Raw genomic sequence first — 57671 nt, 5'->3', positions numbered from 1 at the left:
CTATTCGTTGACTGGACAAAATTGGGAGTAATCGACGGAAAGATGCCCGTTAGACGCAAAACAGCTCGATCGTGGACGGCTGCGGTTCTAAGTGAGTAGGCTTTTGGCACTTTGGCGACCAGGCCGTTTTGAAACAAGTCATTTACCTGCGACTTTATAAAGCAATACGGATGGTCTGCTCGGCAAGTTTCGAAAAGTCTACTCACTTAGTTTTTGACGAGAGACCGATGCCGAAGATAGCTCTATTTCAGGGCGTTAACGAGTCCTCGAGACACAAAAAGGCCCGAACCAATACGGTCCGGGCCTTCTTCGAGCTAGAGGTTATGTCTCAGGCAGTTGGCTTAGCCAAAGTAGCGCTTGAGCAGGCCAGCGAAAGCCTTGCCGTGGCGGGCCTCGTCGCGAGCCATCTCGTGCACGGTGTCGTGGATGGCATCGAGGCCAGCGGCCTTGGCGCGCTTGGCAAGATCGGTCTTGCCGGCGGTGGCGCCATTCTCGGCCTCAACGCGCATCTCGAGGTTCTTCTTGGTGGAATCGGTCACGACCTCGCCCAGGAGCTCGGCGAACTTGGCGGCATGCTCGGCCTCCTCGTGGGCAGCCTTCTCCCAGTACAGGCCGATCTCGGGATAACCCTCGCGATGAGCAACGCGAGCCATGGCCAGGTACATACCGACCTCGGAGCACTCGCCCTCAAAGTTGGCGCGCAGATCGGCAACGATGTCCTCGGAGACGCCCTCCATCTTGGCGACGCCCACGACGTGCTCGGCAGCCCACTCGAGCTGGCCCTCCTCCTGCTTCAGGAAGCGAGAGCCGGGAACGCCGCACTGGGGGCACTTGAAATCCTCGGGCAGCTGGTCGCCGTCGAACTCTTCCACATAACCGCAAACGGGGCAAACAAACTTCATGATTCGATCCTTTCGATCGATGGCGATGGTGCGCTCGTCCGGTCCCGTAAGGGCCCTCTCCGGACGTGCGTCTTGACGAGTTCTATTATCCATAAATGAGACCGAATGTGAAGCCTATTAGGAATGATTTTTAATAAAACAATTTAAGCATGTGTAGATGTTGATTGATTAACGATTGCTAGACCTCGTGCGACCTCCGATGAGTACAATCGGTCGAGCAAATGTTGACCAATCAACAAATGAAGGAGCTTCCTTTATGCATCTAGCCCGCCGCGCCTGGTGCCGAACGTATCAAACGGTTTTTCGCATCGCATTGCCGGTGCTGCCCTATACCGAGCCACGCATTTTAGAGCACGCTGAGGAAGTGCCCGCAGTGCTTCAAAAGCGTTCAATACACCATGTTCTTATCGTGACAGATCCCGGCATTGCCCGTCTGGGGCTCACGGCACCGCTCGAGACAGCGCTCGCGTCCAAGGGAATTAGCGCTGCGGTCTATGCCGAAACATGTGCGAACCCCACGGTCTCAAACGTGGAGGAAGCGGCATCTCTGTATCGAGAGAGCGCCTGCCAGGCCATTATCGGCTTTGGCGGCGGTTCGGCCATGGACTGCGCCAAGGGCGTGGGCGCGCGCATCGCGCAGCCAAAGAAGCCCATCAACAAGATGCGCGGCCTGTTGCGTATCCATCGTCGCCTGCCGCTGCTCATCGCCGTTCCCACCACGGCGGGCACGGGAAGCGAGGTCACGCTTGCAGCGGTAATTACCGACGACGAGACGCACTACAAGTATCCCATTAACGGCTTTGTGCTGATCCCGCGCTTTGCGGTGCACGACCCCGAGTTTACGCGCGGCCTGCCCGCCTCCATTACGGGGCAAACGGGCATGGACGCCCTGACACATGCCGTCGAGGCCTTTATCGGGCGCAGCACCACGCCCTATACGCGCAAGATGGCGCGCCAGGCGGTGCAGCTCATCCACGACAATTTGCTCGAGGCCTATGAGTGCGGTGGCAACATGCGTGCGCGCCGCAATATGCTTTCGGCGGCGTATAAAGCGGGCGTTGCCTTTACGCGCTCTTATGTTGGATACGTCCATGCCATCGCGCACAGCCTGGGCGGGCGTTACGGGATTCCCCACGGCTTGGCCAACGCCATCATCCTGCCGCACATGCTTCGCGCCTATGGCGAAGCTGCTGCTCCCAAGCTCGCCGATCTCGCCCGCATGGCCGGCATTGCGCCGGCTAATGCGCTGGACAACGTGGCTGCTGAGGCCTTTATCGATTGGGTCGACCGCATGAACGCCGCCTTGGGCATACCCAAATATGTGACGGGCATTCGCCGCTCCGACATTCCTGAGATGGCGGCGCATGCCGATGCCGAGGCCAATCCCCTGTACCCCGTTCCGCTTTTAATGGACCGTTTGGAGCTCGAGCATATGTACGAGGTCGTTGCGGGTGGTATGTTTGAAGACGAGAACTAGGAGGGCCCATGAACACCGAGGAAATCGCGCGCATCGTTGCCGATCAGCGCGCCTATTTTAAGACGCACGCCACGTTTGATGTCGATGCTCGACGTCGTGCGCTCGTGAGTTTACGCGATGCGGTGCGGGCCCACGAGGCCGATATTGCCCATGCGCTCAAGACCGATTTGGGAAAGTCGCATGACGAGGCGTATATGTGCGAGATCGGCACCTCGCTTTCCGAGATTCGTTATCAGATTGCGCATGTGGCTCGATGGAGTCGCTCGCGCCTGCGTCCGTGTGACCTCGCCAACGCCGTGAGTGTGTGCAAGACGCAGTCCGTGCCCTATGGCGTCACACTCATCATGGCTCCGTGGAACTACCCGTTTTTACTGACGCTCGAGCCACTCGCCGGCGCCCTTGCCGCGGGCAATACCGTGGTCATCAAGCCGAGCGCCTATGCTCCGGCATCGAGCGCGGTGCTCAAGCAAATCTGTGAAGAGGCATTTGATCCGCGCTTGGTGACGGTCGTCGAAGGCGGGCGTGCCGAAAACGAAGCGTTGCTCGATGAGTGCTGGGACAAGATCTTCTTTACCGGTAGCGTTCCGGTCGGCAAGCTCGTCATGGAGCGTGCAAGTAAAAACCTCACACCCGTGACGCTTGAGCTGGGCGGAAAGAGTCCCTGCATCGTGGATGCGACGGCTAACTTGAAGGTCGCGGCACGCCGTATCGCCTTTGGTAAATGGCTCAACGTGGGGCAGACCTGCGTGGCGCCCGACTACCTGCTGGTCGATGCGCGCGTGCACGACGAGCTGCTGGACCTCATCAAGGAGGAGGCCCGCCGCATGTTTGGCGAGCATCCGCTCGACAATGAGAATTACGGTCATATTGTCAACGCCAAGCATTTCGCGCGCGTACGCGGGCTGATCGACCCCGACAAGGTTGTGCTGGGAGGTACCGCGCGCGAGTCGTCGCTCAAGATTGAACCGACGATTTTGGACGGCGTGGCGCCTGAGGACGCCGTAATGCAGGAGGAGATTTTCGGCCCCATCTTGCCGGTGCTGTCGTTTGAGAGCCTAGACGAGGCCGAGACGTTTATTACGGATCGTCCGACGCCGCTGGCCCTGTATATCTTTAGCCAAGACCGTGAGGTTCAGCAGCGCTTTGTGCGTTACGTGCCCTTTGGTGGTGGCTGTGTTAATGACACCATTATGCATTTGGCCACGAGCCATATGGGCTTTGGCGGCATGGGGGCGAGCGGTATGGGACAGTACCATGGACGCGAGAGCTTCGATACGTTTAGCCACAAGAAGAGCATCGTGAACAAGGCAACGTGGCTGGACGTGCCGTTCCGCTATGCCCCTTACGCAAGCTGGAAGCGCAAGTTCGTGCGCATGTTTGTGCATTAGAATCAGATGACATAGGGATAAACAAAGTGGCCGCCCCCGCGTAAGCGAAGACGGCCATTTCTCACGATGAAAACGTGTATCGGAGTTGGCAAGACCCGCTGCCACGGGTGCCATCCGTGTTCCCATCTTATCTGCAAGCGTTCCGTTGCGCAAGCGTTGCGGCAAACGATTGAAAGACGCAGACAGGATGAATTTGTGTCCGCACGGGCCCGTAGACTTCTCAACTACGTTGTGGATGCTCGCTAATCGGTAATGGAGGCGCACGTGTTTGATGACGATGACCTGTTCGATCTGACAGACGATCCGTTTGAGTGGGATATGCTACTCGATGACGATGAGTTGGAGCAGGACCGTAAGAAGCGGCAGGGCAAGAAGACGCGGGATGACGCTTCGAAAAAGCAGGACAAGCGTCGCCGAGGTCTGTTCGGCGGGCTCTTTGGGTGACTGTCTCATCGCCGCGTCTGTATACTAAACAGGTCTTATACGCGTTGCGAAATGAGGACAGAGACGATGATGTGGTTTACCGCCGACCTGCACCTGGGCGATACGAATATCTTGCACGACATGGATCGACCGTTTGATTCGGTCGAGGAGATGAACCGCAAGGTCATCGATGCCATCAATGAGTGCGTGGCTGTGGACGACCGCCTCTATATCTTGGGAGACTTTACCTATCGTTTGCCCCTGGCGGAGGCGGTGCGCCTGCGCGAGCGCATCGAATGTCAGAACGTAACGCTCATCCGCGGTAACCATGACGGCGACTGGGAAGATCCAGACGCGCCGCACATTTGGGATGAGGTGCGCGATTATCTGGAGGTCGCCCCCGGTTACGCGAAGGGCCATCGCCTGGTAATGAGCCATTACCCCATGCTCAGCTGGAACGGCAAGGCGCGTGGCGCCATCATGTTGCACGGGCATATCCACAGCAGGGGAGACCGCACCAACGCGCGCAACCGCGATCGCGAGCGCCCGGTTCTGCGCTACGACGTTGGCCTCGATGCCAACAACTACAAGCCCGTAAGCCGTGACCAAATCCTAGGCTTCTTTGGACTGTAGCTGTAAGTGCAGGTAGAATGAACGCGCCGCGCGGATGGTCTGTGCGGCGCGTTTCAGTAGGAGCGATGAATCCATGAGGGCTATCCAGCGCATTAACCATAACGCTGCCATCTGCGAAGACGGCGCGGGGCGTCAGCTTATCGCGCTGGGTCGCGGTATCGGCTTTGGCGATATGCCGCATGAGGTCGACCTGGATGTCATCACGCGTACCTTTTACGGCATTGATTCAAAGTACCTGGCGTTTATTGATGAGGTCGACCCCGAGGTGCTGGAGTTTTCTGCTCAGCTGGCTGATATCGCAACCGGACAGCTTTCGTACGAATTGAGCCCTAACCTCCCCATTACACTGGCGGACCATATCCAGTTTGCCATTAAGCGCGCCCGCGAACACATGGTGGTGTCGTTGCCGCTCGAGCGCGATCTGGAGCAGCTGCATCCCATCGAATACCGCTTGGGCGAGCTGGCTGTTCGCGGCATCCAGAAAAGCTTCCGTGTGCGTATGCCCCGAAGCGAGGCCGCGGGCATTGCCATGTCGATTGTCAACGCATCGGTTAAGCCGAGCGAGCGGCGCGTGCTTGCCGAGCAGCACGAGGAGCGACTGCTCGATATGACGGTCGCGATTATTCAAGAAGAGTTGGGTGTGACGGTCGATCGCTCGTCGTTCGCCTTTGCCCGCTTTGCCACTCATGTGCGCTATCTGCTCGACCGCGTGGCAAAGAAAGAGCCGATCGATACCGAGAACTCCGGTCTTTACGACGTGCTCGTGGAGCAGTATCCGGCGGCATCGCGTTGCGCTCACCGTGTCGACGATCTGATTCAAGAGACCTTTGGCGAGCCATTGGCCCAAGAGGAGCTCGTCTATCTGATCATGCATGTGAATCGCGTGGCTTCTGTCCACTCGGATAAATAGGCTCTCTGGTATTTCCTTTCCGTCATGGCGACCGTTCGCGGGTCGTTTGCTACCGTTCGTCGGTAATCTGAGCCGCAACGAACGCATCTGCCGCATATACTCGCCGTGTGTTGGGTGTTACTCACGGCGCAGCTCCGAGAGGCACTACCGATTCTGCCGAGACCATAATTGGGTCTCTGTCGGTTGTGCGCGGGGCTTTTTTCATGTCGATCCACCCGGGAATCACATGCAAATCAATCTCTTGCCAACTGGTATCGCGCGCTGCGCAGGCGCGAGCGGAATCGTGCGTCTTGGTGCCGTGAAGTCCCACGGCCTTTAGTTGGAAGAGAAGGGATTCGACATGGCTGTCGATAACAAGAAGATTGCCGAGGACGTGCTCGCTGCCGTCGGCGGCGCCTCCAATGTGACGAACGCGACGCACTGCATGACCCGCTTGCGTCTGAACCTCAAAGATCAGTCCATTCCCAATGATAATGAAGTTAAGAAGATCAAGGGTGTGCTGGGCGCACAGTGGTCTGGCGGCCAGTATCAGGTCATCATTGGCCAGAACGTGCCGAAGGTCTATGACGCCGCCATTGCGCTGGGCGTCAAGGGCGAAGGCTCCATTGACGAGAACCTCGATGACGGCACCAAGGAGCCACTGACGGTCAAGACTGCGGGCAAGAAGGCCCTTAACTACCTGTCCAAGACAATGTGCATGACGATCCCCATTATCATGGGCGCCGCCATGTTCCGCACACTTGCCGTACTTTGCGGCGACGGCATGCTCGGTATCTGGTCTGCCGATTCTGACATCTACAACTTCTTCTACAACTGGATTTACAACGCCGGCTATTATTTCCTCCCTGTCTATCTGGGTTGGGCTGCCGCAAAGCAGCTCGGCTGCAGCCAGCCGCTCGGCATGATGCTCGGCGGCGTGCTCATTGCCCCCGAGTTCATGACGTTGGTCAACGCCGCTGCGGATTCTGGTGCTACGACCACGATGGTTTACGGCGTGCTCCCGGCTCAGCTGAACAACTATTCTGCGACCGTGCTCCCCATGCTGCTGTCTATGCCGGTGCTGATGGTCGTCGAGAAGTTCATGAAGAAGATCATCCCCGACATGCTCTCCACGGTGTTTGTGCCCGTGTGCACCATGGCTGTGATGACCCCCGTTTCCCTGTGCGCCCTAGCTCCGATTGGTTCCATTCTGGGCGACCTGGTCGGCAACTTTATGTTCGGCCTCGGAAACGCTGGCGGCATCGTCACAATCCTCTCCCTCGTCGCCATTGCCGCGCTTTGGGAGTTCCTGGTTATGACCGGTATGCACCATGTTCTGATTGCCCTCGGCATTGTGCAGGTGCTCACCTCAGGGTCTGACTCCTGCGTTATGGTCGCGGGTGCTATCGCTCAGTTCGCCACGTGGGGCATGGCCTTCGGTGCCTTCCTGCGCCTTAAGGAGGTCGACGAAAAGGGCGCTATGCTTGGTTTCTCGCTCTCCGGCATTGTCGGTGGCGTGACGGAGCCCGCGCTGTATGGCTGCGGCTTTAAGTATACTCGCTGCCTGGGTGCCATGGTCGCGGGCGGCGCTATCGGCGGCCTGATCGCGGCTCTCACTAATGTGACCACGTATGTTTTGGGCGCAACTAATATCCTTGGTATTACAGGTTATGTTGCAGGCGGAACTGCTAATCTCGTATGGGGCTGCGTTGCATCGGGCACTGCATTTGTTGCCGCCGCTGCCATCGCCTACTTCTTTGGCTTTACCAAGGAGCAGCTCGACGAAGACGCTGCTGCCGCCAAAGCCTAAAGCATCCGTTCGGTAGGACAATTATCTGGGGCACTTGGCTGCGCTTCAAGTGTCCCTTTCCGTAGATGGGGGTCAATATGAAGCAATTGCTCATTCGTGCCGATGATATCGGTTATTCGTATGCCGTTAACCTGGGGATTGCCCGCAGTATCAATGAGGGCCTGGTGCGCTCGGCGGGACTTATGCCCAATATGCCCGAGGCCGAGCGTGGCTGGTCGCTCGTGGCGGATGCCGGCATTGCGGTGGGTCAGCATACCAACGTGTGCCTGGGCAAGCCGTGTGCCGACCCGGCGCTCATTCCGAGCATGCTCAACGAGAATGATGAGTTCCATAGCAGCCGTACCTTCCGCGATCATTTTAAGCGCGGCGAGGAGTTGATAGACTTCGACGAGGCCTGCATCGAGATCCGCGCGCAGCATGACCGCTTTGTCGAGATCGTGGGCCGCGAGCCCGATTACTTTGAGGCCCATGCCGTCATGAGCAAAAACCTTAACCGAGCGATCTCGGCGGTTGCTCAGGAGCTGGGCCTTAAGGAGCAAAAGGCGAGCTTCGACCCCGCGGCTGTGGTGCATTGCGGAGATACTGATCTGCGCATGGTGATGCGCTCGATGGAGCCGGGCTACGAGCCCAAAGAGGCAATCATGCAGACGGTTCGCGGGATGGTGGACGGCGAGACGGTCGTCTTTGTGTGCCATCCGGGTTATCTCGATCGTTTTATCCTGGAGAACAGCTCGCTCACGACCGATCGTACCAAGGAAGTCGATGCACTGATCGACCCCGAGCTTCGCGCTTGGCTCGAGTCTCAATCCGATCTTCGCCTGATCGACTACCGCGACCTGTAAGGACCCAAGTCACCACAAAGGGGACAGTCGCCTTTGTGGTGGTTCTGGCGCCGTTGCCATTATGGCAGCGGCGCCTTTTTTGTCCGTGCGGCGCGGTAGAGTGTAGGCGGTTGAAATTTGCGTCCATCGAGGAGCTGCTATGAACGAGATCAAGTGCCCGCATTGTGGCGAAGTTTTTAAGGTCGATGCGTCCGGCTATGCGGATATCGTCAAGCAGGTGCGCGATGCCGAGTTCTCGCGCGACCTGGATGAGCGCGTGAAGGCGGTCCAGCGCGAGGGCGAGCAGGCACTGGAGCTTGAGCGCTCGCGCTCGACGGCTGCTTTGCAAAAGGCAGAGTCTCAGCGCGACGCTCAGCTTGTCGAGCAGAAGAACGCTGCAGCTCAGCAGCTGGCACAAGAGGTTGCCAAGCGCGACGCTGAGCTTGCCGAGCTGCGCGCCAAGCTCGAAGGCGCTGCCGCAGAGCGCGAGAGTGCAAGTCAGCGCGCGGCGGTTGAGGCTCGTTCCGATGCTCAAAAGGAGAATGCCGAGCTTCAGCGCGAGATCGACAATTTACGCGCGCAGTTGGAGCGCAAAGATGATGAAGCCAGGCTTGCCGAGGCGGCGGCACGCAATGCTGCTCAAAACGACCTGTCCGCGCGCGACGCTCAGATTGCCGAGCTGCAGGCCAGGATCGCCGCGGCGGACAAGGCCCAGGAGATGGCGCTTGCCGCTGCCGCGGCAGAGTCGCAGCGTGAGCTCGATGCCGCTCGCAGCGAGGCCGAGCGCGCGCTTACTGACTATCGCGCGAAGGTGCAAGAGAAGTTTTCCGCCGCAAAGGCTCAGTCCGAGCAAGAGGCCGAGGGCCTGCGTGCCCAGCTGCGCGAGCAGGAACTGATGGCAAAAATGAACCTGTCAGAGGCGGTCGCCGCGGCGGAGCGAGAGCGCGATGAGGCACGTGCCAAACTGACGAGCGAGCTGGCGGTGCGCGATTCTCGCGAGGAGCAAGCCAAGGCGGCACACGAGCTCGAGCTTGCGCAGGCCAAGCGCGCGAGCGATGACCTGATTCGCTACAAGGATGAAGAGATTGAGCGCCTTAAGGACATGAAGGTTCGCCTGTCCACCAAGATGGTGGGCGAGTCGCTCGAGCAGCACTGCGAGACCGAGTTTAACCGTCTGCGCATGACGGCGTTTCCCAATGCGTACTTCGAGAAAGATAACGATGCATCCGAGGGTACCAAGGGCGACTTTATCTTCCGCGAGTGTGACGAGAGCGGCAACGAGATCATTTCGATCATGTTCGAGATGAAAAACGAGAACGACGAGACCGCGACCAAACACAAGAACGAGGATTTCTTTAAGAAACTCGATCACGATCGCCGCCAGAAAGGCTGCGAGTATGCGGTGCTCTGCACGTTGCTCGAGCCCGAGAGCGAGCTTTATAACGCAGGAATCGTGGACGTGAGTTATCGCTACGAGAAGATGTACGTGATTCGCCCGCAGTTTTTCATCCCCATGATTACGCTCCTTCGCAACGCCGCTATGGGTTCGCTTCGCTATAAGCAGGAACTGGCGGAGTACAAACAGCAGAATATCGATGTTACGAACTTCGAAGTCAAGATGGAAAAGTTCAAGGACGGTTTCTCGCGTAACTACAACTTGGCGAGCAAGCAATTCGAGTCGGCAATCAAGGAGATCGATGCCGCCATTAAGCAGCTCGAGAAGACCAAGGACGACTTGCGCCGCAGCACCGAGAACCTACGCTTGGCCCACAACAAGGCCGATGAGCTTACCATTCGCAAGCTCATATGGGGCAACAAGACCATGAAGGCAGCGTTTGACGAGGCGCGCGAGGCTGCGCCAGAGACAAACGAGGAGCCAGCCGAGGCGGATTCGTATGAGGTCGAGGATGCCGAGTAAGGCATAGCGGATAGTGAAAAAGCGGGGCCGCTGGCGATGTTGCCAACAGCCCCGCTTCGTTTCGTCCCAATATGCTTGGCTAATCCTCGAGCAAATCCTCGATAAAACCGACGCGGTAGTTCTTGAAGATGACCTCGCCACCGTCTTGCGTGGCGTCCAGATCGACATCGCCCATGATGCCAAAGTCGTGGTCGCCGTCCTCGTCGGCAAAAATCTGGTGCACGTGCCACACGTGGAGCGCCTTCTCGTCGGACTCGTCGATCGAGAACATAGCAGAGGAGCGCGCGTCGCCGTCGGTGAGAATCTCCTCGTGCTGCTCGTGGTAAGCGTCGAGTGCTTTTTGCCAGCGGATCTCGCTCATGCCCCAGTCGTCGTCGAGTTCGCCCAGGTCGCGCACATGCTCGCGGGCGGCAAGAGTCACGCGGCGGAAGAGCGCGTTGCGCACCAACAGCGTGCAGCCGCGACGATCCGCCACGACCTCGTCGATGCCCTGCGGCGGCGCGGCGTCGAGGGCTGCCGGGTTGCCGGCGTTCTCCCACTCGTCCACCAGGCTCGAGTCGACCGAGCGCACCACAAAGCCCAGCCACGAGATAATGTCGCGCAGGCGCTCGTCGCGCTTCTCGATGGGTACGGTGCGGTCGAGCGAACGGTAAGCCTCTGCCAGGTAGCGCAGCAAAATGCCCTCGGAGCGGGCGATGCCGAGCTTTTGAATGTAGCCCTTAAAATCGCTCGCGCTTTCCAGCATATCGCGCAGGACGCTCTTGGGAGAGAGCTGGTAGTCGTTTGCCCAGGGTACTTCCTGGCAGTACTTGTCAAAAGCGGCGTCGAGCAAATCCTCGAGCGGCTTTTCGTACGTGACGTCTTGAATGCGCTCCAGACGCTCCTCATACTCGATGCCGTCGGCCTTCATCTCGGCCATAGCTCGATCGCGTGCGGCACGCTCCTGCGCACGCAGCACTTGCTTGGGATCTTCGAGCGTCGCCTCGACCATTGAGATTAAATCCATGGTATAGGTCTCGCTCTCGGGATCGAGCAGCTCCAACGCGGCGAGCAAGAACGGCGAGAGCGGCTGATCGAGCGCAAAGTCCTCGGGCAGGTCGACCGTCAGCGCGTAGTCGATGTCCGGCGCGGCGTCAGCCGGAGCGTCGGGTGCAGGCGGCACCTCGGTGCGAACGACGACACCGGAATCGATGAGCGTGGCGAAGATTTCGTCGGCGCGAACCTCGAGCTTTGCCTTTTCCTCGGGCGTTTGCAGGCTCGTCTCGATGAGGTCGTGCACGCGGGCACGGGCGTCGCCGCCCTGTTCGACCACGCTAATCACCATGGAGTGTGTGATGCGAAGGCGCGGCTTGAGCGTTTCGGGCTGCGTCTCGATCAGGCGCTCAAAGGTCTGCTTGTTCCAGGTGACAAAGCCCTCGGGGGCCTTCTTCTTTTTAATCTTGCGGAGCTTCTTGGGGTCGTCGCCCGCCTTGGCCATGAGCTTGGCATTCTCGATCTCGTGCTCGGGTGCCTCGGCAATCACCATGCCCTCGGTATCGAAGCCCGAGCGGCCGGCGCGACCGGCAATCTGATGAAACTCGCGGGCGCGCAGACGACGCATCTTGTAGCCGTCGAACTTGGTGAGCGCGGTGAGCACCACGGTATGGATGGGCACGTTGATGCCGACGCCGAGCGTATCGGTGCCGCAGATGACGGGCAACAGGCCCTGTTGTGCCAAGCGCTCGACCAGCAGACGATAGCGCGGCAACATGCCAGCATGGTGCACGCCGACGCCGCATCCGAGCAAGCGCTTAAGAATCTTGCCAAAGGCCGTCGAGAAGCTCGTGCCCTTGGCCGCCTCCTTGATGGCCTCGCGCTGCTCCTTGCTGGCAATACCAAAGTTGGCGAGGGATTGCGCCGTCGCAAGTGCGGCGTCCTGGCTAAAGTGCACGATGTAGAGCGGGGCCTCGCCGCGGCGCATTGCGAGCTCGACGGTGCCCTCGAGCGAGGTCGTCACGTAGTCGTAGCTCAGCGGCACGGGGCGTGGGGCATCGACGACCAGATCGCACGCGGCGCCGGTGTGCTCCTCGAGTGAGGCGGCGATCGCGGTGACATCGCCGAGCGTGGCGCTCATGAGCATGAATTGTGTGTGAGGCAGGGTGAGCAGCGGTACCTGCCAGGCCCAACCGCGATCGGGGTCGGCAAAGTAGTGGAACTCGTCCATGGCGACGCAGCCCACATCGGCATCTTCGCCCTCGCGCAGTGCGTCGTTAGCAAGGATCTCTGCCGTGCAGCAGATGACGGGCGCTTTGGTATTGATATGCGTGTCGCCGGTGATCATACCGACGTTATCGCGGCCGAGCACCTGTACCAGGTCGAAGAACTTTTCGCTGACCAAGGCCTTGATGGGGGCCGTGTAATAGCAGCGCTTGCCCTGCGCCATGCCCATAAAGAGCATGCCCAGCGCGACGAGCGATTTGCCCGATCCGGTCGGTGTGCCCAAAATGACGTGATCGCCGGCAGCCAGGTCCATGAGGGCCTCTTCTTGGTGATCCCACAGCTCGATGCCGCGGTCGCTCGTCCATTCAAAGAAGCGCTCGAAGGCCTGATCGGGCGTGAGCCACGGTTCGGGCTCGCTGCCATCCTCGGGCTCCCACCAAGCGGGGGAGAGCGCACCGAGTGAGCCGAATTCGGCTTCGGTTCCCGTGCCGCCCGAGAATGAACTGGCGGCTCCGGCACCGGGGACGGTGCTGGCGGCGATATCTGTCGTGGTCTGTGCCATGTGTTTGCTTTCTCTCGCGATTGTCCGCCAACTATTATGGCGTAGCGTCGCATCGATGCGTTCGCAGGCAAGAAAATGCAGGAAATGGGCGTTCTGCCCAGCCGTTTAGTGTAGTCGCTAGCCAAGTGAGTAGACTTTTTGCGATATTGCGAGCACATGACTTTTGCGCAAGGGTTCTACCTGCGGTTTTATGTTTCGCTATGCGGGCTGTGCCTGGCTATTGCAAAAAAGTCTACTCACTTAGGTTTGAGGGCCGTTCGCTGGCGCCAATTTGCGCTTGTTTGCCGACGCCGCGACCATCAGAAGCCCCTAGGACTCTTGCGGCAGGCGCTTCTTGCCTTTGCGGGCGCGGTTTCTAAAGTTCTCGACGGCCTCTTCCATGCCCAGAGGTACATAGGTGAGCTCATCGAGGTTTTCGGGCAGGTAGCAGGCAAGGCTTTGCTCCTGCGCGCGGCCCGCCGCGAGCTGTTCATTGCTGGGCTGCGCGCCGGGTGTGGCGCAAATGCCATAGACGACGGCACCCATCTCGCGCGTGCGGCGCTCGTATTCGGTCTCGGGGTGCTCGGGATGGTCGCGGCGGACGTCGTCGCTTACCCAAAGCGTGTCATAGCCGGCCGCAGCAAACTGCCCCAAGGCGTAGTCGCGCAATGGCTTACTGTCGGTGCGCAGCGTGACGGTGGCGCCGGCTGCAAAGAGCGGACGGTACAGCATTAGGTGGTCGACATGGACGAGTCGCTTTTTGGCGTACTTGGCCTTGGGCTGCGGCGTGGGAAAGTTGATGGTGATGGCATCGAGCTCGCCTGCGGCAAATAGCTGCGGCAGCGATGCGGCACCTCGGGGCAGGACGAGTGCGTTGGACAGCCCCTGCTCGCAGATTTTCTGTGCGGCATAGGCGATGCAGATGGGCTCCTGGTCCATACCGATAAAGAGCGTGTCGGGCTCACGGCGAGCTTGCTCAACCAGATAGGTGCCTTTGCCGCAGCCCAGATCCAGATGAAGGCGGGTGAAGGGTGCGCCGCCGGCTGGCGCGCAGGCTTCGCGCCAATTCCCGGCATAGGCCTCGGGGTTCGTCTCAATCGCATTGGCGTAGCGCTCCAGGCGCTCCTCGAGCACAAAGTTCTTAGGGGTGCGAACGTGAACGGCTCCCATGAGGCTCCTTGGTCATACGTATGGAACACATTGCAGGCGCGTTCCGTCAATGGGTTGGAAAAAGATGGGCATAGTTTGCCCGAACGTTGCGGCGCGGCCCGGCGGCGAGTCGTCGATGCCTACAGGCGCTTGAGGATTACATAGCGGTTGAGCTCGCCGCTACGGCCGTCGGCGTGGAAACGCTCGAGCTCGCGCACGGGGACCTCGCCGCTTTTGTAGAACGTACGGACGCCGCGCACCAGGTCGGTGATCTGCTGATCGTCAAAGTGATGGCAATAGCGGTAGGCGTGGCGGTCGTTTTGCCAGCCGATGAGGTGATCGCCGGCCTCGAACTGTGCGGAATCGTATCCCTCAAACGGTGGTGCGAGCTCGGCGCGGGCCTCGGCGCGAACGGCCTTGCGCGCCATGCGCTCGTCGTTCATAAACTCCCAAAAGCTGATAGCGATGATGCCGCCCGGGCGCGTCTGGCGCACCAGGGCGTCGAGCACGCGCACGCGGTACTCGCATGACGGCACGTGGTGCATAAAGCCAAAGCAGACCGAGATATCGGCGAGCGGGGCATCGAAAAGCACATCGGGCGTCTCGGCGGGGTTGAGCTTCATGAGGGCGTCGAGCGCATCGAGTTCCTGGAAGTGCAGGTTGGGAATGCGCAGGGCGTGGCCGTGGGCGTCTATTGCCAGATCTTGGCACGAGTCGACACCATAGAACTCAAACGGGCAGCTGGCATCTGCCGAGGGGTTTGCGCCGTCGACGCCCTTGGCGGCAAGTGCCCCGCCGGCGGCAAAGTTCTCGAATCGCATATTGCCGCAGGCAAGGTCGAAGACGCGGACGGGATGCTCGATCGTGGCCACATCGAGCTGCTCAAGCGCGATGTCCATGGTGCGCACCCAGCCGGGCCACGGGGCTTGGCGCGTATCGGAAAAGGAAGCGGAGTGCTCGCGATAGAACGTATTGTTGAGCTGGATGAGCGATGAGGCGAAATCGCGGTTCACGGCGCGGGACTCCCTCCGTTGGCGGTGCGGAATAAACAGTACGACCATACTACCGTTAACGCCGCAACGGGGACAACCGAGCTGCGGGTCATTGCTTTGTTTGGACACATTTCCGCAGCTCATATGTGCCCGCAACCGCCGGTTGTCAAAAATCTCACTAGAATAGGTGGCATGCTTTTGGCGGTGGCGGATAGATTTTTAACTGTGCAAGGCGCCTTAAGAACAAAAACGGTCCGGCGGCACGGCTGGCATCACATAGGAGGAACCATGAATGTAGAAACTGCGCAGCGGCTCGCCGGCCTTCGTCGCAGCAAGGGTTTTAGCCAAGAAGGGCTGGCGCGAAAGCTGGGGCTGTCGCGCCAGGCGGTCAGTAAATGGGAGCGTGCGGAGAGTTCGCCCGATACCGAGAACCTGATCTCGCTCGCAAAACTCTATGGCGTGAGTTTGGACGAGCTCCTCAATCCGAGCGATGAGATCGAGGACGATATCGAGTTTGAGAACGAGGACCGCGCCCGTCAGCGCGAGGCCGAGGCGGCGGAGCGCGCCCGTACCCATGAGGCGGCGGCACGTGCTACCGAGGCGGCAACGCAGGCGAGTGATGCCGCCGCCAAGGCGGCGCAAGCGGCAAGCTGGAGCGCGCAGGCAGCTAATGCGGCGACGGCTCAGGTGACGGGTGCCGGTGCGACCAGCGTGACTCCGGTGAAGGGTCCGTTCCAGTCGTTCCCGTACTGGGCCGTGTGCTGGCTGCTGTTCTTTTTGCTGATGTTCCTGTTTGGCGCCGGCCCCTTTGCCGCGCTGATTTTCTTTACGATCCCCATCTATCACTGGGCGGCACGTGCGCTCGATGGCGATTGGGCGCGCGGGGATATCCAGGTTGGTCCGGCGCCGGCGGTCGCTAGGACTAAGGGGGAGGACGTTTCCACAGCGGTTGACGCTGACATGGCTGCCGCGACCACCACTGAGTCGAGTGCCAAAGAAGGTGATGAATGATGAAGCTCTCGCATGAGTCTAAGAGGCGCTTGGGCATTGGCATCGGAGCGTTTGTGCTCATCATCGGGCTTGTTTTTGGCATTTCGCGGACTTTGATTCATTTTGATGGCCCGTGGGATCTCGACGATGTTGTATCCGGCTTGTCTGGTATGGGCGATGCGTTCGACGAGGACGATTCCTTGAATAGCGGTAACTATTCCGCTCGGCCTCAACAGCTTTCGAGCGAAACGTTTGATGCCGACGCGTTCACATCCCTTGACTTGGATGTGACGTCGGGTACGGTTGAGGTCAAGTGCGTTTCCGACGGGCCGGTACGTGTCATCGAGAGTGGCCGCGTCGCAAAAGGAGTAGCTGCTTACGATGCGGCAACCCAGAATCTGGCCGTGGTTAAGGGTTCTGCGCTCAAGATTCGCCAGTTCGATTGCGATGACGAGCGCGCCATTGACCGCACGGTTACCGTCGAACTGCCGCGCGAAGTTGCCGATAACATGGTGGGCATTACAGCGAATGTAGGATCGGGCGATCTGACGGTCACGGACATTGCGTGTCATGACCTCAACTTGACTTTGGACTCGGGAGACATCGAGTTTGCGGGTACTGTAACCGACACCCTGAATGCCAAGGTAGGTTCGGGCGATGTGACGTTCGAGCTCTATCAGGCCCCCGCGAAGTCTATGGACGTAAGCGTGGACTCGGGCGATGTGGAGATAACGGTTCCGAACTCTACGGGCTTTAAGGCGAGCCTCACCGTGGGCAGCGGTGACTTCGAGAGCGATTTCCTTCCGCTTGGCTACGATGGCGAGACCATATTGAATCTTGAATTCGACAACGGTGATAAGTCTGCCACGTATCGTTTTAAGGTCGGTTCGGGCGACATGTCGTTCGAATCGGTGTGACATGCGGTTTTCGGAGGTCGGTGCATATAGGCATGCTCTTTGATGGAGGCGCCGGGGCCGTGACTGGCTCCGGCGCCTTTGCCTTTACAATGGGGGCATGGAACAGATTATTTTGAACATACTCGAGGCTCTGCGTCGCGGCGAGGCCGTGGACGACAAGACCCTCGTCAAACTGATACATGCCGAGGCGCGCCGCGAGGGTGCCGACAAACGGGACCTGGCCAAGCGCCGACTGCTGCCGTTTTACCAGCGGGTTAAACGTGAGGAACCGGCTCGTTGGGCTGGGTGGAATGTCGACGCCGATCTGGAACGTCAACTGCTGCAGGTGCTGCGTATGAAGCCGCGCCGAACGGCCTCGGGCGTGGCGACCATTACCGTCATCACCAAGCCGTGGCCCTGTTCGGGCGATTGCCTGTTTTGTCCCAACGATCTGCGCATGCCCAAGAGCTATCTGCATGCCGAGCCGGCGTGCGCCCGTGCGGAGCAAAACTGCTTTGACCCGTATCTGCAGGTGAGTGCTCGTTTGACCGCGCTTTCGCAAATGGGGCATGCAACCGACAAGATCGAGCTTATCGTTCTTGGCGGTACCTGGAGCGACTATCCGCAAGGGTATCAGGCATGGTTTATGTCGGAGCTTTTCCGTGCGCTCAATGACGACGCCGTCGCCGGCGTGGCGGCCAACCCCATGTTGGCGCGTCCGGGCATCAGCCGTGCCGAGGCGGGGCGTCTGCTCGATGACGCTCCCGCCGATGCCCTGCCGCCGGTGGTAGCAGAGCGTCGCGAGCGCTATCGGGCCGCCGGCATTGCGACAGACGAGGTCGAGCTTGCTGCCGGCGTTGCCGACGAGCAGGGACGTGTGGATGCTGCCGTGGGCGGCTATAACCGTGCGGTGCGTCGTCTGTACGGCCCCGGTACGCCGTGGGGCGAGGTCACCGAGTGGCAGACGGCAACGATGGAGGAGCTCGAGCGTCAGCAGCGCATTAACGAGACGGCGAAGCATCGCGTGGTGGGGCTCGTTATCGAGACGCGCCCCGATGCCGTAACGCCGCAGGCCCTCACGCTCATCCGCCGCCTGGGTTGCACCAAGATACAGATGGGCATCCAAAGCCTTGACCAGCACCTGCTCGATATCAACGAGCGCCGCATTTCGGTGGCGCAGATCGAGCGGGCGTTTTCGCTCGCGCGCCTGTTTGGCTTTAAGATCCACGCGCACTTTATGCTCAACTTGTTGGGTGCTACGCCTGAGGGGGACAAGCGTGACTACGAGCGCTTTATGACCGAGGGCGCCTTTATGCCCGACGAGGTCAAGGTCTACCCGTGCGCGCTCATCGAGGGCTCGCATCTGGTGGGCTGTTACGAGCGTGGCGAGTGGCGCCCCTATACCGAGGAAGAACTGCTCGACGTGTTGGCCGATGACATCGTGGTGACGCCGGCGTTCTGCCGCATCAGCCGCATGATTCGCGACTTTAGTTCCGATGACATCATGGTGGGCAACAAGAAGCCCAACCTGCGTCAGCTCGTCGAGAACCGCCTGGCTGCTCGGGGTGACGGTGCGACGGTGCGTGAGATCCGCTATCGCGAGATTAGCACGGCGGGCGCCGACCTAGGCGAGTTGACCCTTGACGAGGGCGTGGCGTACGAGACGCCGGTGACGCACGAGCGCTTTTTGCAGTGGGTGACGCCGCAGGGCAAAATCGCGGGTTTTTTGCGCCTGTCGCTGCCCGATCGCGCGTTTGTTGCCGCGCATGCGGACGAGTTGCCGACGGCGCCGGACGAGGCGATGATTCGCGAGGTGCACGTGTACGGCATGGCGGCGCGCATGGGAGATCAAGGCCAGGCGGCTCAGCATCATGGACTGGGGCGGTCGCTGGTGGAGCGTGCGTGCCAGATGGCGCGGGACGCGGGCTATGCGCGCATCAACGTGATCAGCGCGATCGGCACGCGTGAGTACTATCGTCATTTGGGTTTTTACGACCATGGCCTTTATCTGCAAAAGGAGCTCTAGATGAACAAGCCGAATGTTTCTGCCGGCGTCGTTGCCGGCGTTGCTCTGGGAGCCGCGGCGCTTGGTGCGGCCGCTGTCGCTGTTCGTGCTGCCTGTCTGCAGGTCGCGAGGACCCGCAATGGGCTGGCACGTGTGAAGCGCGTGCACGATGAGGGCGGCGACGAAGTTCGCGTATTGGTGCAAGGCGGCGTCTACCAAAGCGCGAGCTATGTTGGCGATCGTTGGGCGGAGCCAGTCTTTGCGTACTATCGTGCATTTGACGATGTGTTTGAGGCCGAGGACGCAATGCGTGATGCTTACGGGCATGGTATCGACCGTATGCTCATGCTGGGCGGCGGCGGGTTTGCCTATCCCAAGTTTGCGCTGATGTCGCACGAGGGCCTGCGCATGGACGTCATCGAGTATGACGGAGAGATAACGCGCTTGGCGCGCCGTTGGTTCTATCTGGATGAACTGGAGCACGCGGTGGGCGATCGCCTGCGGGTGATTACCGCTGAGGCTCGCTCGTATCTGGGTGTGACGAGCGTGGGCCATCGTCGCTACGACGTGGTCGTGAGCGATTGCTTTGGCGGTGCCGAGCCCGTGCGCGAGCTGGCGACCGTTGAGGCGCTGCGCCTGGTGCGGGGCAGCCTGAACCCCGGGGGTATCTACGTGGCCAATATCGTGAGCGCAAACGAGGGGAGCGATGTGACGTTCCTTCGCGACTGCGCTGCCGCGGCACTCGAGGTATTCGTCCACGCCTGGGTGGTCCCATGTGGCGATGCGAAGTTCAGCGGCGAGGAAAACTACCTGCTCATCGCCAGCGACGGCGACTACGCCTTTGCCGAAGCCGTGCCCTTCGACACCGACTTCCTCGGCACCGTCCTTCACGACAAGTAAGTCTCCCCGTCCCAAAAAAGACTGGTCTTAGGCGTGGTCGCGCCAGCCGAGAACGCGCTGCTTCATACCCTCGATGTCGAGCACGCCTTCGGCAAAGCCCTTGCGCACGAGCTCTTCGGGAACAAACTCGTCGTAGCGGTCAAAGTAAGGCACCTCGCCAGGATAGACGAGCTCGATGGGATCGAAGTCCTTCTCGGCCTCGGCGGCGAGCACCTCAAAGAACGTCTCCTCATCGGCCTTCATCTTAAACTGCATAAAGTACGGGCGTGACGGATCGAGCCCGCGAAGGCCCAGCTCCGCGGCACATTTAATCTTGAGCATGCGCTCGAGCGCCAAAAAGGCGTAGCTGCCCAGCCAGGGGAAGAGCACCCAGGTATCGCCGCCCAGGTTAATGAGCGGCTTGGTTCCCGCCCCCGAAATCTCGGCCGTATGACGAGCCTGCGCCAAGCGGGCCCGTGCGTTACCCATAAGGTACGGATATGTCGCGTGCTCGTTGAGCGCCTTGCGCATGCGCTCGAGCACATGCGTGTTAATGTCGCCGGGGCAGTCGCCAAAGTAGGCCGGCACCCGGCCCTTGACCTGCGTGGCAAAGACAGTGTGGCGCTTCCAGTCCACTTCCTCGACAATCCAGCAGTGTCCGGCGATGGCGATGCGCTCACCGGGCGGGGGCGGATTAACGATCGTGCCCAGCTCAGCCGATTCGCTCCGGACGGTAAACTCCTCGTTTTCCTGGAACACGGCGTAGAACTTAAAGTTGTTGATGATGCGCTCGCCCGCGAGACCCACGATGAGCCCGCCACCTTCGGTGACCTGGATATGGTCGATCTTAATGAGGTGACGTAGCAGCACACGGTAATCGTCTGCCGAGACACGGTGGAAATAGCTGAGCGTGAGCACGCGCTGGGCAAGTTCGGCCGGCGTGAGCTCGCCGGTGCTGGCGAGGGTCGACATAGTCTGGTGATAGAGCAGGCTGTAGGGGAGACGATCGAGCTCGGGTGGCTCGACCCACTTTTCCTCGCGATAGAGTTGTACGAGCGCGATACCCTGCAGGAGCTTCCAGGGAATGGTTTCGGGCATCATCGTGCGCGGCTCGGGCTCTTCCTCGCGCATGACAAACCACATCTCGGGCGGAAGATCGCGACGGCCTGTGCGCCCCATGCGCTGCAAAAAGGAGCTGACGGTAAACGGCGCGTCAATCTGGAAGGCGCGCTCCAGGCGGCCGATATCGATACCGAGCTCCAACGTAGAGGTGGTGACGGTTGTCTGCGTCTGCTCCTCGTCGCGCATGAGCTCCTCGGCCGTCTCGCGTAGCGATGCCGAAAGATTGCCGTGATGGATGAGAAAACGGTCGGGCTCGTGCCGGCTCTCGCAGTAGCTGCGCAGCATGGAGCACACGGCCTCTGCCTCCTCGCGCGAGTTGGCAAAGACCAGGCATTTGCGGCCGCGCGTATGCTCAAAGATATAGCCCATGCCGGGGTCGGCGTTGTCGGGCGCCGTGTCGGTGGGGTTGAGAAGCGCCTGCTCGGTCGCTCGTGGGATGTCGACTTCGCCCTCGGGGGCCGAGGAAGTGCGACGGTCTTTGGGAGCGGCCTTGTCCCGCGCCTGCTCACGACGTTGACGGTGTTCTTCCTGTGTAAGCTGTCCGCTGTGGCACATGTCTTGTCCGGATGCGGGCAGCGCCGCGGGCGCCGCCGTCTCAATACGCTCGCAAGCAAGCACCTCGGCTTCTTGTGGACCTGTGCCTACGAATCCTCGTTGCTGAGCCTGGGGGCCCGAGTTGTAGAAGTGCTCCATGGAGATGCGCCACACGCGGCGCGGTTCCTCAAAGCGGGGGATAACGCAGTCGCGCCCCGTTCCCTTCGAGAGAAAAGCGCCCGTGCGCTCGGGGTCGCCGATGGTGGCCGAAAGGCCAATGCGTCGGGGCTGTACGCCGGCCATGCGCGAGAGTCGCTCGATAAGGCAGAGCGTCTGCCCGCCACGGTCGCCGCGCATGAGCGAGTGGACCTCATCGATGACCACATAGCGTAGGTCGCAGAACATGCGCGGGATCGCCATGTGCTTATGGATTAAGAGCGCCTCGAGCGACTCGGGCGTAATCTGCAAGATGCCGCTTGGCTTTTTGATGAGCTTGGCCTTGTGCGACTGCGAGACATCGCCATGCCAGTGCCAGACGGGGATGTCGGCTTCTTCGCACAGGTCATTGAGACGGACGAACTGATCATTGATGAGCGCTTTGAGGGGGCCGATGTAGAGGGCGCCCACGCTCGCGGGCGGGTTCTCCCAAAATTCGGTCAGGATGGGAAAGAAGGCTGCCTCGGTTTTGCCGGAAGCCGTGGATGCCGTCAGGAGCACATTATCTTGCGTGTTAAAGATGGCATCAGCTGCCGCAACCTGGATAGAGCGCAAGCTCTCCCAATCGTGGGAGTAGATGAAGTCTTGGATAAACGGGGCGTAGCGGTCAAAGGCGTTCACGAGGCCTCCTTTCAAAAGCGAATCTCTCAACGCGGCGGGCAGTGGCTTGCTGCATTACTGCTTCAACGTTTGCCCAGATAGAGCCTGCCAAAATAAACCTGTCCCTTTTTGGCAGGTTAGATGGTGAATTCGGCGAAGTTACGGTCGCCGCCTGCGGTATCGGTGTCGCCTGTTGCGGCTGCCGGCGCCAGCGCGTCGCCGCCGACGCTTTGCAGCAGCTCGGCCACGTTGGCGTCGGGGTTTTGGCATAGGATGTCGAGCAACTCGATAAAGTCACGAATGACTTCACGCGGCGTCAGATGCGTGTCGGCTCCCACACGACCGAACTCGATCTTGAGGAAGTCCACCAAGTCGTTCTCGGTAAGCGTGGGCGTCCAGCCAAAGTAGCCGGCGTGAATTTGCATGAGTTTTTCGATGAGCACCAGTAGCTCCTCGTAGGTGAGCGGCTGCAGGCGGATGATGGGTGCGAGCATGTCCTTAAGGTCCTGGCGCGCAAAGCGACCCTGAGCGAGTCGGCTGCGCAGAGCCTCGTAGGAGAACACGCCGCGGCGGCGGTCTTCGATGGAGGTTGGCGTGCCGCCCATGATCATGCCCAGGTACTGCGCCTTGCCCTGAAGTGTGTCGTTGTACATGGTCAGGATCTTCTCGTAGTTGTACTGGCGCGTGATGGCATTGGGAATCTTATACAGATTCACGAGCTCGTCGATGAGCACCAGCATGCCCTTGTAGCCGCTGCAAACCAAAAAACGCGCGATGAGTTTGACGTAGTCGTACCAGTCGTCATCGCTGATGATGGTCGAGGAGCCCAGCTCGGCGCGCGCCTCGCTCTTGGTGCGGTATTCGCCGCGGATCCATTTGGTCACGCGGCTCATGGTCTCTTCGTCGCCCCCGGATGCGGCCATGCGATAGCGGCGGAGCATGCGGGTGAAGTCGAAGCCGTGGACCATCTCCTCGAGCGGGGCCAGTTGGGCATTGACGACCGACTCGTCGACGTCGGCACATGAGGCGACCCAGCGATCTAGGATAAGGTTGAGCGCACCGCCCTCGGGGCGCGTCTTGGTCGATATATTGCGGATGAGCTCGCGGTAGGTGGCAAGGCCCTGTCCCTGACCGCCCTGCAGGCGGCGCTCGGGCGACAGGTCGGCATCAGCGACGACGAATCCCTCGCCCATGGCGTGCGTGCGGATGGTCTGGAGCAAAAAGCTCTTGCCGGCGCCGTAACGACCGACCAGAAAGCGGAAGCTCGCGCCACCGTCGGCGATGAGGCTCAGATCGGTGAGCAGGGCGCGGATCTCGACCTCGCGGCCTACGGTGATGTAAGGAAGGCCGATGCGCGGGACCACGCCGCCCTTGAGCGAGTTGAGAATGACGGCAGCGACGCGCTTGGGCACGCGAGGTGCTGCGGATGCGGTATCACTCATGGTCTAGGTATCCTCTCACGTCTGCTTCGTAGTCCTCGATAATCTGCGGCCCTGCCGCGCTAAATTCAATTACGGTGTCGCCCACCAGGTCAAAGAGCGCCTCGTTGATGGTATCGACGAGCATGTCCTCGCTCTGCTCCGATTGCACTACCGCCGATTCCGCCTGTACTGCGTTGTGCTCGAGCAGCGCGCGGAGATAGGCGTCTGCGGCGAGCGCGAGTTCGTTCGTGGCGTCAGCGGGCGCAGCCGCTGCGAACGCGGGCGTCGGCGCGAGAAGCGGTGCCACGACACCAAACTGTTCGGTGGATATGGTCGGCTCGTCGGACTCGTCCTGCCCTGCGGCCGCCGCGACCGCCTCGACCGTCGCGTCGGCTACGGGCTCGGCTTCCGGTTGCCCTGAGTCCGCTGCCTCGGCTTCTGCGGACGCGCCGTCCTCGCGTTCCTCGTCAATCAAAAGCGCTTCGCGCGTTTGTGCGGCAGCGCTCCGAATGTGCCCCAGCTGGCTCAAATCGATATCGATCTTGACGGGCTGGTGTGCAGCGTCCCACGAAAGCCATGTCACAATCTCGTCATCGATAATCTTGGCCAGATATTTGGGGACCTTTTCTTCCTTAAGGGGATGGGCAGGGTCCAGGGCCAGGCGCAGGCGTTGGTCGCAGGCGCGCATCATCTCGCCAAGTTTGCTGCTCTTTTGTCTGCTGCCGTGAATCCGCATGCATTCCCAAAAACCGTTTTGGCAACGGTAGATATGGATGGGGTCCAGACGGTATTCGCAGTCCTCGTGGCGCTCGGGCGCAAAGAATACGGCCGAGGCAAACATGGTGTAGGGCATGGCCGTCTCCTCCCCAAATAAACTTGCCACGATGCCGGTCTTTCGGTGCGTGTCATAGTAGCGCGCCATGCGGACATACACGGCGCACGCCACGTGGCGCAGATCGCGGTGGTGGCTGCGGTCGAGCCGCGAGCTACTTAGGTTGTACGTGGAGAGGGCGTTGATGGCGGCCATGAGTCGCTCCTCGCGCACCTCATCGGGCGGAAGGGGGAGCGTGGGCTCGGAGGTTTTGCGACGCTTAGGGGTCTGGCCGGACGGTGCCGGTACAAGGTCTCGTGCCGCGCGCCGCAGTTCGATAAGGGCGTTATCGAACATGACGGTTTTAGAGTCGCGAAGCAGCTTGGGGTCGAGCCCGTGGAACACGGCGTAATCTTGCAGCCACACGCGCGCAAACCGGTCGATGCCGGGCTCGAAGGCGCGATAGACATCCCAAAAAGCCTTGATCTTGTTAAAACCATCGAGTGGATTATCTACGCCAATGCCGCAGATCAGCTCATAGAGATACAGAAAGGCAAAGGACGTAGACGTTTCCTCGACGGTTCCGCGGCGCACTTGGGCACGCCAGGTAAAGTAGCCGCGCAGTTGCCGGTCGCTCATGGCGTTGTAGGTGGGAAAGTACGACTTAAAGGTGCCGTTGTAGGGACAGTCGTCCTCAAAGTCGGCCATCAGCAGGCCCTGGCGGTAAAAAAGCTCGGCTTCCGAAAGCCAGCGGCCCGCACCGCCCTTGGGGTCATCCTGCCAGCGCGATATCTCGCGCATTTTACGGTACTGGTCGGGGAGGAAATTCTGCATCTGTCGGCCGGTTTTGAGAATCGGCTCGTCTGCGTAGGTTTCGTTTGAGAAGCGGGCGGACTGATGGGTCCGGGCCTCGGCCATAATGCGCTCGATGAGCATCTTGATGTCCTGGTCGGCCACCGCTCCTCCTCTCGAACGCAGCTACGGTGACCTCATATCATAGCACAGCATCAAACAGATGTTCGAGATACCGCTGCGTTGATAGATTTAGAACAGGAGGGCGTATATGACGGCGATGACGACGGAGGGAAGCATATTGGCCGTGCGGAAGGTCTGAGGACGGATGAGGTTGACGCCGACGCAGAAGATGAGCATGGAGCCTACGAGCGAAAGGCTGTTGAGGGCTGCTGTGGTCATGATGGGGGAGAGCGCGCCGGCAAACAACGTGATCGTCCCCTGGAACACGGCGACGGGCAGGGCGGAGAAGATGCAGCCGCGGCCAAGCGAGGCCGTCATGGTGCAGACGATGATGCAGTCCAGTGCGCCCTTGAGGGCAAGCGTTGACCAGTCGCCGAGCAGGCCGTCCTGGATCGATCCCACAATGGCCATGGCGCCGATGCACACGGTGAGTGAAGTCGAGACAAAAGCGTTGGTGAACTCGTTATCGCCCTCACTGCCAGTCTTGCGCTTGAGCCATTCGCCAAGGTTCTCGATGGAGGCCTCCAAGTTGATGGCCTCGCCGATGAGCGAACCGAGCGCAAATGAGACGATGAGCATGGTGGTACCGGTGGTCGCTAGCGCCTTTCCATCGATGATGAGCATCTTTTGCATGGTGCCGCCCAGGCCGATAAACAGGACGCACAGCCCCGATGCTTTCATGAGCGTGTCTTGGATGCGCGGTGTAATGAAGCGGCCGCCCGCTAATCCCAAAAGACCGCCCGCAACTAAAAGCGCAACGTTGATGATTGTTCCCAAGCCCGGCATGAGCCCTCCTGTATTGATGCCAACGTGGCAATCGTAGCAGAACGAAATGCGAGGCACATCGCGACTCATCTAATACGTTATATAAGTGGTATTAGGAATGATGCGCAGCATTTAAGCCTCAGGTGGTTGTCGGGACATAGGGATAGTAGTCAAAGCGCAGTGTCATAAGCCGCTGTGGGGATTCAATAGCCGCGGCGATGATATTGGCATCGCGGGCACGATCAAACCCTTCGAGTTCGATCTGATACGAGACGTCTTGCATAATGTCCAGACGTCGCCAGGCTAGAAGTGTGTCGCCATCGAATTCCAAGGTCTTGCCTCCGTCTGGGGCAACGGCGTATAAACGCAGTTTAGCGGTGGTTGCAGGGTCGACAACCGTGACCTTTTTAATTTCGTTTCGAGTATTCTTGGCGCCCAACAAGGTGAGCAGTGTTGGGGCCACGACCTCGCCTGATGGCAAAAAGACGACTTCGATGGATTCGGGAAATGCGATGATGGCCGACTTGCGGACGGGCTGATTGGCGGCGGCAACTTCGATGTTTGCAGCATCGATGACCTCTGTGTGGTCGAGGGCGGCAAGCACGCAGCAGTTACCTTCATCGATCTCCTGAGGATCAGCAAGTCCCAGACTGTCCGCGAGCTCGGGATCGTTTGGACCGGTAGCGGGCTCATTCGGTGCTTCGAAAGAAGCTGGGACGCTGTTTGTCGGCGACGGCGTGTCGCCCGCACCTGCTTCTTTGTCCGTGCTCTCTTCTTGTATGGTTGCGTTGATGGGTTCGTCGTTTGAGGGGAGCGTCTTGGCGTCAAGCGCGGAGGGGACAATCCCGATGGCTCCGGATCCGTTCCACTCCATTTCGAGAAGCGCCGGGTCGGCAAGAATGCGTTGCCTGCTTTGCGCGTGGGCATCGATTTCAATAGGGCCTGCCTCTATCCCTCGTGTAAGGCTGAGTGATCCGGCTGACTTCTCGAAATGAGCGTCTGTGTCTTTGGTGCTGACGGCGTAGAACAGCAGGGATGCTTCTCCCGCCGCGATGGCATCGGTGCCCGCCTTGGTCAGCCGCAGCGATGCCGTGAATGAGAGGGTGGGCTGCACATCGTCTGCATTCGCGGCGGCGCAGCCCAGACATATACCGCCTCCTTTCTCGAAAAACGCACCGTCGAAGGCGACCTTCGCTCCGTTCGCCGAGTCATCGACCGAAGCGATATCGATGCGCAACCCCAAATCGCACGGATCGCCATCTGCATCGAGCACAATCGAGCGCCATGTGCAGACGGCGCACCCCGCCTGGGAGCCGTTTGCCTTGTTCGAACGATTGATATCCACGACTATCGAGCCGTCCGTATTACGACGAAGGCATCCCGAGGTTGAGATTGCGGCCTGTGCGAACGAAAAACGCTTGCACGCAATGGCGCTCGACGGATTTGGTGCGGAGCTTAGGGCTGCTGGTAAGGAGTCTGCCATGACGGGAGTCGCCCAAGCGGCGACAGGCGTTCCGGTTGCGAGCGCGCCGCAGAGTGCGACGACGGGCAAAAGGTTCTTCGATGCCATGGGGTCTCCTTAGCTAATTTAGTGCGGCCTGTCCGTGTTTCGTTTCTGGCTGCGTTTGATGTGCAGACCGAGGCCGGCGGTTCCCGCACCTGCTGCCGTGGCGCCTGCTGCCAAGAGCCATCGTCTGTCGTCTGTCTGTGCCAACGGTTCCTTGCAGTTGCCGCGGTCGAGCTCCGAGAGGTCGACCGTCACTTGCGTGGCGGCCTGCGCCTGTTCTTGCTGGGCAAAGGCCATGGCTGGCCCAAACGCTAGGATACTGACGGCGGCCAGGGCGACGGCCTTATGCCGTGTGCGCACCGGGCTCGACCGTCCAGGTGATCGTTGCAACCTGATCGCCTTCGCCGGTTACGCGGAAGATGTCGCGCGTGACGCGGGCGACGTTTCCGCTTGTCTTGAGCTTAATTTTGTCCGTGCCGCCGGCAATGCCCTGGTAGCCCATGTCGAAGGCTGCATTCTTGGAAAGATCGAGGCCCGTCTCCTGCATTGCGGCGCTGGCGTTCTGGAGTGCGCCGTCGGGGCCGACCTTAAAGTCGATGGAATTCTGCGCGGTTCCGGCCTTGGCGTCGGCGGCAATGGTCCAGGTGTTCATGGCGTCGATCTTCATGTTGGTGACATGGATGCCGTAGGCCGAATGATTGTCGATGGTGGTCGCGTCTTCTGAGGGGCCCTGAAGCGTGCCGTCGGCCTTGGCGACGAAGGGAATAACCGTCGGAACTTTGAACTCTACGTTGTCGATCTCGGTCCTGACCATTACTTTCGTGGTTCCAACGCGCCCGGCTGCCAGAGCTGGCGTCGGGGCGGCGCCCATTGCGAGCGCGAGCCCTGCGCCCACGACGAGCGCTCTGGCTCCGTTCATGTTCCTGGTGATGTCCATGGTCGTTCCTTTCTATTCGCCGCGGGCCGTCCCCGCGATGATTGGACGAATGCTGGTGAATTGCGTGCGGTGTCGCGTCGGCCGAAAAAGCTAGTTCTCGGCTTGCTCAACCCGTACCTTGACACGTGTCGGATTGCCGTGGCTGTCGAGAGTCTTGGCATCGAGTGCCTGGATCTCGATGTATGCCTCTCCTTCTTTGATGTCGCCGGCGGGGCACGTCTCGATTGTCTTGCCGGTCTCGACCACACCGGATTCGTACATGGTCTCGTCGTTTTGGATGACGCGGAATCGCTGGGGAAATTTATTGTCTTGGACGTTTTGCACGTTGACGCGCAGCTTGCCGTCCTCCTGTAGCTGAGCGACCGGCGCGACCGAAATCGTCATCATGTTGTCGCGGACGATGGCATCGAGCTCATCTTGGATTTCTTGTCGCGATTTACCCTCTGCCGTCGTGACTGAGGCGCCCGCTTCGGGCACGGGCTGCGACTGCCAGGCGTATAGCCCTACGGCGATGAGGGCGCAGGCGATAGCCAGGCAGACAACGACGAGTTTCTTGCGACGCCCCAGTCCTGCGAGGCGGGGCGGCTTCTTCGCACTCATGCGGCGTCCTTGGTGGTGTAGACACGTGCGAACGTGGACGGGTCCGCTCCAAAGAGCATGTGAAGCATCAGGCGGCGCGAGTAGATGAGCTCGTCAAAGTCGTGAGGGAGCTCGATGTCGTGGATACGCGCGATGTGGTGGGCGAGCGCCGAGAACGACTCGGGGTCGCAGATAACATCGGTGGTGACGTGGTAGACCGCCGTATCGGGGAACGCCTCTTCGTCGAAAGGCAGGAGATAGGGATCGTCGTCGACCTCGATGGCGACGCCGTACTGGGGCCAGTAATATGCCATGGGAACCTCCCTGCTTCTGGGGCCAAAACTTCTATCGGTTTTGGCTGTCGACGCCGACCGTATCAGCCGCTACTTGACCAATTTCTGACCAAATGCTTGACGGATTGACATCTCCGCAGGTAAAAGGTGAAAAAAATTACTTCAACTTTTTTCGAGCGACAATCGAGCGGCCGGCGACGGCGGGGCGATATGTGTCAAAAGCATCGTCTGCCGAGGAAGCCTTGCCGTTCGCCGAATTGCACAAACGTAAAAATCGCCAATTATGGAGACGGTCTCGAACACGTCGACGAAACGATGCGGTAACATCTCCCTGCAAACACTGTAGTTAGCTAAAGGGGGAGTTCGCGTGTCTGCAACCATTAAACCCTTCACCGATGAGTTCGAAGAGTATGGCCGCGATGAATCTCGTGCATCGGGCGAAGCATCGAGCATCTCGTTTCCGACAACGGAAGACGAGGTCCGTGCCATTTTGGAAACGCTCCATGCCGAGCGTGTCCCGGTAACGGTTCAGGGCGCCCGAACCGGCCTTGCCGCCGGTGCCGTGCCCCACGGTGGGCATATCCTCAATACTTCCCGTATGAATCGCTACTTGGGCCTTCGCCGCGATGAACAAGGCCAATTTCTGCTGCGCGTGGAGCCGGGCGTTGTGCTCTCGGAGCTGCGTAAGCAGCTGAGCAAGAAGGTACTGCCGACCGCTGGTTGGGACCAGGCATCGCTTGAGGCCTACGAGGAGTTCCAAGAGTCCCCCGAGCAGTTCTTTCCCACCGATCCCACCGAGGCATCTGCCTGTCTGGGCGGCATGGCGGCATGCAACGCCTCCGGCGCCCGCAGCTACGCTTACGGCCCCATGCGCCCTCACGTCACGGGCCTTCATGTCGTGCTGACCGATGGCGACCTGCTCGAGCTTCACCGTGGCGAGGTTTTTGCACGGGGCCGCCACCTGTCGCTCGTGACGGCAGAGGGTCATACATTCGAGCTTGATCTGCCTGACTACACCATGCCCAAGACCAAAAATGCCTCGGGGTATTTTGTTGCGGACGATATGGACGCCATCGATCTTTTTATCGGTGCGTGCGGCACGCTCGGCGTCATTACCGAGCTCGAGATCGCCCTGCAGGCGGCACCTTCGGTCGTATGGGGTGTGAGTTGCTTTTTCGATAGCGAAGACAAGGCCGTGTCCTTTACCGATTCCGTGCGTCCCGTGCTGTCCCATGCCGCCGCTATTGAGTATTTCGATGCTGGCGCCCTGGATATCCTGCGTCGCCGGCGCGAGCAGTCGACCGCGTTTGCCTCGCTGCCGGCGCTCGACGACGAGGCAAAGGTCTGTGTCTACGTGGAGCTCGACTGCGACGACGAGGCGCAGGCGACCGAGGAGCTGTACCACCTGGGATGGGTGCTGGAGCTTGCGGGCGGCCGCGACGATGCGACATGGGTCGCCCGCACCGAAGTCGATCGCGAGTGCCAGCGGTTCTTCCGCCACGCGGTCCCCGAGAGTGTCAATATGCTCATTGACGAGCGTCGCCGCATCGACCCCACCATTACCAAGCTGGGATCGGATATGTCGGTGCCCAATGCGTGCCTTGCCGATGTCATGGCCCTCTATCGCCGCACGCTGGCCGAAAGCGGGCTTGAGTCTGCTGCCTGGGGACACATCGGGAACAACCATCTGCATGTGAACATCCTGCCGCGCGATGCGCAAGACTACCGTCGTGGTGGAGAACTCTTTGCCCAGTGGGCTTCCGAGGTCACGGCCATGGGCGGTGCCGTTTCTGCCGAGCACGGCGTCGGCAAGATCAAGGCGGGCTTCTTGGAGACGATGTACGGTCACGAGGCCATGGTCGAGTCGGCGCGTCTCAAACTCCAGCTCGATCCTGCCGGCCAGCTGGGTCGCGGCAGCCTGTTTACGGAGAAGCTCTTGGATGAACTCGTCCAGAAAGGGGGCGCGTGAAGATGAGTGATTTCCATATGGTGGTGTGCGTCAAGGCGGTGCCCGGAAGCACCGAGGTCAAGATGGACCCCAAGACCAATACTATCGTGCGTGATGGCAAGCAGGCGGTCATTAATCCCTTCGATGCAAGTGCCCTCGAATGTGCGCTAGCGCTGAAGGACGACTTTATCGGCTTTGGCATGGACGTGCGTGTGACGGTGGTGTCGATGGGCATCCCCGCGACCGAATCGCTGCTGCGCGACTGCATCGCCCGCGGTGCCGACGACGCGCTGCTGCTGACCGATCGCGCCTTTGCGGGCGCCGATACCCTAGCCACCACCTATGCCCTCAAATGCGGCATCGAGGCACTCGATGAGGACTTTGACCTGCTCATCTGCGGCAAGATGGCAGTGGACGGCGATACGGCCCAGATCGGCCCCGAGCTGGCCGGCGCCTTTGGGGTCCCCTGCGTGACCGACGTGAGCTGTGTGCAGAGCGCGGGATTTACGACGTGTGGCTCGCTGGCGCTCGTTCACGGCTGCGATGCCGGCGAGGAGACGGTGTACCTGGAGATGCCGTGTGCGATGACGACCGCCAAGGAGATTGGCCAGCTGCGCATGCCGAGTATTGCCGGTATTCGCGCGGCCGAGGATGCAGACGTGCGTGTGGCCAGCGCTGCCGACGTAAACGCCGATCCCTCGCGTTGCGGCCTTGCCGGATCACCGACGCAGGTCGTGCGCTCGTTTGTGCCCGACCGTGACCAAACGTGCGAGGCCGTTGAGGGAACGGCGTCCGAGCAGGCGGTAAAACTTGCCAAGATTATTGAGGGGATGGCATAGATGAGCGGGCTGATTATCGATAGCGAAGCCTGTATCGGCTGCGGTCGCTGCGTTCGCGCCTGCGCCTCGGGCGGCATTGTGGTGGAGGGTGAGCGCCCCAATCGCTGTGCCCGCGTAACCGACGGCTGTATCCTGTGCGGTGGGTGCGTCGACGCCTGCCCCGTCAACGCCATCTCGATTGAGCGCGACGAGGCCGCCGGCGCGGCAGACCTTGACGCATATCGAGACATCTGGATCTTCGTGCAGACTGACGAGCACGATGCCGTTGCATCCGTGGCCTTCGAGCTCATGGGCAAGGGGCGCGAGCTTGCCGATGCCCGCGGCTGCCGTCTGGTGGCACTGGTCGGCATGAGCCCCGAGGGCTCACTCGGGGACCTGGAGCATCTGATTTGCGCCGGTGCGGACGAAGTTCTGGTCTGTCGTGACGAGCGCCTGCGTCAGAACGACGCGGAGGTCTACGCTCGCTTGATCTGCGATTTGGTAGCCGAGCGCAAGCCCGAGGCCATTCTGTACGGCGCGACCGCCTTTGGTCGCGAGCTGGCGCCCGGTGTGGCCGTGCGCTTGCAGACGGGTCTTACGGCCGATTGCACGGTGCTTTCTATGGATACGGAGACGGGTCTGCTGCAGCAGACGCGCCCGGCGTTTGGCGGCAACCTGATGGCCACCATTATCTGCCCCAACCACCGTCCTCAGATGGCAACGGTGCGCCCCGGCATCTTTAAGGCGCCCGAGTTTGACTATAGCCGCTCCGGCACGATTACCCAGGTAGTGCTTGCGGATGACGTTAAGGCCCGCGTCGAGATCTCGATTCCCGCCGAGGAGTGGGGACAGCAGGCCTCAATTGCCGATGCCGAGCGTCTGGTCGTGGTGGGCCGCGGCATCGGCTCCAAGAAGAATCTGCCCCTGATGCGAAAGCTCGCCGATGCCCTGGGTGCCGAGCTTGGTTGCACGCGTCCCATTGTGGAGGCAGGCTGGTTGGAGTATCGCCACCAAATTGGCCAGACGGGTGTATCGGTCTCGCCCAAGCTTCTCGTGAGTATCGGTGTTTCGGGCGCCATCCAGCATCTTGCCGGCATCGGTGGGGCGGAGTGCATTATCGCCATCAACGAGGACCCGGATGCCCCCATCTTTGGTGCTGCCCAGTACAAGGTTGTCGGTGATGCCGTCGAGGTCGTCGAGGAGCTGCTGGCCCAGTTTGAGCGCTAGGCACGCGCCAGCCAGTCGCGCATCTCGTCCTTTAGGCGGCTCCAGGTTGCCTGCGTGGCGGGGTCGGTAAAGGGCCGCGTAATGCCAAAGGGCGCGTCGAGCAGGCGGTAGATATCGCCTTGCTCGCGCGCCAGCGCGCGGCTTGCCGGATAGACGAGCTCAAACATAAAGCAGATAAGCCCCACCAAGAAGTCGGCGGGCTCATCGCGCTCATCGCGCGCGACGCAGCGGTGCTCGTCAAAGGCGGTAAGCGCCGATGTCGAGAAGTGGCTGGCGAGAAACGTGTCCTCATCCACCTTGAGGACGGTGTCGACGGTGCTGTCGGCGATGGTGCGCATAATGTCGATCTTGTCGCCATCGCGCACGATGTCGCAGAAGCTCCGCGTGCGCTCGTCGAGCTGTGCGGGTAGACGGAAATCGCTGTGATAGGCGATGCTCGCTCGGATGAGCTCATCTTCTGCCGGGTCATCGATAAAGTCGCGGATGCTCATTACGGCGGGTGCATCGGCGGGATTCTCGCCAAAGAGGACCTCGATGCCCAGCACTGCATGGCTCATGCTCTCGGCGTCCTTAAAGGTGTCCCAGCGTCGCAGCTGCTCAAAGCGGCCCATATCGTGCAGCAGGCCGCAAAGCCATGCCAGGTCAATATCTTCTGACGACCAGCCCTGCTCGCGCGCTACGGCATCGCATGCCTCGGCCACGTGGTACGTATGCTCGATTTTGAGCGCGATGCGTGGGTTGGTGGCGTCGTAGGCATCGGTGTAGCTTTTGAAGGCCGCGCGCGCCCGGTCTCGATCGATAGCTGTCATAATGACTTCCTAAAAAGTTGTGTCTTTCGATCCGGTGGCAATTGTAGGTGAACTTTATTGCCACCGGTTGATATTTCTGCTGCGTTGCAAGGCGCGCTGCAGACGACTTACCAGAATGGGAGTGGCATGGTCCTTAGGATCTTTAAAATCGTCTGGCCAGTGATGCTTACCTATGTTGCAATAGGCGCGCCGTGCGGAATGATCATGGGGCAGACGGGAATGGAGCCCTGGATGGTCTTTGCTCTGAGCAGCACGTTTGTGACGGGCAGCGGCCAGTTTATGATCTGCAATCTTTGGCTGGCGGGCGTACCGGCACCTTCGATTATCGCGAGCGTCGCCGCCATCTCCTCGCGCTTCGCTCTTTACTCGGCATCGATCGCACCCCATCTGGCGGGCGCCTCGAAGCGTCAGACGCTGGCTGTTGCCGCGACGCTCACCGAGGAGGCATACGGCATCTCGCTTGCCAAGCTGGTTGAGGGGGAGGATTGGGGCCCGCGCGAATCCTTCGTGCTCAACGTGATCCTCATCGCGACATGGGGCGCTTCGTGCACGATGGGTGCCATCGTCGGTGCCGTTGTCGATGTTCCCACCGCTATTGCGAGTTTCGTCTGCACGTCGCTCTTTATCTGTCTACTCTTTTCGCAGCGGCTGTCGCGCGGCAACGTTGTCGCGGCGGTTTCGGGCGCGGTGTCCGTCGCCGTATGCAAGTTCTTGGGCCTCACGAATATTGCCGTGCCGGCAAGCGTCGTGGTCGGCATTGCCATTGCGCTGGCGTGCGATGCTGTATTAGACGGAAGAGGTGCCCGCGATGCCCGTTAACGAGTTCTTGGTTCTGTGGCTGTCGTCGTGGGCTGCTATCGCGTTCTTTCGCATCGCGCCGGCGTTTGCCTTGCGCGGGAGAACGCTGTCGCCCCGCATTACCGAGGCCCTGGGTTATATCCCGCCCGCTGCCTTTGCCGCGCTGGTCGCCAACGACTTGGTGAGCCCCGGGGCGTTCGACGCGGGACTCTGGCCTGCCTTGGTTCCCTGGATTGCGGCTGCCGGCGTCGTGGTGGTGGCAATCAGGACAAAGTCGATGTTGTGGTGCTGTGTTTCGGGCATCGTGCTCTATATCGTTTTGAGCCTCGTATAAGAGCGGGACACGTTTAGCATCCCGGCCAACGAATCCAATTTTTCACCGAGCTGGTCTATTTCTTCTGGTACCATGGTCAAACTTTACTGTAGCAAAGCGTGACGTGGGCTTTTGTACCCCGTCAGCGGAAATGGGGGTTTCATGGCACAGGAAGCGACCGCCAACGAGCAAAAGAAATTCAAGGTCCCGCGCATCCCGGGCGACATCATGATCTATCCGATGATCGTCGGTCTTTTGCTCAACACCTTCTGCCCGCAGGTTTTTGAGATCGGCGGCTTCTTTACGGCTGCCTGCCGCGGTGGCTCCAATACCATCGTCGCCGCGATCCTGCTGTTTGTGGGCGCCGGCATCAGCTTTAAGTCCACGCCGGGTGCCATCAAGACCGGTATCGTCGTGCTGATCCCCAAGCTGGTCGTCGCAGCGGCTCTCGGCCTGGGCGTGGCATATTTCTTTAACGACAACTTCCTGGGTCTGAGCTCCGTGTCTATCATCGGCGGCATCACGTTTTGCAACATGGCGCTCTATACGGGCATCATGGGCGAGTTCGGCGATGAGTCCGAGCAGGGCGCCGTCGGTATCCTGTTCTTTACGGCTGGCCCCGCCGTCACGATGATCATCCTCGGTGTTTCCGGCCTCGCCAACATTCCCATTGGCACCATTATCGGCTCCATCTTGCCACTCGTTATTGGCATGGTTCTGGGCAACCTGTTCCCGTTTATCAAGAACCTGCTGGTTCCCGGTGCCAATCCCGCGATTGCCGTCATCGGATTTCAGCTCGGTGCGTCCATGAGCCTGTCGAGCTTTATCACCGGCGGTATTTCCGGCATCTTGCTGGGCCTTGTCACGCTGTTTGTCGTCGGTCCCATCACCTTTGCGTTCGAGCGTCTGTGCGGCGGCAATGGCAAGGCCGCTGTGGCTTGCTCCACCATTGCCGGCACGGCTATGACCACACCGGTTGCCCTCGCCGAGGTCGCACCGCGTTACGCCGAGCTTGCGCCCACCGCGTACGCTCAGATCGCCACCGCCGTTATCATCACGGCGATCATGGCTCCGATTCTGACTGGCTGGGTCGACAAGAAGTTCTGCCAAGGCAAGGAGGATCTGTCGCCTGTCGGTGTCGAGGCCATCGAGGAGGCCGTCGCGACTGACATCGATGGCGAGTAGCAATCGATACCCATCAATGATGCCGGCGTGTGCAATTCGCGCCGTATGGGCGCCCGAACAGAAACTGTTTTGCAGTGATGTTCGGGCGCTCTGCTATTATCCCCTTTACCCCTGCGGAGTAAAGGGGTGTTTATTGCCCTGATTCGAATTGGGCGATTCTGACCACTTGGGTATTGAAGGGATGGCGCTAGTGGTTAAGGCACTCAAGATTGAGATATTCGTGCTATGCATGATTGTTCTTATCGGGCTTGCCGTGCGAAGTCGTCGCTCCTTGTTCTCGAGCACCCAGCAGCTATTGTTTAGCATGCTTGGCTACGCCTCTGCCGCGTACATATTATTCGATATGATCTGGACGCTTTCGGACGGTGTGGACGGCACGTTGGGCATTGCTGCCAACTGGATTTCCAACGCGGTTTCGTTTTCGCTCTTTGCTATCGCGTGTCTCATTTGGTTTATCTATTCCGAGACGGTGCAGGGTTCTCGTCTTTTGACCTCGCGCTATAGGGTGGTGCTTGTAGCGTTGCCTACGGCTCTGGTGGTCGTGCTGGCGTTTACCAGTTACTGGACGCACGCCCTGTTCTATATCGATTCGCAGGGCGTGTATCGTCGCGGCTTTGCCTATATGATCCAGCCCATCGTCAGCTACTGTTACGTTATACATACGTCCCTGCATGCGTTTGTGCAATCTCGCAGGGTCGAGAGCCTGCAGACGAAGGCCATCTATCGAACCTTGGCATTTTTCGCCATTCCGGCCCTGGTGGGCGGTACCTTTCAGGTCGTATACTCGCTGCCCGGCCTTTGTGTCGGCATAATGATTAGCATGTTGCTGCTCTACATCATCTACCAGGAGCAGCTCATCTCGACCGACCCGTTGACTGGACTTAACAATCGCAACCGTTTTGAGACCTATATGCTGTCGCTCTTCTCAAATGTGGATCAGGCCGAAGATGTATATCTGCTTATGATGGACGCCGACGGCTTTAAGCAGATTAACGATCGCTATGGGCATGTGGAGGGCGACCACGCTCTTCAGGTCATATCCGCTGCGCTCAAAGAAGTCTGCTCGGCGTCTGGCGGCTTTATCGCACGTTATGGTGGCGATGAGTTCGTGGTGCTCCAAAAGGCAGTGGCGGAACAGGATATCATGCATCTGTGCGCGACAATCAACGATGAGCTCGCGCGCGCCGAGGTTCCGTATCTGTTGCGGATGTCCATCGGCTACGCACGGGTTGGTGATGGCGTCGATACCTGGCAAGACTTGCTTCGTGCTGCCGACGCGGAGCTCTACCGTGTAAAGCGCGAGAAGAAGAAAGCCGGCGTTCAGATACGCTAGGAAAAGGGGCACACGACCGTTGCGATGGTCGTGCGCTCCTTTTGCGTTTGTGGGGGCCACCGGTCATAATGCCCAGGCGCGGTGCGGCAAGACGGGCGTCTGCCGCCGCGACTCGGTGCGAAATCAACGAGAACCAGTGCATTCCATTAAGCTAAAGTGTGTGAAGGCTCTCCCTAAAAAGGTGAGCTCTCTAGGCTTTTTTGGGTTTGTTGACGATGATGATGCCGCTGCAGACCAAGAGCAGGGCAACGATGACAGTAACGGGGCTCGTGCCGGCGCCCTCGCCAAGCAGCAGTGCGCTCAGCAGTACGCCAAAGACCGGGTTCATAAACCCAAAGACCGAGACGCGGCTGACGGGGTTGACGGCAAGCAGGCGCGACCACAGCGAGTAGGCGACCGCGGAGATAAGCGCCATGTAGATGATGAGCACGATGGCGGGGACAATCGCCGTGGGGGAGAGCGCGCCACCCATCAAAAAGCCGATGGCGGTGAGGACCAGGCCGCCGACCAAGAACTGCCACCCGGCAAGCAAGACGCCGTCGTGCTTGCGCGAGAAGATGCCGATCAGGCAGGTCGAAAGAGCACCCGCGACAGTGGAGGCTAGGATAAAGCCCTCGCCATCGAGCCTGAAGCCAAAGGTGCCATCTGCGCCCGAGATGTTGACGAGCGCGACGCCGGCAAAGCCCAGCGCACAGCCAAGCACCTTGGCCGTATTGAGCTTCTCGGTGTGAAATGCCAGGGCGGCAAAGAGGATTGCGAGGAAGTTGGCGCTGGCCTCGATGATGGAGCTCGACATGGCGCTGGCGCGCGAGAGTCCCAGGTAGAAAAAGAAGTACTGCCCGATAGTCTGGAAGAGCGACAACGTGAGGATGGGCTTGATGTCGCGAGCCTGCGGAATGAGGGGGCGGCGTTGGGCCGCACTCATCCCAACGATAACCAGGGCGCCGGCAAGCGTGAAGCGCAAGCCCGCAAAGAGCAGCTGCGAGGCGCTATCGTGCGCCGGGATACCAAAGAGTGCGTAGCCGATCTTGATGCAGGGAAAGGCCGACCCCCAGAGCGCGCAACAAACAAGGCAGCCCAGGATGAGTCCGGGCAGGGTGGCGAGATACGGCTTGCGGCTTTCCATGGTGTCCTTCCTGTATGCGCGAAGCAAAAAAGAACCCGCCACCGGGTGTGCCGGTGGCGGGTGTTGTTACCCGAGGGGATTGTACCCGATGGGAAAGGTTTAAGCGAAGTAGGCCACGCCGCTCTCAAAGATCGGCATGAACTTATCGCCGGGGACATGCTCGGGCACGTTGCGGTACAGGTTGTCGCCGCGACGCTCGGCATGGCCCATCTTGCCCAGGACGCGGCCGTCGGGGCTCGTGATGCCCTCGATGGCGAGTGCGGAGCCGTTGGGGTTGACGGAGAGATCCATGCTGGGCTTGCCGTTCTCGCCCACGTACTGCGTGGCGACCTGGCCGTTGGCGATCAGCTGGGCGAGCACTTCGTCATTGGCGACAAAGCGGCCCTCGCCGTGGCTGATGGCGACGGTGTAGGGGTCGTCCAGGCTGCACTGCGACAGCCACGGGGACAAGTTGGACGAGATGCGGGTGCGCACCAGACGGCTCTGGTGGCGACCGATGGTGTTGAACGTCAACGTGGGCGCATCGGGCGTGGCGTCGACGATGTCGCCGTAGGGCACCAGGCCGAGCTTGATCAGGGCCTGGAAGCCGTTGCAGATGCCCAGCATCAGGCCATCGCGGGCCTTGAGCAGGTCGCGGACTGCCTCGGTGACCTCGGGAGCGCGGAAGAACGCCGTGATGAACTTGGCGGAGCCATCGGGCTCGTCGCCGCCCGAGAAGCCGCCGGGGATCATAACGATTTGGCTTGCACGGATGCGGCGGGCAAGCTCGTGGGTGCTCTCGGCGACGGCCTCGGGCGTGAGGTTGTTGATCACGAAGGTGTCGGCCTCGGCACCGGCGGCACGGAAGGCGCGGGCGCTGTCGTACTCGCAGTTGTTGCCGGGGAACACGGGGATGATCACGCGCGGGCGGGCGATCTTGGCGCCGCCGTACACGTGGATATCCTTGGCGCGGAAGTCGATGGTCTCGACCTCGGGGGTCTCGCCGGCGCTGCGGTAGGTGAAGACGCCCTCGATGCCGCTCTCCCAGGCCTCCTGGAGCTCGGAGAGCTCGATGACTTCGGAACCGGTGTCGATGACATAGCCCTCGACGGTGGTGCCCAGGGGCTCGACGACAACGCCGTCGGCGACCTCGGGCAGCTCGGCATCCTCGGCGAGCTCGACAATAAAGCTGCCGTAGAGCGGGGTGAAGAGGCTCTCCACGTCTACATCCTCGGCAAGCTCGATACCGATCTGGTTACCGACGCACATCTTAAAGAGGCTCTCGGCGCCGCAGCCGTAGCCGGGCGTGGAGATGGCCAGGGCGTTGCCGGTAGCAGTGAGCGCCTCGACGGCGTCAAACGCGGCGAGCAGCTGCTGAGCATCGGGGCGGTAGTCCTCGCCATAGGTGGCGGGGGCGATGCGGACGACGCGGTGCGTGAGGCCCTTGAACTCGGGCGAGACGGCGCGGGCGGCCTTGCCCACGGCGACGGCGAAGCTGATCAGGGTCGGCGGAACGTTGAGCTCGCCGGCCTCGTCCTCAAACGAACCGCTCATGGAGTCCTTGCCGCCGATGGCGCCGGCACCCAGGTCGACCTGGGCCATAAGGGCACCCAGGACGGCAGCCATGGGCTTGCCCCAGCGCTCGGCCTCGGTGCGCAGGCGCTCGAAGTACTCCTGGAAGGAGAGGTAGGTGCGCTTGTGCTCAAAGCCGGCGGCAACGAGCTTGGCGATGGACTCGACCACGGACAGGTAGGCGCCCGCAAACTGGTCGGCCTCCATCAGATAGGGGTTGAAGCCCCATGCCATGGCGCTCGCCGTGGTGGTCTCGCCGTCCACGGGGAACTTGGCGACCATGGCCGAGCTTGGGGTGAGCTGCGTCTTGCCGCCAAAGGGCATGAGCACGGTCGCGGCGCCGATGGTGGAGTCGAAGCGCTCGGAAAGGCCCTTGTTAGAAGCGACGTTGAGGTCGGTGACAAGCGAGGTCATGCGCTCGGCGAGCGTGGTACCGGCCCAGCTGGGCTGCCACACACTGCGGGCGCAGACGTGGGCGACCTGGTGCTTGGGCGCACCGTTGGAGTTGAGGAACTCGCGGGACAGATCGACGATGGCGACGCCGTTCCAGGCCATGCGCATGCGCGGCTCGGCGGTAACCTCGGCGATAACGGTCGCCTCCAGGTTCTCCTCGGCGGCGTAGCCCATGAACTCCTCGACGTCACCGTCGGCGACGGCGCAGGCCATGCGCTCCTGGGATTCAGAGATGGCGAGCTCGGTGCCGTCAAGACCGTCGTACTTCTTGGTCACGGTATCAAGGTCGACATACAGGCCGTCGGCAAGCTCGCCTACGGCGACCGAGACACCGCCGGCGCCAAAGTCGTTGCAGCGCTTGATCAGACGGCAGGCATCGCCGCGGCGGAACAGGCGCTGCAGCTTGCGCTCGACCGGGGCGTTGCCCTTCTGGACCTCGGCGCCCGAGGTCTCGATGGACTCGGTGTTCTGGGTCTTGGATGAGCCGGTGGCACCGCCGATGCCGTCACGGCCGGTGCGGCCGCCCAGCAGGATGATTTTGTCGGTGGGGGCGGGGCACTCGCGACGCACGTGGTTTGCCGGGGTAGCGCCCACGACGGCGCCGACCTCCATGCGCTTGGCCACGTAGCCGGGGTGATAGAGTTCGTTGACCTGACCGGTGGCAAGGCCGATCTGGTTGCCGTAGCTGGAGTAGCCGGCGGCAGCAGTGGTCACGAGTTTGCGCTGCGGCAGCTTGCCCTCGAGCGTCTCGGAAACCGGGACGGTGGGGTCGCCGGCGCCGGTAACACGCATGGCCTGGTACACGTAGCTGCGGCCCGAGAGCGGGTCGCGGATGGCACCGCCCACGCAGGTGGCGGCACCGCCGAAGGGCTCGATCTCGGTCGGGTGGTTGTGGGTCTCGTTCTTAAAGAGGAACAGCCAGTCCTGGTCCTCGCCGTCGACATCGACCTTCACCTTGACGGTGCAGGCGTTGATCTCCTCGGACTCGTCGACATCGGTCATGACGCCGGTCTTCTTAAGGTACTTGGCGCCGATGGTGCCCATGTCCATGAGGCAGACGGGCTTGGCGTCGCGACCGAGCTCGTGGCGCATTTCCATGTAGCGGTCGAAGGCCTGCTGCACCACGGCGTCGTCGATCGTCACGTCGTCCAGGACGGTGCCGAAGGTGGTGTGGCGGCAGTGATCGGACCAGTAGGTGTCGATCACGCGAATCTCGGTGATGGTGGGGTCGCGATCCTCATCGCGGAAGTACTGCTGGCAGAAGGCGATGTCCGCCTCGTCCATGGCAAGACCGCGCTCGGAGATAAAGGCGGCAAGGCCGGCCTCGTCGAGCTCGCGGAAGCCGTCGAGCACCTCGACGGGCGCAGGCTCGGGGGTCTCCATGTACAGTGTCTTGGGCAGGTCGAGCGAGGCGATGCGCGCCTCGACGGGGTTCACCACGTAGTGCTTGATGGCCTCGACGGCGGCTTCGTCCAGAGTGCCCGAGATCATATAGACCTTGGCGGAGCGCACGGCAGGGCGCTCGCCCTGGCTGATGAGCTGCACGCACTCGCTGGCGGAGTCGGCGCGCTGGTCAAACTGGCCAGGCAGGAATTCGACGGCAAAGACGGCGCCATCGCTTGCGGGGAGCTCGTCGTAGGTCACATCGACCTGGGGCTCGCTAAAGACGGTCGGCACGCAGGAGCGGAAAAGCTCCTCGTCGATGCCCTCGACGTCGTAGCGGTTGATGATCCTCAGGGCCTCGATGCCCTTGATGCCGAGAATTTCGGTCAGCTCGCCCTTGAGCTGCTGAGCCTCGACGTCGAACCCGGGTTTCTTCTCCACGTAGATACGAGAGACCATTGGTTCCTGCCTTCCTGATCGGTTGGGCGTACGGTACGGTATGCGGCAGCGGTCGGTTTGCGGGGTCTGCCCTGCGGTCGCCTTGAGCCACATGTTTGTAAACCTCACTATGATACGACAGCTCGCGGCGCGTTGAGGACGGCGAGGGTGCTACAGTGAAGCGCAAACAAGAGAAAGGCATCACATGGCATTCGTTTCGCTCGCCATTATCGCACTCGTGGCCTTTGCGAGTCCTTTTATCGCCTCGGCGATTCCTGGAAAACCCGTTCCCGAGACGGTCTTTTTGCTCGTGCTCGGCGCGGTACTGGGGCCCCATATGCTCGGCGTCATCCATGTAGATGCCGAGGTCTCGCTGGTGTCCGAGCTCGGTCTGGCCTTTTTGTTCCTGCTTGCCGGCTTTGAGATCGACCCCAAGAGCATCACGGGTGTCGAGGGGCGCTACGGTTTGGCGACGTGGGTCGTCACGTTTGGTATCGCCTGGCTCGCCGTGCGCTTTACCCCGTGGTTCTCGGTCAGCCATTTCGACGGTATCGCCGTGACGCTTGCCCTCACTTCGACGGCGCTCGGCACGCTCGTGCCCATCATGCGTGAGCGTTCGCTCACCGGCACACGCGTGGGCGACTCGATTCTCGCGTATGGCACCTGGGGCGAACTTGGGCCCGTGCTTGCTATGTCGGTGCTGCTGTCTGCCCGCACTGGCATTCAAACGCTTGTAATCCTTGGCTTGTTTGCGGCGGTTTGCGTGTTGCTGGCCGTGGTCCCTAGCCGCTCCAAGCGCGTCGGCAGCCGCTTCTTTGCGTTTGTCGAGGAACGTGCCGATACCACGTCGCAGACCTTCGTGCGCCTGACGGTGCTCATCCTGGTCACGCTCGTGGCGTTCTCGGCCGTCTTTGATCTCGACATCGTGTTGGGTTCTTTTGCCGCCGGCTTTGTCCTGCGCTATATCATCCCCGAGGGCAACCATACGCTCGAGACCAAGCTCGACGGCCTGGCCTACGGCTTTTTGATTCCGGTGTTCTTTACCGTATCGGGCGCAAAGATCGACCTGACGGCCGTGGCGTCGCGCCCGGGCTTGCTCGCGGGCTTTATCGTGGCGTTGTTGATTATTCGTGCCGTGCCCATTCTTATCTCTATGAGCATTTGTCCTGCGACGCGCGATGTCTCGGCGTATGGCCGCATCACCGTGGCGCTCTACTGCACCACGGCGCTGCCGATCATCGTTGCCGTGACGAGCGTTGCCGTCAACGCGGGTGCGCTGTCGCAAGACATCGCGTCGGTTATGGTTGCCGCCGGCGCCATCACGGTGTTCTTGATGCCATTGCTCGCGCAGCTCTTCTACCGCGTGGTCGACGCCGCACCGGTCGCCGCCGTGGCAGAGGTTGCCGAGCATCCATCCGATGCGCTCGACATCTTGCGCGCCCACCACGACCTAGCGAGCTTGCTCGCGCGCGAGCACGAGCTGCTGACCTCGCATGGCCATGGTCGCGTATTCGAGGGCCTGCCTACGCTCGATACGATTGCCGAGCGTCTTTCCGCCGAGGCAGCGAGCGGCCACATCGATGCCCGCATCGTGGACGCGGCGCACCTGCTTGCCGATAAGACCTATGGAGACGAGGTCGACCCGTCCGAGCTGACTCCGCGTGAGCGCCGCCGCCTGGAGCGCGCCAAGCTCGCTGTGCGCGAATACCGCCGCCGCATGCTGGAGCTCTATGCGCGCGAAGAAGCCGAAGACGACGACGGTAAGTAGTCGATACTTTCTCGGGGAAGCCGCGTCCCGCTTTGAAGGCTCGGAACGGGATGTGGTTTCCGAAACGGGGGCCGTTGGGAAGCTGTGTCCCGGAATGGGCGCTCAGAGTGGGATGCAGTTTCCGCAAGGAGGTCCTGGGGGAAACCGTGCCCCGTTCTGATCCGAAATACTGGGACATAGTTTCCCTTTCATAACAGGAGAAGGCGCGCTGTCTGCAGTTGATTCAGACGGCGCGCCTTTTTGGTTGAGCTATGTTGAAGCTTGAAGCCAAAGCTTGTGGCTCCTTAGGAGCGGGCGGCTCCGTCGACGGGGAGCACGGCGCCCGTGACATAGGAGGACATGTCGCTCGCCAGGAAAACAAAGGCGTTGGCGACATCCTCGGGCTCGCCCATGCGACCCAGCGGAATGGTGGCGATGATGGGCTTGATGACCTCTTCGGGCAGGTTGGCGACCATGTCGGTCTTAGTCACGCCGGGGGCGACGGCGTTGACGCGGATGCCCATGGGAGCGAGCTCGCGCGAGAGCGACTGGACCATACCGTTGACGGCAAACTTGGACGTGGGGTAACCGACGCCGGAGGGCTGGCCGTACTTGGCGACCATCGAGCTTGTGGTAGTGATGGTGCCGCCGTGGCCGGCCTCGGTCATGATCTTGGCGGCAGCCTGGTGGCCATTAAAGACGGCGACGACGTTGAGGTCCATAACTTTGGCGAACTCCTCGGCCGTGTAGTCCAAGAGGGGTGAACGCTGGGAGATACCGGCATTGTTGACGACCGTGTCCAAGCCGCCCATGTCGGCTGCAGTCTGCGTAAAGGCCTCAGTCACGGCCTCGAGCGAGGTGAGATCGCAGGAGCGACCCCAGACCTTGGCGTCGGGATAGGCGGCTGTCAGCTTCTCAACGGCCGTGTCGGCAGTCTCCTGGCGCGAGCCAAAGACGGTGACGGCAGCGCCTTCCTCGATAAAACGGCAGGCGATGGCATAGCCGATACCGCGTGTGCCTCCGGTGATGATTGCTTTCTTGCCCTCGAGCAACATGGTGCTTCCTCTCATCGCGGGCGGACATTCGCAGCACAGCGTAGCGGTAGTCGGAATCGGCCGCGTTTGCATATCGGTGAACGGTAGCCCGCGTTACCGATGAGCGGCTCGCGCAAATATGCTTTGCCGTTGTGCTTAGGGCAGGTGACAAAAGGGCTCCCGTCCCACATCGGACGGGAGCCCTCAAGGCGCGTATTGCTAGGCGAGCGTTGGGCTAGTTCGCCATGACGCCTTCGGTCCAAGCCTCAACGTCCTCGATGCGCAGGACGTTGGCGACCTCGGCCACGCAGCCGACGCTGGCAAGCTCGGCGGCGGCAGCCTGGACGTCCTTCTCGAGCGCGCGGTGCGTCAGGAAGATGACCGAGCAGGCATCGCTGACGCCCGATTTGCCGTCCTCGACCTGGTTGATGAGCGAGATCGAGATGTTGTGCTTGGCAAAGATGTCGACCGTCTCGGACAGGGCGCCCACGCGGTCGGCGACTTTCAGGCGCACATAGTACTTGGTCTGGAGCTCGTCCATGGGCTTAAAGGTGAGGTTGTGGCCATAGGGCTCAATCTCGGGCAGCGGAGCCACGCCGCGGCTGATCTGCTCGGAGAGCGACAGGATATCGCCCACGACGGCGCTCGCGGTGGGGAAGGAGCCTGCGCCCGCGCCGTAGAACATGGTCTCGCCCACGGCGTCGCCTACCACGTAGACGGCGTTCATGGCGCCGTTGACCTTGGCGAGCATATGGTCTGCGGGGATCAGCGTGGGATGCACGCGAACGTCGACGCCAGCGTCGGTGTTGCGGGCGATGCCGAGCAGTTTGATGGTGTAGCCGAGCTCGCGGGCCTGGGCGATGTCCTCGGCGCCGATGGTGCGGATACCCTGCTGGTACACATCATCGGTGGTAACGCGGGTGCCAAAGCCGATGGAGGCGAGGATGGCCGTCTTGCTGGCGGCATCGAAGCCGTCGACGTCGGCGGACGGGTCGGCCTCGGCATAGCCCTTAGCCTGTGCGTCGGCGAGCACGTCAGCGTAATCGGCGCCCTCGGCGTCCATGCGCGACAGGATGTAGTTGGTGGTGCCGTTGAGGATGCCGGCGATGGTCAGGATCTTGTTACCCACCAGGTCGTGCTCGAGTGTGCTGACAATGGGGATGCCGCCACCGCAGCTGGCCTCGCACTTAATCTGCACGCCGCACGCACGCGCCTTCTCGGCAAGCGTCTCGACATGGCGGCCCAGCAGGGCCTTGTTGGCGGAGACGACATGCTTGCCGTTCTCGAAGGCAGTGGTGAAGATCTCGGTTGCGGGATGCTCGCCACCAATCAGCTCGACGACGATGTCGACGGCGGGGTCGGTGACGACATCGTGCCAGTCGCTCGTAAAGGCCTCGCGCTCAATGCCTGCCGCCTCGGCCTGCTCCCAAGCAAGCGCGCAGGCGCGGGTCAGCTTAAGGTCGATGCCGTAGGCTGCCAGGTACTCATCGTGGTGGCTCTTGATCAGACGGGCCACGCCGCCGCCGACGGTTCCCAGACCGATCAGACCGACGTTCACGGTGCGCAGGGGTTCGCTCATAGATAACTCCTTCGTGCATCTTATGGATGGATAAACCGCTTAAAGGTTGAGTGCATTCTAGCGTGAACCGGGGGCGCGTGCTCGCCAGGCAACAGGAGCCGCACAAAACGGCACCCCCGAAACGCTGCGGAAACATTGGAAACACGCTCGCTACAAACGGACTTCCGTAACAAACTGTCAACGTTTGCGCCATAAGGTTTGCCCTGTACCGCAAGACGGCCGCACCGCGGCCAGCGAAAAAGGGGGACACCATGTTCAACATCAACAGCACGCTCAGCCGTAGGAACTTTCTCGCCGGCGCTGCGGCGCTCGGCAGCACCGCCGCACTCGCTGGTTGCTCGTCGGGTGGCTCGGACGGCGGCACCGCCGATGACGGCAAGACCTTCAAGATCGGTGTCATCGGCCCTCTGACCGGCGCCGCGGCAACCTATGGCGTTTCGGCCGAGAAGGGTGCCAAGCTTGCCGCCAAGGATTTCTCGACCAAGGACTTCAAACTCTCGCTTAAGTCCGAGGATGACGTCGCCGACGGCGAGAAGGCTATCAACGCCTTCAATACCCTGTGCGACTGGGGCATGCAGGCTCTCGTCGGCCCCGTCACGACTGGTGCCGCCGTCGCTGTCTCGGGCGAGATCGCCGACGATATGCTCATGGTCACGCCCTCTGCTTCGTCCCTCGACGTCACCAAGGACAAGACCACGATTTTCCAGGTTTGCTTTACCGACCCCACCATGGGCGCGAGTGCTGCCAAGTTTTTGGCCGAGAAGTATGCAGACGCCAAGATCGCCCTGTTCTACAACTCCGGCGATACGTACAGCTCGGGTGTTGCCGATGCCTTTGCCGAGCAGGCCAAGGAGTCCAAACTTGATATCGTCGATACCGAGACCTTTAAGGACGACTCCTCCACGAGCTTTACCAACCAGCTCACCAAGGCCAAGGAGGCCGGCGCCACGCTCATCTTTGCGCCGATCTACTACACGCCGGCGTCCGTTTTGCTCAAGAACGCCAAGGACATGGGATACGACATGACCCTCATGGGTACCGACGGCATGGACGGCCTGCTCTCCGTTGAGGGCTTCGACACCTCCCTTGCCGAGGGCGTGCTGCTCATGACCCCGTTCTCTGCCGACGATGAGAAGAACGCCGACTTTGTCAAGGCATATAAGGACGCCTACGACGAGACGCCCAACCAGTTTGCCGCCGATGCCTATGACTGCGTCCATGCGATTGTCGAGGCTATCGATAAGGCAGACATCGATATTACGGCCGACGGCGCCGACATTGCCGGCGATCTTGCCAAGGCCATGCGCAAGATCAAGATCGAGGGCCTGACGGGCGAGCTCACGTGGAACGACGAGGGCCAAGTCGAGAAGCCCGCTACAGCCTATGTGATCCAGGACGGCAAGTACATCGCCGCCTAAGTGCGTATAAAGCGCTACCGGTGAGGCCGTTTTAATCAGGGCAGGGAAGCTTGTAACAGAATGGAAACATTACTTTCACACAATAAAGTGGCTAAACTGCATAAACAAATAGAAATACGCATAATTATGGATAAACGGACAAAACAAAAGAATAGTTGAAATAATCGCCACTTTTCTCAACTAAAGCGTCTACTATTTTGCGAACGCCGAACACGGCGAAGGATGGCCTGTTGGGTAACCGAAACCCGACGAGATTTGAGAGGAGAGCCGCATGTCGAGCCTCACCGGTAAGTCATTGAACCCTGTTATGAATCGCAGGAGCGTTATCGCGAGCGCAGCAGGTCTGGGGGCGATGTCCATTCTAGCTGGCTGCTCCTCCAACGGCGGCGACAGCGGTTCCGCTTCGGGCGACGCTTCGTTTAAGATCGGCACCATCGGACCGCTGACCGGCGCCAACGCGTCCTACGGCAAGTCCGTTACCCAGGGTGTCGAGCTTGGCTGCAAGGATTTCTCGACCAAGGAGCTGCCGCTTGCCAGCAAGGCCGAGGATGACCAGGCCGACGGCGAGAAGGCCGTCAACGCCTTTAACACCCTGCTCGACTGGGGCATGCAGGCCCTCGTCGGCCCGACCACCACGGGTGCGTCGGTTGCCGTTGCCGCCGAGTGCGGTAACGACCCCAAGACGTTCATGATCACCCCGTCCGCGTCCTCCGAGGACGTCACCGACGGCAAGGATTGCGTCTTCCAGGTTTGCTTTACCGACCCCAACCAGGGCGTCAACGCTGCCAAGTTCCTGGCGCAGAAGTATGCGGACGAGAAGTTCGTACTGTTCTATAACTCCGGCGACGCCTATTCTTCGGGTATCGCAGATTCCTTTAAGGCCCAGGCCGCTGAGTCTAAGCTCGAGATTGTTGACGAGGAGACCTTTAAGGACGACTCTGCCACGAGCTTTACCAACCAGCTGACCAAGGCCAAGCAGGCCGGCGCCACCATGATCTTCGCGCCGATCTACTACACGCCGGCGTCCGTCCTGCTCAAGAACGCCAAGGACATGGGCTACGACGTCAAGATGATGGGCTGCGACGGCATGGACGGCATCCTGGGCGTTGAGGGCTTCGACACTTCTCTTGCCGAGGGCCTGCTGCTTATGACCCCGTTCTCCGCCGACGACGAGAAGAATGCCGACTTCGTCAACGCTTACAAGGATAAGTACGGCGATACCCCCGACCAGTTTGCCGCCGACGCCTACGATGGCGTGCACGCGGTGGCTGAGGCCCTCAAGGAGGCCGGTCTTGGTGTCGACGCCGATCCGACCGAGGTCGCCGAGAAGCTGCCCAAGGCTATGCTCAAGATTACCGTTGACGGTCTGACCGGCAAGCTCACCTGGAACGATAAGGGTCAGGTCCAGAAGGACCCCACGGCGTACGTTATCACCGATGGCAAGTACGTACAGGCCTAATAGACCGCCTTACATAGAGCGGTTTTGATCCCAAGCAGGGGAGGTTTTGGCCTTCCCTGCTTGCTTGGTATCTAGGGACAGTGTAACGTCCCTGTTTCATACATCAACTGGAAACCTATTCGAAAGGGGGATGTGGAACATGACGGTCTTTATCCAATACCTGGTCAACGGCCTGTCCATGGGCAGCGTCTACGCCATCATCGCGTTGGGCTACACCATGGTCTACGGTATCGCCAAGATGCTGAACTTCGCTCACGGCGACGTCATCATGGTCGGTGCCTATGTCTCGTTCTGCGCCACGTCGTATCTCGGCCTCCCGGGCTGGGCATCTGTAATTCTCTCTTGCGTGGTCTGCACGGTTCTCGGTGTTCTCATTGAGGGTCTGGCCTATAAGCCGCTGCGCCAAGCAGGCCCGCTGGCCGTTTTGATCACGGCCATCGGCGTGTCCTACTTCCTGCAGAATGCCGCGCAGCTTCTGTGGGGCGCCACGCCCAAGAACTTCACTTCGCTCGTCACCTTCCCGGTGCCGGAGTTCTTGGCCAAGTTCAACGTGAGCGCCGTGTCGCTCGTCACCATCGTCGCCTGCCTGGTTATCATGGCCGGCCTGATGTTCTTTACAGGTAAGACCAAGATGGGCAAAGCCATGCGCGCCGTGTCCGAGGACAAGGCCGCCGCTCAGCTCATGGGCATCAACGTCAACCGCACCATCTCGATGACGTTTGCCATCGGCTCTGCCCTTGCCGCCATCGCCGGCGTGCTCCTGTGCTCCTACTCGCCGGTGCTGCAGCCCACGACGGGTGCCATGCCTGGCATCAAGGCCTTCGACGCCGCCGTCTTTGGCGGTATCGGCTCCATCCCCGGCGCCTTTGTCGGTGGCATTCTCATCGGCATCATCGAGGCGATGGCGCAGGCCTACATTTCCACGAGCCTTGCCAACTCCATCGTCTTTGGTGTTCTGATCATCGTCCTGCTCGTCAAGCCTGCCGGCCTCTTGGGCAAGTACGTCCCCGAGAAGGTGTAGGTGAGCGTTATGAAGTTTCTTAAAGACAAGCAGACGCGTCACGACTTTGTTACGTACGCCATGTGCCTTGTGGCGTTCGCCATCGTGTTCTTTATGCAGTCCAACCACATGATTCCGCGCATGATCGCCGGTCAGCTGGTTCCCATTACGGCCTATATCGTCATGGCCATCTCCCTTAACCTCGTCGTCGGCATCGCGGGCGACTTGTCGCTGGGCCACGCGGGCTTTATGAGTGTCGGTGCCTATACGGGAATCGTCACCGCCGTCGCGCTGGAGAGCGCCGTTCCCTCCGATCCGGTGCGCCTTATCATCAGCATCGTGGTCGGCGCCATCGCTGCCGCCATCCTGGGCTTCTTGATCGGCATCCCGGTCCTTCGCCTGAGCGGCGATTACCTGGCTATCGTGACGCTGGCCTTTGGCGAGATCATCAAAGAGATCGTCACCTGCCTTATCGTGGGCGTCGACTCCCGCGGCCTGCATGTGATCTTTAACATTACAGGTAACTCCACGATCGACGACCTGCACCTGCTCGAGGACGGCACCGCCATCATCAAGGGCGCCCAGGGCGCATCGGGCGTGTCGACGTACTCGACCTTCCTCGCCGGTGCCGTCCTGGTCATGGTCGCACTCGTGATCGTGCTCAACCTGGTTCGCAGCCGTACCGGCCGTGCCATTATGGCCGTGCGCGACAACAAGATCGCTGCCGAGTCCGTGGGCATCTCCGTCACCGAGTACCGCATGATCGCCTTCGTGGTTTCCGCCGCTCTCGCCGGCGCTGCCGGAGCCCTCTTCGGCGGTAACTTCTCGCAGCTTTCCGCCACCAAGTTCGACTTCAACACGTCCATCCTCATCCTGGTATTCGTGGTCCTGGGCGGTCTGGGCAATATGCGCGGCTCCGTCATCGCGGCGGCGTTGCTCACGGTGCTTCCCGAGCTGCTCCGTCAGTTCTCGGACTACCGCATGCTCATCTACGCCATCGTGCTGATCCTGGTCATGATCTTTACCAACAACCCGCAGCTCAAGGCGTTCTTCGCACGCATTAAGGACCGCTTTGCTTCCAAGAAGGAGGTAGCAGCCGATGCCCAGTAAGTTTGAGTTCAACAAGGGCAAGATGGTCCCGTATCCTTCTGGCGCCATCGTTCCCGACCGCGACCTGGGCCAGCGCCCGGCGCTCGAGTGCATCCACTTGGGCATTGAATTTGGCGGCCTTAAGGCAGTCGACGACTTTAGCCTGACCATCGGTAAGACCGAGATCGCCGGTCTGATCGGTCCCAACGGTGCCGGTAAGACCACGGTCTTCAACCTGCTCACCAAGGTGTACCAGCCCACGCACGGTACTATCCTGCTCGACGGCGAGGACACCTCGGGCAAGTCGGTCTATCAGGTCAACCGTATGGGTATCGCCCGTACCTTCCAGAACATTCGCCTGTTCAACACCATGACGGTGGAGGACAACGTTAAGGTCGGCCTGCACAACCAGGAGCGCTACTCTGGTTTTGAGGGCGTGCTGCGTCTGCCGACGTACTGGAAGCACGAGAAGGCCGCCCACGAGCGCGCCATGGAGCTGCTGTCCATCTTTGATATGGAGCACCTGGCAAACGAGCAGGCCGGCTCGCTGCCTTACGGCGCCCAGCGTCGTCTGGAGATCGTCCGCGCGCTTGCCACCAACCCCAAACTGCTGCTGCTCGACGAGCCTGCCGCCGGCATGAACCCGTCCGAGACCGCGGAGCTCATGGAGAACATCGTCAAGATCCGCGACACCTTTGGCATCGCCATTATGCTTATCGAGCATGATATGTCGCTCGTCATGAACATCTGCGAGGGCATCTGCGTGCTCAACTTTGGTAAGGTCATCGCCAAGGGCACGGCCGAGGAGATCCAGAACAACGATGCCGTAATTGAGGCATATCTGGGCAAGCAGGATAAGGGGGAGAACTAAATGGCAGAGCCGATGCTTTCCGTCTACAACATCAACGTCTGGTACGGCGCTATCCACGCCATCAAGGACATCTCCTTTAACGTCAACGAGGGCGAGATCGTGGCCCTGATCGGCGCGAACGGCGCCGGTAAGTCCACGACGCTTAAAACCATCTCGGGCCTGCTGCGTTCCAAGACCGGCTCCATCAAGTTTATGGGCGAGGACATTACCCATACGCCTGCCGATAAACTGGTGGGCAAGGGCCTGGCCCAGGTTCCCGAGGGCCGTCGCGCCTTTTTGCAGATGACGGTCGAGGAGAACCTGGAGATGGGCGCCTACACGCAGCCCAAGTCCACGGTGGCTCCGGGCCTTGAGCGCGTCTACGAGCAGTTCCCGCGCCTTAAGGAGCGCCGTCGCCAGGTCGCCGGCACCCTTTCGGGCGGCGAACAGCAGATGCTCGTTATGGGGCGCGCCCTTATGAGCAACCCCAAGCTGCTCATGCTCGACGAGCCTTCCATGGGCCTGGCGCCGATTCTGATTGAGCAGATTTTCCAGATTGTCGAGGACCTGCACAAGGCCGGCACCACGGTGCTTCTGGTCGAGCAGAATGCGCAGATGGCGCTCTCGATCGCCACACGCGGCTACGTGCTCGAGACCGGCAAGATCACCATGACTGGCACCGGCCAAGAGCTCCTGCACGACGATAACGTCCGCAAAGCCTACCTGGGCGGTTAACTAGTTACGCGGTTTTACCAAACCGCGTAACGGCTCGACGCTGCAAGCCCGCCAGAGCGGCAATCTGCCTTTCAACTTCGGCGGCATGACCAGAAGGTCAATGCCGCCTTGTTTCAAGGCACCTTGCTCGCTCTGGCGGGTTTTCGCTGTCGTTGCCAAAACATCGACGTTGTGGCAGATGCCAACGACTATTCCCTTTAAGTTGCGGTGGAATAGGGACTAAATGGGAGCCTCAGAGGTCAAAAGAGTCCTTATTCCACCGCAACTTCATGGGGGTGTGTGACAATGCCCGTCGGAAAACATCTGCTGTCTTTGGGGGTCTAGCTATGCTGTACGAGTTTTGTGCCGAGAACTTTGAGCGTGTGCCGGCGGCTATCGATGCCGGTGCTAAGCGCATCGAGTTGTGCGACAACCTTGCCGTCGGTGGTACCACGCCCTCGGCCGGCGTTATCAGCACTACGGTCAGCTATGCTCACGAGCATGACGCGCGAGTGATGTGCATGATTCGCCCGCGTGGCGGTGACTTTCACTACAACCAGGACGAGCTGCGCATGATGGAGATGGACTTGGGTCTTGCCGTGAGCGCCGGCGTTGACGGCCTGGTCTTTGGCTGCTGCAAGCCCTGTGCCGGCGGCTGGGCGCTCGACGAGCTCACCCTCGGCGCCCTCGTGATGGCTACGGACTGCGCGACCGAGGAGTGCAAGCGCGGGGCCATCGATATCACCTTCCACATGGCCTTTGACCAGCTCTCGCCCGAGGCTCAGCTGGACGCCATTGACACACTCGCCGACTGCGGCATCACGCGCATCCTGACGCATGGTGGTGCTGCCGGAACGCCGATCGAGGACAACCTGGAGCACCTGTCGCGTCTTGTCGAGTATGCGGGCGACCGCCTGACCATCCTTCCCGGCGGCGGCATTTCTACGGCCAACCGCGATACCGTGGCGGCGGCATTGAGCGTCTCCGAGCTCCATGGCACCAAGATCGTGCCGCTGGAGGCGTAACCCGTGGCGCTGGTATTTGACGTTCAGCAGGCGAACGGTAAGCCCGACGACAACCGGCGCCCTGGCACCGCGTGTCCCTTTTGCGATACCGAGGAACTTGCCGATATCATCCGGCGCGATGGTGACTGCATCTGGCTCGAGAATAAGTTCAAGACCCTGCGCGCCACCCGTCAAACCGTGCTGATCGAGTCGGCCGATCACGATGCCGACCTGGTGATCTATGAGCCGGATGAACTCCACCATGTGATGCGGTTTGCCCTGGGTTGCTGGCAGCAGATGATCGATTCACAGCAGTATCGCAGCGTTCTCATGTACAAGAACAAGGGTCCGCTCTCGGGCGGTAGTCTCGTTCATCCGCACATGCAGATTGTGGGTTTGGAGCAGGAAGACGGCTACACTTCGCTGACTTCCGCCAATTTCGAAGGCATCAATGTCTGGCAACAGGGGAGAATCTCGGTCAATATCTCAACCGAACCGATCATGGGGTTCTTTGAGATCAACGTTTCAGCCCCGCAGGGAATCGCCGCCAGCGATGACGCACGAGACCAAGCCGAGGCGGATCTCTTTGCCGATGCGATCCAGGTAGCTCTGCGCTATATCCTAAACGAGCACCACGGTGGTCGCGCAGAGTCGTACAACTTGTTCTTCTATCACCTGGGCGGTCGGACCATTGCCAAGGCGCTGCCGCGTTGGGTGGTTTCGCCCTACTTTGTCGGCTATCGTTTGGCCCAAGTCAATGCCGAGACGACGCTCGATATCGATGCTGAGCGTCTGCGTGCGCATCTGGAAACGCTCGTATAGCAAGACTAACACCCGCGTAATGCGGACAGCCTAGCGCGCCATGGCGTCGCGGCCGGCTTCGACCCGCTTGCGCTGTTTGGTGCGCTCCTCGCAGGTTAGGCACTCAAAGAGATGCCCGATAATCGAGGCCAGCACCTGCTGAAACAGCGTGCCGCACATGACGGGGAACACGACCTCGCCCGGAAAGTACTGCGTGGCGATGACGGCACCCGAAGAGATGTTGCGCATGCCGCAGGTAAAGCACATGGTAGTCGTCTCGCTATATGGCAGATGCAGCGCACGTGCGACCAGAAAACCGACGACAAAGCCGCTGATGGCGAAGACCAAAATAAAGAGGGCGACTTCCAGGCGCACCGCGTTTATGTGCAGCACGTACTCGCTCATAGCGGTGGAGTTGGACGCGATGACGCCCATCATCATGAACTTGCAGGCGGGCGAGAGCACGGGAGAGAGTTTCTCGTGGCCCCAGCCGCGCGTGAGTTCATTGATGGCAATACCGAGCACAGCGGGGATGGCGATCATAAAGGCCATGTTCTGCATCATGCTCGGCACGTCGATCGAGACGGTGGCGCCCAGCAGGAGCTTGAGCGTAAGCGGAATCGTCACAGGTGAGATGACCGAGGACGTCAGGATGATGGTGAGCGCGAGCGGGCCGTTGCCGCCGAACATGCTGATCCACATAAAAGCGGTGACGGCCACGGGCACGCTGTATTCGAGCACAATGCCGCAGACAAGGTTGGGGTTGGAGCCAAAGAAGAGTGACCCCATGGCATACGCCGCGATGGGAATAAGCACCGCCGAGACGAGCAGCGCCAAGACTAGGTGCAACGGACGGCGGAACACCTCGGTTACCTGGTGAAAGGTGTTGCTGAGCGCACCCTGAAACGTCATAAAGGCAAACAAGGTGGGAACGATGGGCTTGAGTACGCCAATCTGTTGGGGAAAGAGCACGCCGAGTGCCACGCAAATCGGAACGATGACCTGCATGTGCCCCGCGAGAAACTTGCCCAGTCCAACCCATTGCTTCATATGCGCTTGTGACTCCCTTTGCCCGTGAACCCGTTTTGAATGGATATGCTAGACGCTCGCATGCGTCCGTGCGTCAGAAACGCTCGAATATTTCGAGGCTATTACCGGCATCGTTTACCGAAACCGCGGCGTGCTGCGGCGATTTGCGTCTGCTCTGCACGGTATAATAAATCCGTTCAACAGATCTGCCTGCCGAAGCGGGCATACACAGAGGACTCATCGCTATGAACCGTGAGAGGTATCGCGGCGACCTGCCCCTATCGGGGGTGGGCGCCTATGTCATCGCTTAAGACGACGCATCGCTGGGCAGTCGCTCGGCAAAACCCCGAGCTCGAAAAGGAGTTTTCGGCTGGCCTGGGCATACCCGGGCTGGTGGCGCGCATTATGGTTGCGCACGGCATTACATCCATCGAAGAAGGCCAGCTGTTTTTGACGCCTTCGCTCGATCGCGACTGGGCCGACCCGCTCGTTATTCCGGGCATGGCGGTCGTCGCCGACCGCGTTGAGCGCGCTATTCGCAGCCACGAGCACATTGCGGTCTTTGGCGATTTTGATGTTGACGGTATTACGTCGACCTGCCTGTTGACCGAGGCATTGCGCACGTTTGGCGCCGATGTCACGCCGTTTATTCCGCATCGCTTTGACGAGGGCTACGGCCTGTCGCGTGCGGCGCTCGACCGCGTCAACGAGCTCGCCCAACCCAACCTGATTGTGACCGTCGATAACGGTATTGCCGCCAAGGAAGAGGTTTCCTATCTGGAGAGCCTGGGGATCGATTTGGTGGTCACGGACCATCACGAGCCCTCCGACCAGGTGCCGCAGGGCGTGCCCCTGACCGACCCCAAGCTCGAGGACGAGGGTCCCTCGCGCGA

The 57671-nt window shown here is 60.6% G+C and carries 49 protein-coding genes (2 of these 49 cut by a window edge); 30 read left to right on the top strand and 19 right to left on the bottom strand.

The window, feature by feature from the left end:
* Positions 1-99 carry the final stretch of a hypothetical protein gene (locus DXD24_RS00465; protein ID WP_089573344.1) on the top strand. It extends 783 nt beyond the left edge of the window, so only the last 99 of its 882 coding nucleotides appear in the window; its start codon lies off the left edge, out of view; it ends in the stop codon at positions 97-99.
* Between the two features lie 242 nt (positions 100-341).
* Here the strand turns inward: DXD24_RS00465 and DXD24_RS00460 are convergent, their stop codons facing one another.
* On the bottom strand, positions 342-905 hold the full coding sequence (locus DXD24_RS00460) for a ferritin family protein (protein ID WP_070097113.1): 564 nt from the start codon (positions 903-905) through the stop codon (positions 342-344).
* Positions 906-1158: 253 nt separating this feature from the next.
* Here DXD24_RS00460 and DXD24_RS00455 point away from each other — a divergent pair, with 253 nt between their 5' ends.
* The 8 genes from DXD24_RS00455 to DXD24_RS00420 all read left to right on the top strand — a co-directional run bounded on the left by DXD24_RS00455 (position 1159) and on the right by DXD24_RS00420 (position 10261).
* Complete coding sequence (locus DXD24_RS00455) at positions 1159-2379, top strand: iron-containing alcohol dehydrogenase (RefSeq protein ID WP_117645758.1); 1221 nt, start codon at positions 1159-1161, stop codon at positions 2377-2379.
* Positions 2380-2387: 8 nt separating this feature from the next.
* Positions 2388-3767, top strand: coding sequence for an aldehyde dehydrogenase (locus DXD24_RS00450; protein ID WP_117645756.1), 1380 nt, complete (start codon positions 2388-2390; stop codon positions 3765-3767).
* A 264-nt stretch (positions 3768-4031) separates the two neighbouring features.
* Complete coding sequence (locus DXD24_RS00445) at positions 4032-4211, top strand: hypothetical protein (protein ID WP_117563521.1); 180 nt, start codon at positions 4032-4034, stop codon at positions 4209-4211.
* 66 nt (positions 4212-4277) lie between these two features.
* Positions 4278-4823: a metallophosphoesterase gene (locus tag DXD24_RS00440; protein WP_231500841.1), complete on the top strand. Its 546-nt coding sequence runs from the start codon at positions 4278-4280 to the stop codon at positions 4821-4823.
* A gap of 73 nt (positions 4824-4896) precedes the next feature.
* Positions 4897-5733, top strand: coding sequence for a PRD domain-containing protein (locus tag DXD24_RS00435; RefSeq protein ID WP_158548887.1), 837 nt, complete (start codon positions 4897-4899; stop codon positions 5731-5733).
* 340 nt (positions 5734-6073) lie between these two features.
* Positions 6074-7522 carry a PTS transporter subunit EIIC gene (locus tag DXD24_RS00430; RefSeq protein ID WP_117645754.1) on the top strand — a complete coding sequence of 483 codons (1449 nt, stop codon included), beginning with the start codon at positions 6074-6076 and terminating at the stop codon, positions 7520-7522.
* A 77-nt stretch (positions 7523-7599) separates the two neighbouring features.
* Positions 7600-8364 carry a ChbG/HpnK family deacetylase gene (locus tag DXD24_RS00425; RefSeq protein ID WP_117563517.1) on the top strand — a complete coding sequence of 255 codons (765 nt, stop codon included), beginning with the start codon at positions 7600-7602 and terminating at the stop codon, positions 8362-8364.
* 139 nt (positions 8365-8503) lie between these two features.
* Entirely contained in the window at positions 8504-10261 is a 1758-nt protein-coding gene (locus DXD24_RS00420) for a DUF2130 domain-containing protein (RefSeq protein WP_117645751.1), read from the top strand.
* 79 nt (positions 10262-10340) lie between these two features.
* Here DXD24_RS00420 and DXD24_RS00415 read toward each other — a convergent pair whose 3' ends face one another.
* The 3 genes from DXD24_RS00415 to DXD24_RS00405 all read right to left on the bottom strand — a co-directional run bounded on the left by DXD24_RS00415 (position 10341) and on the right by DXD24_RS00405 (position 15163).
* Positions 10341-13022, bottom strand: coding sequence for an RNA helicase (locus tag DXD24_RS00415; RefSeq protein WP_117645749.1), 2682 nt, complete (start codon positions 13020-13022; stop codon positions 10341-10343).
* 309 nt (positions 13023-13331) lie between these two features.
* Positions 13332-14171: a tRNA (guanosine(46)-N(7))-methyltransferase TrmB gene (locus tag DXD24_RS00410; protein WP_117645747.1), complete on the bottom strand. Its 840-nt coding sequence runs from the start codon at positions 14169-14171 to the stop codon at positions 13332-13334.
* A gap of 119 nt (positions 14172-14290) precedes the next feature.
* Positions 14291-15163 carry a hypothetical protein gene (locus tag DXD24_RS00405; RefSeq protein ID WP_117645745.1) on the bottom strand — a complete coding sequence of 291 codons (873 nt, stop codon included), beginning with the start codon at positions 15161-15163 and terminating at the stop codon, positions 14291-14293.
* A gap of 267 nt (positions 15164-15430) precedes the next feature.
* Here DXD24_RS00405 and DXD24_RS00400 point away from each other — a divergent pair, with 267 nt between their 5' ends.
* The 4 genes from DXD24_RS00400 to DXD24_RS00385 all read left to right on the top strand — a co-directional run bounded on the left by DXD24_RS00400 (position 15431) and on the right by DXD24_RS00385 (position 19933).
* Positions 15431-16153, top strand: a complete 723-nt coding sequence (locus DXD24_RS00400) for a helix-turn-helix domain-containing protein (RefSeq protein WP_117645743.1) — start codon at positions 15431-15433, stop codon at positions 16151-16153.
* Positions 16153-17049 (top strand): DUF4097 family beta strand repeat-containing protein, encoded by an 897-nt coding sequence (locus DXD24_RS00395; protein ID WP_158550101.1) that lies wholly within the window; start codon positions 16153-16155, stop codon positions 17047-17049. Before DXD24_RS00400 ends, DXD24_RS00395 begins: the two co-directional genes overlap by 1 nt.
* 97 nt (positions 17050-17146) lie before the next feature.
* Positions 17147-19054, top strand: coding sequence for an elongator complex protein 3 (locus DXD24_RS00390; RefSeq protein ID WP_117645739.1), 1908 nt, complete (start codon positions 17147-17149; stop codon positions 19052-19054).
* A complete protein-coding gene (locus tag DXD24_RS00385; protein WP_117645737.1) occupies positions 19055-19933 on the top strand; it encodes a spermidine synthase in 879 nt (292 codons plus the stop codon).
* A 27-nt stretch (positions 19934-19960) separates the two neighbouring features.
* Here DXD24_RS00385 and DXD24_RS00380 read toward each other — a convergent pair whose 3' ends face one another.
* The 9 genes from DXD24_RS00380 to DXD24_RS00340 form a co-directional block, all read right to left on the bottom strand.
* Positions 19961-22405, bottom strand: coding sequence for a DEAD/DEAH box helicase (locus DXD24_RS00380; RefSeq protein WP_117645735.1), 2445 nt, complete (start codon positions 22403-22405; stop codon positions 19961-19963).
* A 116-nt stretch (positions 22406-22521) separates the two neighbouring features.
* Entirely contained in the window at positions 22522-23826 is a 1305-nt protein-coding gene (locus tag DXD24_RS00375; RefSeq protein ID WP_117645733.1) for an ATP-binding protein, read from the bottom strand.
* Positions 23819-25573, bottom strand: coding sequence for a TerB N-terminal domain-containing protein (locus tag DXD24_RS00370; RefSeq protein ID WP_233502275.1), 1755 nt, complete (start codon positions 25571-25573; stop codon positions 23819-23821). Before DXD24_RS00370 ends, DXD24_RS00375 begins: the two co-directional genes overlap by 8 nt.
* An 87-nt stretch (positions 25574-25660) precedes the next feature.
* Positions 25661-26377 carry a DUF554 domain-containing protein gene (locus DXD24_RS00365; RefSeq protein ID WP_187361837.1) on the bottom strand — a complete coding sequence of 239 codons (717 nt, stop codon included), beginning with the start codon at positions 26375-26377 and terminating at the stop codon, positions 25661-25663.
* Positions 26378-26495: 118 nt separating this feature from the next.
* On the bottom strand, positions 26496-27926 hold the full coding sequence (locus tag DXD24_RS00360) for a hypothetical protein (RefSeq protein ID WP_117645731.1): 1431 nt from the start codon (positions 27924-27926) through the stop codon (positions 26496-26498).
* A gap of 18 nt (positions 27927-27944) precedes the next feature.
* Positions 27945-28160 (bottom strand): hypothetical protein, encoded by a 216-nt coding sequence (locus DXD24_RS00355; protein ID WP_147325188.1) that lies wholly within the window; start codon positions 28158-28160, stop codon positions 27945-27947.
* A 46-nt stretch (positions 28161-28206) separates the two neighbouring features.
* Complete coding sequence (locus DXD24_RS00350) at positions 28207-28800, bottom strand: hypothetical protein (protein ID WP_117645729.1); 594 nt, start codon at positions 28798-28800, stop codon at positions 28207-28209.
* 90 nt (positions 28801-28890) lie between these two features.
* Positions 28891-29400, bottom strand: coding sequence for a hypothetical protein (locus DXD24_RS00345; RefSeq protein ID WP_117629648.1), 510 nt, complete (start codon positions 29398-29400; stop codon positions 28891-28893).
* On the bottom strand, positions 29397-29693 hold the full coding sequence (locus DXD24_RS00340) for a hypothetical protein (protein WP_089573322.1): 297 nt from the start codon (positions 29691-29693) through the stop codon (positions 29397-29399). Before DXD24_RS00340 ends, DXD24_RS00345 begins: the two co-directional genes overlap by 4 nt.
* 346 nt (positions 29694-30039) lie before the next feature.
* On the opposite strand from DXD24_RS00340, the gene DXD24_RS00330 reads away from it, so the two are divergent.
* The 3 genes from DXD24_RS00330 to DXD24_RS00320 are packed head-to-tail and all read left to right on the top strand — an operon-like array spanning position 30040 to position 33665.
* On the top strand, positions 30040-31641 hold the full coding sequence (locus DXD24_RS00330; protein ID WP_117645726.1) for an FAD-binding oxidoreductase: 1602 nt from the start codon (positions 30040-30042) through the stop codon (positions 31639-31641).
* Positions 31642-31643: 2 nt separating this feature from the next.
* The gene (locus DXD24_RS00325; RefSeq protein WP_089573320.1) at positions 31644-32459 is read left to right on the top strand and encodes an electron transfer flavoprotein subunit beta/FixA family protein; all 816 of its coding nucleotides are present in this window, start codon (positions 31644-31646) and stop codon (positions 32457-32459) included.
* Entirely contained in the window at positions 32460-33665 is a 1206-nt protein-coding gene (locus DXD24_RS00320) for an electron transfer flavoprotein subunit alpha (protein WP_117563499.1), read from the top strand.
* Here DXD24_RS00320 and DXD24_RS00315 read toward each other — a convergent pair.
* Entirely contained in the window at positions 33662-34474 is an 813-nt protein-coding gene (locus DXD24_RS00315; RefSeq protein ID WP_117645724.1) for an HD domain-containing protein, read from the bottom strand. The two genes, DXD24_RS00320 and DXD24_RS00315, sit on opposite strands and share 4 nt — an antisense overlap.
* A gap of 126 nt (positions 34475-34600) precedes the next feature.
* Between DXD24_RS00315 and DXD24_RS00310 the strand changes: the two genes are divergently transcribed.
* The 4 genes from DXD24_RS00310 to DXD24_RS00295 all read left to right on the top strand — a co-directional run bounded on the left by DXD24_RS00310 (position 34601) and on the right by DXD24_RS00295 (position 38103).
* The gene (locus DXD24_RS00310) at positions 34601-35293 is read left to right on the top strand and encodes an AzlC family ABC transporter permease (RefSeq protein WP_117645722.1); all 693 of its coding nucleotides are present in this window, start codon (positions 34601-34603) and stop codon (positions 35291-35293) included.
* Positions 35283-35606, top strand: a complete 324-nt coding sequence (locus tag DXD24_RS00305; protein WP_117582902.1) for an AzlD domain-containing protein — start codon at positions 35283-35285, stop codon at positions 35604-35606. The genes DXD24_RS00310 and DXD24_RS00305 overlap by 11 nt, the downstream gene beginning before the upstream one ends.
* A gap of 141 nt (positions 35607-35747) precedes the next feature.
* A complete protein-coding gene (locus tag DXD24_RS00300; protein ID WP_117645720.1) occupies positions 35748-36770 on the top strand; it encodes a 2-keto-3-deoxygluconate permease in 1023 nt (340 codons plus the stop codon).
* A 190-nt stretch (positions 36771-36960) separates the two neighbouring features.
* A complete protein-coding gene (locus DXD24_RS00295; protein WP_158550099.1) occupies positions 36961-38103 on the top strand; it encodes a diguanylate cyclase in 1143 nt (380 codons plus the stop codon).
* 190 nt (positions 38104-38293) lie between these two features.
* Here DXD24_RS00295 and DXD24_RS00290 read toward each other — a convergent pair whose 3' ends face one another.
* Positions 38294-39229: a DMT family transporter gene (locus DXD24_RS00290; protein WP_117645716.1), complete on the bottom strand. Its 936-nt coding sequence runs from the start codon at positions 39227-39229 to the stop codon at positions 38294-38296.
* A 99-nt stretch (positions 39230-39328) separates the two neighbouring features.
* Entirely contained in the window at positions 39329-43075 is a 3747-nt protein-coding gene (locus DXD24_RS00285; protein ID WP_117645714.1) for a phosphoribosylformylglycinamidine synthase, read from the bottom strand.
* A 184-nt stretch (positions 43076-43259) separates the two neighbouring features.
* On the opposite strand from DXD24_RS00285, the gene DXD24_RS00280 reads away from it, so the two are divergent.
* Complete coding sequence (locus DXD24_RS00280; protein WP_117645713.1) at positions 43260-44822, top strand: cation:proton antiporter; 1563 nt, start codon at positions 43260-43262, stop codon at positions 44820-44822.
* 284 nt (positions 44823-45106) lie between these two features.
* Here DXD24_RS00280 and DXD24_RS00275 read toward each other — a convergent pair whose 3' ends face one another.
* A complete protein-coding gene (locus DXD24_RS00275) occupies positions 45107-45856 on the bottom strand; it encodes an SDR family NAD(P)-dependent oxidoreductase (protein WP_117645711.1) in 750 nt (249 codons plus the stop codon).
* 214 nt (positions 45857-46070) lie between these two features.
* Positions 46071-47414 (bottom strand): homoserine dehydrogenase, encoded by a 1344-nt coding sequence (locus DXD24_RS00270; protein WP_117645709.1) that lies wholly within the window; start codon positions 47412-47414, stop codon positions 46071-46073.
* Positions 47415-47665: 251 nt separating this feature from the next.
* On the opposite strand from DXD24_RS00270, the gene DXD24_RS00265 reads away from it, so the two are divergent.
* The 8 genes from DXD24_RS00265 to DXD24_RS00230 all read left to right on the top strand — a co-directional run bounded on the left by DXD24_RS00265 (position 47666) and on the right by DXD24_RS00230 (position 55770).
* Positions 47666-48832, top strand: coding sequence for an ABC transporter substrate-binding protein (locus DXD24_RS00265; protein ID WP_117645705.1), 1167 nt, complete (start codon positions 47666-47668; stop codon positions 48830-48832).
* A gap of 271 nt (positions 48833-49103) precedes the next feature.
* Entirely contained in the window at positions 49104-50291 is a 1188-nt protein-coding gene (locus tag DXD24_RS00260; RefSeq protein WP_117645703.1) for an ABC transporter substrate-binding protein, read from the top strand.
* Between the two features lie 139 nt (positions 50292-50430).
* Positions 50431-51312 carry a branched-chain amino acid ABC transporter permease gene (locus DXD24_RS00255; RefSeq protein WP_089573309.1) on the top strand — a complete coding sequence of 294 codons (882 nt, stop codon included), beginning with the start codon at positions 50431-50433 and terminating at the stop codon, positions 51310-51312.
* A gap of 9 nt (positions 51313-51321) precedes the next feature.
* Positions 51322-52401, top strand: coding sequence for a branched-chain amino acid ABC transporter permease (locus DXD24_RS00250; RefSeq protein WP_089573308.1), 1080 nt, complete (start codon positions 51322-51324; stop codon positions 52399-52401).
* The gene (locus tag DXD24_RS00245; RefSeq protein ID WP_089573307.1) at positions 52391-53251 is read left to right on the top strand and encodes an ABC transporter ATP-binding protein; all 861 of its coding nucleotides are present in this window, start codon (positions 52391-52393) and stop codon (positions 53249-53251) included. The genes DXD24_RS00250 and DXD24_RS00245 overlap by 11 nt, the downstream gene beginning before the upstream one ends.
* 12 nt (positions 53252-53263) lie before the next feature.
* Positions 53264-53965: an ABC transporter ATP-binding protein gene (locus DXD24_RS00240; RefSeq protein ID WP_117563737.1), complete on the top strand. Its 702-nt coding sequence runs from the start codon at positions 53264-53266 to the stop codon at positions 53963-53965.
* A 326-nt stretch (positions 53966-54291) separates the two neighbouring features.
* Positions 54292-54969, top strand: a complete 678-nt coding sequence (locus tag DXD24_RS00235) for a copper homeostasis protein CutC (RefSeq protein ID WP_117645701.1) — start codon at positions 54292-54294, stop codon at positions 54967-54969.
* Between the two features lie 3 nt (positions 54970-54972).
* Positions 54973-55770, top strand: a complete 798-nt coding sequence (locus tag DXD24_RS00230) for a DUF4931 domain-containing protein (protein ID WP_089573302.1) — start codon at positions 54973-54975, stop codon at positions 55768-55770.
* A 30-nt stretch (positions 55771-55800) separates the two neighbouring features.
* On the opposite strand, the gene DXD24_RS00225 is transcribed toward DXD24_RS00230, so the two are convergent.
* Entirely contained in the window at positions 55801-56799 is a 999-nt protein-coding gene (locus DXD24_RS00225) for a bile acid:sodium symporter family protein (RefSeq protein WP_089573301.1), read from the bottom strand.
* A 276-nt stretch (positions 56800-57075) separates the two neighbouring features.
* Between DXD24_RS00225 and recJ the strand changes: the two genes are divergently transcribed.
* A protein-coding gene (recJ, locus tag DXD24_RS00220) for a single-stranded-DNA-specific exonuclease RecJ (protein ID WP_117563488.1) crosses the window boundary here: on the top strand, positions 57076-57671 show its beginning. It continues 2692 nt past the right edge of the window; 596 of the gene's 3288 nt are visible here — the first part of the coding sequence; it begins with the start codon at positions 57076-57078; the stop codon falls past the right edge of the window.

The organism is Collinsella sp. TF12-2AT, from assembly GCF_003436735.1.
Taxonomy (GTDB): domain Bacteria; phylum Actinomycetota; class Coriobacteriia; order Coriobacteriales; family Coriobacteriaceae; genus Collinsella.
Note: the sequence above shows the minus strand (reverse complement) of the source record. Positions and strands in the feature narration are given on the sequence as shown.

Coding starts and splice junctions, on each gene's coding strand:
- DXD24_RS00455 (WP_117645758.1), top strand. CDS start 1,159: ATGCATCTAGCCCGCCGCGCCTGGTGCCGAACGTATCAAACGGTTTTT.
- DXD24_RS00450 (WP_117645756.1), top strand. CDS start 2,388: ATGAACACCGAGGAAATCGCGCGCATCGTTGCCGATCAGCGCGCCTAT.
- DXD24_RS00440 (WP_231500841.1), top strand. CDS start 4,278: ATGATGTGGTTTACCGCCGACCTGCACCTGGGCGATACGAATATCTTG.
- DXD24_RS00435 (WP_158548887.1), top strand. CDS start 4,897: ATGAGGGCTATCCAGCGCATTAACCATAACGCTGCCATCTGCGAAGAC.
- DXD24_RS00430 (WP_117645754.1), top strand. CDS start 6,074: ATGGCTGTCGATAACAAGAAGATTGCCGAGGACGTGCTCGCTGCCGTC.
- DXD24_RS00425 (WP_117563517.1), top strand. CDS start 7,600: ATGAAGCAATTGCTCATTCGTGCCGATGATATCGGTTATTCGTATGCC.
- DXD24_RS00420 (WP_117645751.1), top strand. CDS start 8,504: ATGAACGAGATCAAGTGCCCGCATTGTGGCGAAGTTTTTAAGGTCGAT.
- DXD24_RS00415 (WP_117645749.1), bottom strand. CDS start 13,022: ATGGCACAGACCACGACAGATATCGCCGCCAGCACCGTCCCCGGTGCC.
- DXD24_RS00410 (WP_117645747.1), bottom strand. CDS start 14,171: ATGGGAGCCGTTCACGTTCGCACCCCTAAGAACTTTGTGCTCGAGGAG.
- DXD24_RS00400 (WP_117645743.1), top strand. CDS start 15,431: ATGAATGTAGAAACTGCGCAGCGGCTCGCCGGCCTTCGTCGCAGCAAG.
- DXD24_RS00395 (WP_158550101.1), top strand. CDS start 16,153: ATGAAGCTCTCGCATGAGTCTAAGAGGCGCTTGGGCATTGGCATCGGA.
- DXD24_RS00390 (WP_117645739.1), top strand. CDS start 17,147: ATGGAACAGATTATTTTGAACATACTCGAGGCTCTGCGTCGCGGCGAG.
- DXD24_RS00385 (WP_117645737.1), top strand. CDS start 19,055: ATGAACAAGCCGAATGTTTCTGCCGGCGTCGTTGCCGGCGTTGCTCTG.
- DXD24_RS00375 (WP_117645733.1), bottom strand. CDS start 23,826: ATGAGTGATACCGCATCCGCAGCACCTCGCGTGCCCAAGCGCGTCGCT.
- DXD24_RS00365 (WP_187361837.1), bottom strand. CDS start 26,377: ATGCCGGGCTTGGGAACAATCATCAACGTTGCGCTTTTAGTTGCGGGC.
- DXD24_RS00360 (WP_117645731.1), bottom strand. CDS start 27,926: ATGGCATCGAAGAACCTTTTGCCCGTCGTCGCACTCTGCGGCGCGCTC.
- DXD24_RS00355 (WP_147325188.1), bottom strand. CDS start 28,160: ATGGCCTTTGCCCAGCAAGAACAGGCGCAGGCCGCCACGCAAGTGACG.
- DXD24_RS00350 (WP_117645729.1), bottom strand. CDS start 28,800: ATGGACATCACCAGGAACATGAACGGAGCCAGAGCGCTCGTCGTGGGC.
- DXD24_RS00345 (WP_117629648.1), bottom strand. CDS start 29,400: ATGAGTGCGAAGAAGCCGCCCCGCCTCGCAGGACTGGGGCGTCGCAAG.
- DXD24_RS00340 (WP_089573322.1), bottom strand. CDS start 29,693: ATGGCATATTACTGGCCCCAGTACGGCGTCGCCATCGAGGTCGACGAC.
- DXD24_RS00325 (WP_089573320.1), top strand. CDS start 31,644: ATGAGTGATTTCCATATGGTGGTGTGCGTCAAGGCGGTGCCCGGAAGC.
- DXD24_RS00320 (WP_117563499.1), top strand. CDS start 32,460: ATGAGCGGGCTGATTATCGATAGCGAAGCCTGTATCGGCTGCGGTCGC.
- DXD24_RS00315 (WP_117645724.1), bottom strand. CDS start 34,474: ATGACAGCTATCGATCGAGACCGGGCGCGCGCGGCCTTCAAAAGCTAC.
- DXD24_RS00310 (WP_117645722.1), top strand. CDS start 34,601: ATGGTCCTTAGGATCTTTAAAATCGTCTGGCCAGTGATGCTTACCTAT.
- DXD24_RS00305 (WP_117582902.1), top strand. CDS start 35,283: ATGCCCGTTAACGAGTTCTTGGTTCTGTGGCTGTCGTCGTGGGCTGCT.
- DXD24_RS00300 (WP_117645720.1), top strand. CDS start 35,748: ATGGCACAGGAAGCGACCGCCAACGAGCAAAAGAAATTCAAGGTCCCG.
- DXD24_RS00290 (WP_117645716.1), bottom strand. CDS start 39,229: ATGGAAAGCCGCAAGCCGTATCTCGCCACCCTGCCCGGACTCATCCTG.
- DXD24_RS00285 (WP_117645714.1), bottom strand. CDS start 43,075: ATGGTCTCTCGTATCTACGTGGAGAAGAAACCCGGGTTCGACGTCGAG.
- DXD24_RS00280 (WP_117645713.1), top strand. CDS start 43,260: ATGGCATTCGTTTCGCTCGCCATTATCGCACTCGTGGCCTTTGCGAGT.
- DXD24_RS00275 (WP_117645711.1), bottom strand. CDS start 45,856: ATGTTGCTCGAGGGCAAGAAAGCAATCATCACCGGAGGCACACGCGGT.
- DXD24_RS00270 (WP_117645709.1), bottom strand. CDS start 47,414: ATGAGCGAACCCCTGCGCACCGTGAACGTCGGTCTGATCGGTCTGGGA.
- DXD24_RS00265 (WP_117645705.1), top strand. CDS start 47,666: ATGTTCAACATCAACAGCACGCTCAGCCGTAGGAACTTTCTCGCCGGC.
- DXD24_RS00260 (WP_117645703.1), top strand. CDS start 49,104: ATGTCGAGCCTCACCGGTAAGTCATTGAACCCTGTTATGAATCGCAGG.
- DXD24_RS00255 (WP_089573309.1), top strand. CDS start 50,431: ATGACGGTCTTTATCCAATACCTGGTCAACGGCCTGTCCATGGGCAGC.
- DXD24_RS00250 (WP_089573308.1), top strand. CDS start 51,322: ATGAAGTTTCTTAAAGACAAGCAGACGCGTCACGACTTTGTTACGTAC.
- DXD24_RS00245 (WP_089573307.1), top strand. CDS start 52,391: ATGCCCAGTAAGTTTGAGTTCAACAAGGGCAAGATGGTCCCGTATCCT.
- DXD24_RS00240 (WP_117563737.1), top strand. CDS start 53,264: ATGCTTTCCGTCTACAACATCAACGTCTGGTACGGCGCTATCCACGCC.
- DXD24_RS00235 (WP_117645701.1), top strand. CDS start 54,292: ATGCTGTACGAGTTTTGTGCCGAGAACTTTGAGCGTGTGCCGGCGGCT.
- DXD24_RS00225 (WP_089573301.1), bottom strand. CDS start 56,799: ATGAAGCAATGGGTTGGACTGGGCAAGTTTCTCGCGGGGCACATGCAG.